Annotated in this window: 53 protein-coding genes and 1 pseudogene (1 of these 54 running past the window's edge); 25 read left to right on the top strand and 29 right to left on the bottom strand. The window is 66.9% G+C overall.

Features of this window, described 5'->3' with window-relative positions:
* The 3 genes from ACFQB0_RS10050 to ACFQB0_RS10040 form a co-directional block, all read left to right on the top strand.
* Positions 1 to 1,045, top strand: the 3' portion of a protein-coding gene (locus tag ACFQB0_RS10050) for a phytoene desaturase family protein (RefSeq protein ID WP_386730879.1). 536 nt of this gene lie to the left of the window's left edge; only the last 1,045 of its 1,581 coding nucleotides appear in the window; its start codon lies off the left edge, out of view; the stop codon is at positions 1,043 to 1,045.
* A gap of 339 nt (positions 1,046 to 1,384) precedes the next feature.
* A complete protein-coding gene (locus tag ACFQB0_RS10045; RefSeq protein WP_386730876.1) occupies positions 1,385 to 1,891 on the top strand; it encodes an SRPBCC domain-containing protein in 507 nt (168 codons plus the stop codon).
* 194 nt (positions 1,892 to 2,085) lie between these two features.
* Entirely contained in the window at positions 2,086 to 3,126 is a 1,041-nt protein-coding gene (locus tag ACFQB0_RS10040) for an AI-2E family transporter (protein ID WP_386730873.1), read from the top strand.
* A 251-nt stretch (positions 3,127 to 3,377) separates the two neighbouring features.
* Here ACFQB0_RS10040 and ACFQB0_RS10035 read toward each other — a convergent pair whose 3' ends face one another.
* The 8 genes from ACFQB0_RS10035 to ACFQB0_RS10000 form a co-directional block, all read right to left on the bottom strand.
* The gene (locus tag ACFQB0_RS10035) at positions 3,378 to 5,570 is read right to left on the bottom strand and encodes a copper-translocating P-type ATPase (RefSeq protein WP_386730871.1); all 2,193 of its coding nucleotides are present in this window, start codon (positions 5,568 to 5,570) and stop codon (positions 3,378 to 3,380) included.
* A gap of 43 nt (positions 5,571 to 5,613) precedes the next feature.
* Positions 5,614 to 6,090 (bottom strand): sigma factor, encoded by a 477-nt coding sequence (locus ACFQB0_RS10030; protein WP_386730868.1) that lies wholly within the window; start codon positions 6,088 to 6,090, stop codon positions 5,614 to 5,616.
* A 25-nt stretch (positions 6,091 to 6,115) separates the two neighbouring features.
* Positions 6,116 to 6,532: a YciI family protein gene (locus ACFQB0_RS10025; protein ID WP_386730865.1), complete on the bottom strand. Its 417-nt coding sequence runs from the start codon at positions 6,530 to 6,532 to the stop codon at positions 6,116 to 6,118.
* 305 nt (positions 6,533 to 6,837) lie between these two features.
* The gene (locus ACFQB0_RS10020; RefSeq protein ID WP_386730863.1) at positions 6,838 to 7,401 is read right to left on the bottom strand and encodes a thioesterase family protein; all 564 of its coding nucleotides are present in this window, start codon (positions 7,399 to 7,401) and stop codon (positions 6,838 to 6,840) included.
* Positions 7,402 to 7,584: 183 nt separating this feature from the next.
* Positions 7,585 to 8,703, bottom strand: coding sequence for a bifunctional 2-methylcitrate synthase/citrate synthase (locus ACFQB0_RS10015; protein WP_386730861.1), 1,119 nt, complete (start codon positions 8,701 to 8,703; stop codon positions 7,585 to 7,587).
* Between the two features lie 180 nt (positions 8,704 to 8,883).
* On the bottom strand, positions 8,884 to 9,786 hold the full coding sequence (prpB, locus tag ACFQB0_RS10010) for a methylisocitrate lyase (protein WP_386730858.1): 903 nt from the start codon (positions 9,784 to 9,786) through the stop codon (positions 8,884 to 8,886).
* A 191-nt stretch (positions 9,787 to 9,977) separates the two neighbouring features.
* On the bottom strand, positions 9,978 to 11,552 hold the full coding sequence (locus tag ACFQB0_RS10005) for an MmgE/PrpD family protein (RefSeq protein WP_386730855.1): 1,575 nt from the start codon (positions 11,550 to 11,552) through the stop codon (positions 9,978 to 9,980).
* A gap of 30 nt (positions 11,553 to 11,582) precedes the next feature.
* Entirely contained in the window at positions 11,583 to 12,647 is a 1,065-nt protein-coding gene (locus ACFQB0_RS10000; protein ID WP_386730852.1) for an enoyl-CoA hydratase/isomerase family protein, read from the bottom strand.
* 333 nt (positions 12,648 to 12,980) lie between these two features.
* On the opposite strand from ACFQB0_RS10000, the gene ACFQB0_RS09995 reads away from it, so the two are divergent.
* Together ACFQB0_RS09995 and trhO are read left to right on the top strand one after the other, a co-directional pair.
* Positions 12,981 to 13,667 (top strand): LysE family translocator, encoded by a 687-nt coding sequence (locus ACFQB0_RS09995; protein WP_386730849.1) that lies wholly within the window; start codon positions 12,981 to 12,983, stop codon positions 13,665 to 13,667.
* Between the two features lie 229 nt (positions 13,668 to 13,896).
* Positions 13,897 to 14,784: pseudogene (gene trhO, locus ACFQB0_RS09990) on the top strand (oxygen-dependent tRNA uridine(34) hydroxylase TrhO); the annotation flags it as partial.
* A 43-nt stretch (positions 14,785 to 14,827) separates the two neighbouring features.
* Here trhO and ACFQB0_RS09985 read toward each other — a convergent pair.
* Complete coding sequence (locus tag ACFQB0_RS09985; RefSeq protein WP_386730846.1) at positions 14,828 to 15,286, bottom strand: hypothetical protein; 459 nt, start codon at positions 15,284 to 15,286, stop codon at positions 14,828 to 14,830.
* Positions 15,283 to 16,194, bottom strand: coding sequence for an LssY C-terminal domain-containing protein (locus tag ACFQB0_RS09980; protein WP_386730843.1), 912 nt, complete (start codon positions 16,192 to 16,194; stop codon positions 15,283 to 15,285). Before ACFQB0_RS09980 ends, ACFQB0_RS09985 begins: the two co-directional genes overlap by 4 nt.
* 276 nt (positions 16,195 to 16,470) lie before the next feature.
* Here ACFQB0_RS09980 and panD point away from each other — a divergent pair, with 276 nt between their 5' ends.
* The 5 genes from panD to ACFQB0_RS09955 all read left to right on the top strand — a co-directional run bounded on the left by panD (position 16,471) and on the right by ACFQB0_RS09955 (position 21,110).
* Positions 16,471 to 16,881, top strand: coding sequence for an aspartate 1-decarboxylase (gene panD, locus ACFQB0_RS09975; RefSeq protein ID WP_386730840.1), 411 nt, complete (start codon positions 16,471 to 16,473; stop codon positions 16,879 to 16,881).
* Between the two features lie 138 nt (positions 16,882 to 17,019).
* A complete protein-coding gene (locus ACFQB0_RS09970; protein WP_386730837.1) occupies positions 17,020 to 17,922 on the top strand; it encodes an ABC transporter ATP-binding protein in 903 nt (300 codons plus the stop codon).
* A 5-nt stretch (positions 17,923 to 17,927) separates the two neighbouring features.
* Positions 17,928 to 18,743 (top strand): ABC transporter permease, encoded by an 816-nt coding sequence (locus ACFQB0_RS09965; RefSeq protein WP_386731539.1) that lies wholly within the window; start codon positions 17,928 to 17,930, stop codon positions 18,741 to 18,743.
* A gap of 161 nt (positions 18,744 to 18,904) precedes the next feature.
* Complete coding sequence (locus tag ACFQB0_RS09960) at positions 18,905 to 20,869, top strand: alcohol dehydrogenase catalytic domain-containing protein (protein WP_386730834.1); 1,965 nt, start codon at positions 18,905 to 18,907, stop codon at positions 20,867 to 20,869.
* A 43-nt stretch (positions 20,870 to 20,912) separates the two neighbouring features.
* Entirely contained in the window at positions 20,913 to 21,110 is a 198-nt protein-coding gene (locus ACFQB0_RS09955) for a hypothetical protein (RefSeq protein WP_386730831.1), read from the top strand.
* Here the strand turns inward: ACFQB0_RS09955 and ACFQB0_RS09950 are convergent.
* From ACFQB0_RS09950 to ACFQB0_RS09940, 3 genes are read right to left on the bottom strand one after another with little or no spacing between them, the layout of a single operon-like run.
* Entirely contained in the window at positions 21,087 to 21,731 is a 645-nt protein-coding gene (locus tag ACFQB0_RS09950; RefSeq protein WP_386730828.1) for a LuxR C-terminal-related transcriptional regulator, read from the bottom strand. The genes ACFQB0_RS09955 and ACFQB0_RS09950 overlap by 24 nt on opposite strands.
* A gap of 1 nt (position 21,732) precedes the next feature.
* A complete protein-coding gene (locus ACFQB0_RS09945; protein ID WP_386730825.1) occupies positions 21,733 to 22,797 on the bottom strand; it encodes a sensor histidine kinase in 1,065 nt (354 codons plus the stop codon).
* Between the two features lie 42 nt (positions 22,798 to 22,839).
* Positions 22,840 to 23,304, bottom strand: coding sequence for a hypothetical protein (locus tag ACFQB0_RS09940; protein ID WP_386730822.1), 465 nt, complete (start codon positions 23,302 to 23,304; stop codon positions 22,840 to 22,842).
* 367 nt (positions 23,305 to 23,671) lie between these two features.
* On the opposite strand from ACFQB0_RS09940, the gene ACFQB0_RS09935 reads away from it, so the two are divergent.
* From ACFQB0_RS09935 to ACFQB0_RS09925, 3 genes are all read left to right on the top strand, one after another.
* The gene (locus ACFQB0_RS09935) at positions 23,672 to 23,989 is read left to right on the top strand and encodes a hypothetical protein (RefSeq protein ID WP_386730820.1); all 318 of its coding nucleotides are present in this window, start codon (positions 23,672 to 23,674) and stop codon (positions 23,987 to 23,989) included.
* Positions 23,990 to 24,018: 29 nt separating this feature from the next.
* Positions 24,019 to 24,378, top strand: a complete 360-nt coding sequence (locus ACFQB0_RS09930; protein WP_386730817.1) for a hypothetical protein — start codon at positions 24,019 to 24,021, stop codon at positions 24,376 to 24,378.
* A 79-nt stretch (positions 24,379 to 24,457) separates the two neighbouring features.
* Complete coding sequence (locus ACFQB0_RS09925) at positions 24,458 to 24,748, top strand: hypothetical protein (RefSeq protein ID WP_386730815.1); 291 nt, start codon at positions 24,458 to 24,460, stop codon at positions 24,746 to 24,748.
* A gap of 245 nt (positions 24,749 to 24,993) precedes the next feature.
* Here the strand turns inward: ACFQB0_RS09925 and ACFQB0_RS09920 are convergent, their stop codons facing one another.
* The 5 genes from ACFQB0_RS09920 to ACFQB0_RS09900 form a co-directional block, all read right to left on the bottom strand.
* Entirely contained in the window at positions 24,994 to 25,323 is a 330-nt protein-coding gene (locus ACFQB0_RS09920) for a DUF4190 domain-containing protein (protein WP_386730812.1), read from the bottom strand.
* The gene (locus ACFQB0_RS09915) at positions 25,320 to 25,688 is read right to left on the bottom strand and encodes a hypothetical protein (protein ID WP_386730809.1); all 369 of its coding nucleotides are present in this window, start codon (positions 25,686 to 25,688) and stop codon (positions 25,320 to 25,322) included. The genes ACFQB0_RS09920 and ACFQB0_RS09915 overlap by 4 nt, the downstream gene beginning before the upstream one ends.
* Positions 25,689 to 25,849: 161 nt before the next feature.
* The gene (gene hemL / locus ACFQB0_RS09910) at positions 25,850 to 27,211 is read right to left on the bottom strand and encodes a glutamate-1-semialdehyde 2,1-aminomutase (RefSeq protein WP_386731537.1); all 1,362 of its coding nucleotides are present in this window, start codon (positions 27,209 to 27,211) and stop codon (positions 25,850 to 25,852) included.
* Positions 27,211 to 28,209, bottom strand: coding sequence for a porphobilinogen synthase (gene hemB / locus ACFQB0_RS09905; RefSeq protein ID WP_386730806.1), 999 nt, complete (start codon positions 28,207 to 28,209; stop codon positions 27,211 to 27,213). The genes hemL and hemB overlap by 1 nt, the downstream gene beginning before the upstream one ends.
* Before the next feature lie 67 nt (positions 28,210 to 28,276).
* Entirely contained in the window at positions 28,277 to 30,184 is a 1,908-nt protein-coding gene (locus ACFQB0_RS09900; protein WP_386730803.1) for a BglG family transcription antiterminator, read from the bottom strand.
* A gap of 178 nt (positions 30,185 to 30,362) precedes the next feature.
* Here ACFQB0_RS09900 and ACFQB0_RS09895 point away from each other — a divergent pair, with 178 nt between their 5' ends.
* Genes ACFQB0_RS09895 through ACFQB0_RS09870 form a run of 6 tightly spaced genes read left to right on the top strand, consistent with a single transcriptional unit; the run spans position 30,363 to position 35,786 of the window.
* Positions 30,363 to 30,668 carry a PTS sugar transporter subunit IIB gene (locus ACFQB0_RS09895; protein ID WP_386730800.1) on the top strand — a complete coding sequence of 102 codons (306 nt, stop codon included), beginning with the start codon at positions 30,363 to 30,365 and terminating at the stop codon, positions 30,666 to 30,668.
* Positions 30,669 to 30,678: 10 nt separating this feature from the next.
* Complete coding sequence (locus ACFQB0_RS09890; protein ID WP_386730797.1) at positions 30,679 to 30,942, top strand: HPr family phosphocarrier protein; 264 nt, start codon at positions 30,679 to 30,681, stop codon at positions 30,940 to 30,942.
* A gap of 4 nt (positions 30,943 to 30,946) precedes the next feature.
* Positions 30,947 to 32,647: a phosphoenolpyruvate--protein phosphotransferase gene (gene ptsP, locus ACFQB0_RS09885; protein WP_386730794.1), complete on the top strand. Its 1,701-nt coding sequence runs from the start codon at positions 30,947 to 30,949 to the stop codon at positions 32,645 to 32,647.
* Between the two features lie 2 nt (positions 32,648 to 32,649).
* Entirely contained in the window at positions 32,650 to 34,149 is a 1,500-nt protein-coding gene (locus ACFQB0_RS09880; protein WP_386730792.1) for a PTS mannitol transporter subunit IICB, read from the top strand.
* A 45-nt stretch (positions 34,150 to 34,194) separates the two neighbouring features.
* Complete coding sequence (locus ACFQB0_RS09875) at positions 34,195 to 34,632, top strand: PTS sugar transporter subunit IIA (RefSeq protein WP_386730789.1); 438 nt, start codon at positions 34,195 to 34,197, stop codon at positions 34,630 to 34,632.
* A complete protein-coding gene (locus ACFQB0_RS09870) occupies positions 34,632 to 35,786 on the top strand; it encodes a mannitol-1-phosphate 5-dehydrogenase (RefSeq protein WP_386731535.1) in 1,155 nt (384 codons plus the stop codon). Before ACFQB0_RS09875 ends, ACFQB0_RS09870 begins: the two co-directional genes overlap by 1 nt.
* Positions 35,787 to 35,834: 48 nt before the next feature.
* Here the strand turns inward: ACFQB0_RS09870 and ACFQB0_RS09865 are convergent, their stop codons facing one another.
* The 8 genes from ACFQB0_RS09865 to ACFQB0_RS09830 form a co-directional block, all read right to left on the bottom strand.
* Positions 35,835 to 36,620: a uroporphyrinogen-III synthase gene (locus ACFQB0_RS09865; RefSeq protein ID WP_386730787.1), complete on the bottom strand. Its 786-nt coding sequence runs from the start codon at positions 36,618 to 36,620 to the stop codon at positions 35,835 to 35,837.
* Between the two features lie 5 nt (positions 36,621 to 36,625).
* Entirely contained in the window at positions 36,626 to 37,657 is a 1,032-nt protein-coding gene (hemC, locus tag ACFQB0_RS09860) for a hydroxymethylbilane synthase (RefSeq protein WP_386730785.1), read from the bottom strand.
* Positions 37,657 to 38,709 carry a ferrochelatase gene (locus ACFQB0_RS09855; RefSeq protein ID WP_386730782.1) on the bottom strand — a complete coding sequence of 351 codons (1,053 nt, stop codon included), beginning with the start codon at positions 38,707 to 38,709 and terminating at the stop codon, positions 37,657 to 37,659. The genes hemC and ACFQB0_RS09855 overlap by 1 nt, the downstream gene beginning before the upstream one ends.
* Positions 38,709 to 39,482, bottom strand: coding sequence for a hydrogen peroxide-dependent heme synthase (hemQ, locus tag ACFQB0_RS09850; RefSeq protein ID WP_386730781.1), 774 nt, complete (start codon positions 39,480 to 39,482; stop codon positions 38,709 to 38,711). The genes ACFQB0_RS09855 and hemQ overlap by 1 nt, the downstream gene beginning before the upstream one ends.
* 178 nt (positions 39,483 to 39,660) lie before the next feature.
* Positions 39,661 to 39,969, bottom strand: coding sequence for a hypothetical protein (locus ACFQB0_RS09845; RefSeq protein ID WP_386730779.1), 309 nt, complete (start codon positions 39,967 to 39,969; stop codon positions 39,661 to 39,663).
* Entirely contained in the window at positions 39,956 to 40,369 is a 414-nt protein-coding gene (locus ACFQB0_RS09840; protein WP_386730776.1) for a phage holin family protein, read from the bottom strand. Before ACFQB0_RS09840 ends, ACFQB0_RS09845 begins: the two co-directional genes overlap by 14 nt.
* Before the next feature lie 29 nt (positions 40,370 to 40,398).
* Positions 40,399 to 40,770, bottom strand: coding sequence for a YtxH domain-containing protein (locus ACFQB0_RS09835; protein ID WP_386730773.1), 372 nt, complete (start codon positions 40,768 to 40,770; stop codon positions 40,399 to 40,401).
* 301 nt (positions 40,771 to 41,071) lie between these two features.
* Positions 41,072 to 42,658, bottom strand: coding sequence for a glycoside hydrolase family 25 protein (locus ACFQB0_RS09830; protein ID WP_386730771.1), 1,587 nt, complete (start codon positions 42,656 to 42,658; stop codon positions 41,072 to 41,074).
* 752 nt (positions 42,659 to 43,410) lie between these two features.
* Here ACFQB0_RS09830 and ACFQB0_RS09825 point away from each other — a divergent pair.
* Complete coding sequence (locus tag ACFQB0_RS09825) at positions 43,411 to 44,088, top strand: LuxR C-terminal-related transcriptional regulator (RefSeq protein ID WP_386730769.1); 678 nt, start codon at positions 43,411 to 43,413, stop codon at positions 44,086 to 44,088.
* Positions 44,089 to 44,292: 204 nt separating this feature from the next.
* Here the strand turns inward: ACFQB0_RS09825 and ACFQB0_RS09820 are convergent, their stop codons facing one another.
* Complete coding sequence (locus ACFQB0_RS09820; protein WP_386730767.1) at positions 44,293 to 45,807, bottom strand: protoporphyrinogen/coproporphyrinogen oxidase; 1,515 nt, start codon at positions 45,805 to 45,807, stop codon at positions 44,293 to 44,295.
* On the bottom strand, positions 45,804 to 46,976 hold the full coding sequence (hemE, locus tag ACFQB0_RS09815; RefSeq protein ID WP_386730765.1) for a uroporphyrinogen decarboxylase: 1,173 nt from the start codon (positions 46,974 to 46,976) through the stop codon (positions 45,804 to 45,806). The genes ACFQB0_RS09820 and hemE overlap by 4 nt, the downstream gene beginning before the upstream one ends.
* 183 nt (positions 46,977 to 47,159) lie before the next feature.
* Here hemE and ACFQB0_RS09810 point away from each other — a divergent pair, with 183 nt between their 5' ends.
* From ACFQB0_RS09810 to ACFQB0_RS09800, 3 genes are all read left to right on the top strand, one after another.
* Positions 47,160 to 48,530: a glutamyl-tRNA reductase gene (locus ACFQB0_RS09810; RefSeq protein WP_386730763.1), complete on the top strand. Its 1,371-nt coding sequence runs from the start codon at positions 47,160 to 47,162 to the stop codon at positions 48,528 to 48,530.
* Between the two features lie 391 nt (positions 48,531 to 48,921).
* Positions 48,922 to 49,467: a CPBP family intramembrane glutamic endopeptidase gene (locus ACFQB0_RS09805; RefSeq protein ID WP_386730760.1), complete on the top strand. Its 546-nt coding sequence runs from the start codon at positions 48,922 to 48,924 to the stop codon at positions 49,465 to 49,467.
* Positions 49,468 to 49,683: 216 nt separating this feature from the next.
* Positions 49,684 to 50,721, top strand: coding sequence for an alcohol dehydrogenase catalytic domain-containing protein (locus tag ACFQB0_RS09800; protein WP_386731532.1), 1,038 nt, complete (start codon positions 49,684 to 49,686; stop codon positions 50,719 to 50,721).
* Between the two features lie 112 nt (positions 50,722 to 50,833).
* Here ACFQB0_RS09800 and ACFQB0_RS09795 read toward each other — a convergent pair whose 3' ends face one another.
* Entirely contained in the window at positions 50,834 to 52,222 is a 1,389-nt protein-coding gene (locus ACFQB0_RS09795; RefSeq protein ID WP_386730758.1) for a glycine--tRNA ligase, read from the bottom strand.
* A 210-nt stretch (positions 52,223 to 52,432) separates the two neighbouring features.
* Between ACFQB0_RS09795 and ACFQB0_RS09790 the strand changes: the two genes are divergently transcribed.
* Together ACFQB0_RS09790 and ACFQB0_RS09785 are read left to right on the top strand one after the other, a co-directional pair.
* Positions 52,433 to 53,746 (top strand): alpha/beta hydrolase, encoded by a 1,314-nt coding sequence (locus ACFQB0_RS09790; protein ID WP_386730756.1) that lies wholly within the window; start codon positions 52,433 to 52,435, stop codon positions 53,744 to 53,746.
* Between the two features lie 97 nt (positions 53,747 to 53,843).
* Complete coding sequence (locus ACFQB0_RS09785) at positions 53,844 to 56,360, top strand: bifunctional lysylphosphatidylglycerol flippase/synthetase MprF (RefSeq protein WP_386730753.1); 2,517 nt, start codon at positions 53,844 to 53,846, stop codon at positions 56,358 to 56,360.
* Positions 56,361 to 56,541 lie beyond the last annotated feature (181 nt).

The raw sequence follows: 56,541 nt of genomic DNA, 5'->3' as shown, positions 1-56,541 counted from the left end.
TTTCGACAGCGACCTCGTGCGCGGCGTCGTCGCTACCGACGGGCTCATCGGCACCTTCACCTCGGCGGGTGATGCGTCACTCGATGCCAATCGCTGCTTTCTTTACCACGTGATCGGCAACGAGACCGGCGACTGGGACGTGCCGGTGGGCGGAATGGGCGCGGTGACCGGCGAGCTCGAACGCGCCGCAAGACTGGCCGGCGCCCGCATCGTGACCGGAGCGAAGGTCACCTCCATCTCCCCCGACGGCGAGGTGCGCTACGGCCGCAACGGGCACGAGCGAGTGGTGCAGGGCGCTGTCGTGCTCGCGAACGTCGCACCATACGTGCTCGACAGCCTCCTCGGCGGGGCTTCTGGGGATGCCGACAGTCAGGCCTCGGCCAAACCAGAGGGCGCACAGGTGAAGGTGAACCTGATGCTGAAAAGACTGCCGATATTGCGAGACACCTCGATCTCACCCGAGGCGGCCTTCGGTGGCACCTTCCATATCAACGAGCTCTACACACAGCTCGAGACCGCCTACGACGAGGCCTCCCATGGAACCATCCCCGAACCGCTGCCGTGCGAGATCTACTGCCACTCTCTCACCGACCCGACGATCCTGTCGCCGGAGCTCGTCGCCTCGGGGGCTCAGACGCTCACGGTCTTCGCCCTGCACACCCCGAGCCGCTGGCTCACCGAAGAGAACAACGACGCCACCCGGGAACGCCTCCAGGCCGCGGTCCTCGCCTCGCTCGACTCCGTGCTCGCCGAACCCATCAAGGACGTCGTGATGGCGGATGCCGCAGGACGGCCGTGCATCGAGACGAAGACCGCCCTCGACCTCGAGCATGCGCTCAACATGCCCGGTGGCAACATCTTCCACGGCGCCCTGTCCTGGCCGTTTCTCGAGGACGACGCACCGCGCGACACGGCCGCGGCACGATGGGGGGTCGCGACCAGGCACCCTCGTATTCTGCTGTGCGGCTCCGGCGCCCAGCGCGGTGGAGCGGTGAGCGGCCTCGGCGGGCACAATGCCGCGATGGCCGTGCTCGAAGACGACTGAGCGAACTGGCCACCGCCACCGCCACCGCCCACCGCCACCGCTCACCGCTCACCGCTCACCGTCGCGGCATCCACTACCGATACGGAGGCCTTCGCGCGGAATGGAGGCCGTACCACGCGAAACCTCCTCCGCAGGGCACGAAAGCCTCCCCGCAGGGCGGCGGGAACCCTCCTCCGCAGGGCGGCGAAAGCCTCCCCAATCCACGCTGCGAGTGCCGAACGGGGGCGAGATGACGAGCCCGGCCCCGGCGGGTTCGGAACCTAACGGTTCACAGACACACGCGCGGATCCGAGGAGTACCCTGAAAACACGGACGATCCATCGCCCAGTGGAGGTAGTCATGTCAGCAAAGCCGACCGGCCGATTCGCCCACCGCGACGACGGACTCTACCTGCTGCTTGACCGCCTGTTCGCGGCCCCTGTCGAAGACGTCTGGTGGAGCCTGACCCATCCATCCGAACTCGAGAAGTGGATCGGCACCTACACGGGCAATCCGGCGACCGGTGGAGTGAAGTTCCTCATGTCGGCCGAGCCAGACGCGGAATGGGAGTACGCGAGCATTCTCGAGTGCCGCGCCCCCTACCGGTTCTCCATCGACATCGGCGAGGGCGAGGACAAGTGGCACGTGTTCTGCCACCTGAGCGAGGCCGGTGGCATGACGACCCTCACCCTTGGGCAGCGCATGAAATCACCGGCAGACGCCTCGACGATGGGTCCCGGCTGGGACTACTACCTCGACCGCCTCATCGCCGCCAGGGCAGGCACGGCACTCCCGCAATGGGAGCACTACTACCCGGCGCATGCCGAATACTACAAAGATCTGGTGCTGCCGGAGCGCACAGGGTAGCCGACACAGGGTAGCCGGCTCGCCGCACCGTCGATCGCGCGCGACCCCGGCGACGAGCATTGCGACTGCGCGGGGCGTCCGTGCGCGTGCCTCGCCGGCCCGCCATCCGTCGGCACCATACTGACCGTATGTCTCGAGCAAGCCTGATCCATCGAAAGCGGCCGCGCAACACGAACCTGGCGCGCCCGGGAAGCATGTTCCACACAAGGCCGCTGCGTTGGGGCTTCGTCGTCACGCTCGGCGTGCTCGGAGCACTGCTTCTCGCACTCATCCTCGTCAACCTGCAGAACGTACTGCTGTCGGTGTTCATCGCAATGTTCATCGCGCTCGGGCTCGACCCTCTGATCCGCTGGTTCCAGCGCCGGGGGTTGAAGCGCGGCGGCGCGATCGTCGCCGTCATCCTGCTCTTCATCGTCGTCGTCGTTGGCCTGGTCTGGGCCGTCGTGCCGAGCGTCGTCACTCAGATCCAGCAGTTCGTGGTCGGCATCCCGAACGAGATCGTCCGCCTCCAGTCGGAGGCGTGGTTCGAGAACCTCAGCGAATCGACGGGCGGAATCGCCGACCACGTGACCACCTGGGTCAGCGACGCCGTCGCCGATCCGAAGACGTGGGCGACGATCGGCGGCGGTGCGCTGGCCTTCGGTCTCGCCGTGGCCGATGGCATCTCGACCTCGATCTTCGTCTTCATCCTCACGATCTACTTCGTCGCCACCCTCGACACCATGAAGCGCGCCGGCTACGAACTCGTCGCCGCGTCCCAGCGTCAGCGCTTCGTCTCCTACGCCGAGCGCATCATGGACTCGGTCGGGCGCTATCTCAGCGGGATGGTCGTCCTCGCGTTCTGCAACGCGGTGTTCAGCTTCATCCTGCTGACCGTCGTCGGAGTGCCGTACGCGCTCGTCGTCGCGGTGGTCGCCCTCTTCATCACCCTGATCCCGCTCGTCGGAACCGTGATCACCACCGCACTGATGACGGTGATCGCGCTGTTCACCTCGCCGGCTGCGGCGATCATCGTGCTCGCGACGATGCTCGTATACATGCAGGTCGAGGCCTATCTGCTCACGCCGCGTGTGATGGGCAAAGCCGTGCAGGTCCCGGGTTCCGTCGTGCTGATCTCGGCCCTCGCAGGAGGCACCCTGCTGGGCCTGCTCGGCGCCCTCGTGGCCATCCCGATCTCGGCGGCGATCATCCTGATCATTCGCGAGATCGTGGTGCCTGCGAAGGCGCGTGCCTAGGACGCGTCCTTTCCCCAGCCCTCGCCCCCGGCCCCCCTCCGACCTTCGCCCCCAGCCCTCCCCTCCGGCCCTCGCCCCCTCCAAGCGCCGGAGAGGAGGCCTTCGCGCGAAACAGCGGCCGATTGCGCGGATGGCGGCCTCCCTACCACGCGAAGGCCTCCTCTCCGGCGCAGGCCGGCGGCCGGCGGGCGGCTGAGACCTCCCTACCGAAAGGTCTCTATCCGGTTGGGAGAGGCTTCCCCTCACGCAGTTCAGACCGCAGGCGCCAGCTTTGCGGGGTCAAGGCTCACCCGGCGCAGCAACTGCGCGTTGAGAGCGACAACGATCGTCGAGAGCGACATGAGGATCGCCCCGGCCGCGGGCGAGAGCACGAAGCCGACCCCGGCGAGCACACCGGCCGCGAGCGGCACAGAGAGCACGTTGTAGCCCGTCGCCCACACCAGATTCTGGACCATCTTGCGGTAGCTCGCTCCCGAGAGCTCGATCACCGAGAGCACCGCGCGCGGATCATTCGCGGCCAGCACGACGCCGGCCGATTCGGCCGCGACATCCGTTCCGGCGCCGATTGCGATGCCGACGTCGGCGCGGGCGAGGGCCGGGGCGTCGTTGACGCCGTCTCCGACCATCGCCACGCGCAAGCCACGGGCCTGCAACGTGGCGACCTGGGCGTCTTTGTCACCCGGTAGCACCTCGGCGAAGACCTCGTCGATTCCGAGATCGGCGCCGACGGCGTCGGCCACCTGGCGGGCATCCCCCGTGATCATGGCCACGCGGATGCCACGACGGTGCAGTGCCGCAACGGCCGCACGCGACTCGGCCCGCACCTCGTCCTGCAGGGCGAAAGCACCGAGGACCGAGCCGTCGCGCACGAGGTAGAGCACCGCTGCACCGCGTGCCTCCCAGGCGTCGACGCGCTCCTGCACCTCGGCGGGAACCTTCGCACCCGCGTTCGCGACGAGACGCGGACCGCCGACCGCCATCTCTACACCGACGCCGTCGAGATCGACGACAGCACTCACACCGAGGGCGGTGTGCGAGCGGAAGTCCGAGACGGCGGGGAGCCGCGATCCGGCTGCGGCACGCACGATCGCCATGGCGACCGGGTGCTCGCTCGAGCTCTCGACGGCCGCGGCGAACCGTAGGATCTCCCCGCCATCGACGCCGGCCGCCGCCGCGACATCCATCATGGCGGGCTCTCCCTTGGTGAGGGTGCCGGTCTTGTCGAAGAGCACCACGTCGATGCGACGCATGCGCTCCAGAGCGAGCCGGTTTTTCACGAGCACGCCGGCCTTGGCGGCGCGCTCGGTCGAGATGGCGATCACGAGCGGGATCGCGAGGCCAAGGGCGTGGGGGCAGGCGATGACGAGCACCGTGACGGTGCGAGTGATGGCATCGTCGGGGCTGCCGAGCAGCAGCCAGACAACGAAGGTCACGACACCGGCCGCGGAGGCGAGGTAGAACAGCAGGGCCGCCGCGCGATCAGCCAACGCCTGGGCCCGCGACGACGAAGCCTGCGCCTCGGCGACCAGCCTTTGGATGCCGGCGAGCGCCGTCTGCTCGCCGACCGCCGCGATCGAGACCCGGATGGCGCTGTCTGTGGCCACCGTTCCTGCGACGACTCGGTCGCCGACGGTGCGCTCGACGGTGCGGGACTCACCGGTGATCATCGACTCGTCGAGTTCGGCAGTGCCGACGACGACGGTCCCGTCCGCCGGCACGCGGGCGCCGGATCGCACGAGTACGACATCGCCGACGGAGAGGTCTCCGATCGGCACCTCATCGATATCGGTGCTCGCGAGGTCGCCACACACCCGTTCCGCGGTATCCGGAAGCAGGGCCGCGAGAGCGTCGAGAGCACCGGAGGCAGCGCCGAGCGCCCGCATTTCAAGCCAGTGCCCCAGCAACATGATCACGATGAGGAGCGCGAGCTCCCACCAGAAGTCGAGATCGAGGCCGAGGCCAAGGCTCGTGGCCCAGGATGCCAGGAATGCCACCGAGATCGCCATGGCGATCAGGGTCATCATGCCGGGCTGCCTAAGCCGCAGCTCCCCGACCGCGCCCCTCAGGAACGGCGCCCCGCCATAGACGAAGACGATGGTGCCGAGGATCGGCGAGATCCAGGTGGAACCGGGAAACTCGGCCGGCTGATAGCCGAGGACGTGCCCGACCATCGAGCTGAACACCACGACAGGAATCGAGAGCACGAGCGTCCACCAGAACCTGTTGCGAAACTGCGCGACATGGTCGCCGTGTCCGGCGTGGTCGCCGTGAGCTGCACGAGCATCGTGGCCGACATGGCCCGCGTGAGCTTCGTCACCGCCGTGGTCTGCGGGGCCCACGTTTCCCGCGTGGTCCGCGTGGTCCGCATGTCCCCCGTGTTCGGCATGGGGGTGGTCGTGGTGCGGGGCGTGCGATCCTGTGGTGGGTTGCTGCGGTGTACTCACTGTGTTCCTCCTCGTGCTGACACCCGAGTCAACTATATACCCCCTAGGGGTATTCCAGATCGATCACGGCCCGCGCACGATTGAGCAGCAGCAGCCGCTCACGCTCGTTCCCGGTGAGAGTCGCGGCACGTTCGAACTCGTCGCGTGCCTCCTCGGCCCGACCGAGCTTGGCGAGCAGGTCAGCACGCACGCTCGGCAGCAGGTGGTAACGCGCGAGCGCGCCGTCCGCCACGAGCTCGTCGACGATGACGAGCGCTGCCGCAGCACCGGATTCACCGAGCCTCTCGCGCCGACGCCACTGGTCGATCGCCCGCCGCTTGGCGACGGCCGTGAGCCAGGCCCCTGGCTTGCGCGGCACTCCCGTCTCTGGCCACTGCTCGAGAGCGGCCACGATGGCGTCCTGCGCGAGCTCCTCGGCAAAGCCGATGTCGCCGACCATGCGCATCAAGGAGGCGATGAGGCGGGATGACTCGATCCGCCACACCGCCTCGACCGCACGGTGGGCAACCGTGGCGTTCACAGCGGAGGCTCCACGGCGCGGTGCTCTAGGCGGTGCGCGACTGCCCCGTCTTCTCGCGCCACTCCTTCTCCTTCTGCACGTACTCGTTGCTCTGATCGAACTCTTCGAGCTCGAACACACGACGCACCTCGAGCTGACCCTCGGGCAGCGGGACGCGCTTGGCCCATTCGATCGCCTCCTCCTTCGACGGGACGTCGATGATCCAGAAGCCGGCGACGAGTTCCTTGGACTCCGTGAACGGACCGTCGGTGATGGCGCGGTCCTCACCCGAGTAGGTGATGCGCACACCCTCCGAGCTCGGGTGCAGCCCCTCGCCGGCGAGCATCACGCCGGCCTTGATGAGCTCTTCGTTGTAGCGGCCCATCGCGTTGAGGTCCTCCTCGCTCGGCCCCTGCATCGAGGGGCTGCTCTCGTCGGACTGGATCATCAGCATGTATTTCATGGTCGTCTCCCTTTCGATTCGATAGAAGTTCGATAGAGGCAAGAATGCTTCTCACTCTGACGTCGAACGGGCTGCCTGCGGATCGACACGGTCCGAGGAATTCTTCGAGATCTCCGCAACGACTTCAGCCTAGGCAAGGACACCCGCCGCCGACAGCCCCGATCTACCGGGGCCGGAGGACGCCCGGCGAGAGCAGGGTCGGTTCCGGGCGGCACCCTCGATCTGCCGGGGCAGGAACCAGGAGCAAGCGCTGGGAGTGGAGCTGAGAGCGGAGGCGACCGCTCGGCCGGAAAAGCCGCCCGGCGTCAGCTCCAGACCGAGGGAGCCTCGGCACGCGTCGGCGGCAATGCGATCTTGCCGCCCCATTCGAGCAGCCAGCCCGGCACGATGAGGTCGTCGGGCGCGACCCCCACCGCCTCGACAAGGTCGTCGATCGCAACGACGCCGCCGCCGCGCTTGAGAAACCGTCCACGAACGTAGCCTTGAGCGTAGATCTCGGGCCGGCCGTCTGCCCCGGGGCGCACGAAGCGCTGCTCGACGTAGACCGCCTTGTCGTCGAAGCCGAGGATGCGAGACTCGATCGTGAACCGCTGCCACAGGGTGAGCGACCTGCGAAAGCTGATCGTCTCGGCGACCACCACCGGATACCAGCCTCGAGCCTTGAAGACCTGCCAGACTCCGTTGCGCCGCAGCATGTCGAAACGCGCGATGTCCATGATCGAGAGATAGACGCCGTTGTTCATGTGCCGCAGGATGTCCTGGTCGGTCGGCAGGGTCACGAAGTTCGTGCGCGCGACGTCGTAGTGCCCAAGACGGGGTCCGAATCGGGAGAGGGCGGTGTGGAGCAGGGTACGGAAGAACATGTGCACCTCGTCACGTTAGCCTGAGCCGGACGCGGCGGCACCTCGTCTGTGCGCCGCCCACAGTCATCCGTGCTCGGCCGACACGGTCGTTGAAGGGTCGCCAGAGCCCGCCCGACTCCATTCGCCCGGCGTGAGACCATCGGTTCGGCTCCGTCCAAGAAGCAGAGGACGGCATCTCATCCGACGGGCTCAGGCCGGCAGTTGCCGCTCCTCGTGCCCGTTGTACACCGAAAGCGGGCGGATGAGGGCGTTCGAGGCGAGCTGCTCCATCACGTGGGCCGTCCAGCCCACGACCCGGCTGGCAACGAAGATCGGCGTGAACGTCTCGGTGTCGAAGCCCATAAGGCTGAAAGCGGGACCAGCCGGATAGTCGAGGTTGGGCTTGATGCCCTTGCGCTCGTCCATCGCCCGCTCGAGAGTCTCATAGAGGGCGAGCAGGTCTGGGCGCCCATAGTGCTCGACCAAGGACTCGAGCGCGGCACGCATCGTCGGCACGCGCGAGTCGCCGTGCTTGTACACGCGGTGGCCGAAGCCCATGACCTTGGCTTTGCGGGCGAGGGCGTCGTCCAGCCAGGACTCGGCCCGGTCGGCCGTGCCGATCTCGTCGAAGGCGTGCATGACGGCCTCGTTGGCTCCGCCGTGCAGCGGGCCCTTGAGCGCGCCGATCGCGCCCGTGACCGCGGAGTAGATGTCGGAGAGCGTCGAGACGATGACGCGCGCGGCGAACGTGGAGGCGTTGAACGAGTGCTCGGCATAGAGCACGAGAGAGACTCGGAAGGCGTCGACGACGGCAGGCTCGGCCTCCTCGCCGAAGGTCATCCAGAGAAAGTTCTGTGCATAGTCGAGGTCGTCGCGCGGCTCCACGAGCGACTGTCCGCGCCGTCGGCGCTGGTCGTAGGCGACGATAGCGGGAAGCTGGGCGAAGAGGTGTTTCGCCTTGCGCAGGTTCTGCGCCGGCCTATTGTCTTCGGCCTCGGGGTCGTTGGCGCCGATCACGCTGACGGCGGTGCGGCACACGTCCATCGGATGCGCGGTGAGGGGCAGGTCGTCGATGGCGCGACGCACGTTCGACGCGAGAACGCGCTCTGACCGTTCGGTCTCGACGAAGCCGTCGAGCTGCTCGCTCGTCGGCAGTTCGCCGTGCCAGAGCAGCCAGGCGACCTCCTCGAAGGAGCACGTCGCCGCGAGTTCCTGCACGGGGTATCCGCGGTAGAGCAGGGAGTTGGTCTCGGCGTTGACCTTGGAGATCGCGGTGTAGTCGACCGGGACACCGGCGAGGCCTTTGTAGATGACCTGCTCTTGGGTCATTGTCGCTCCTTCTTCGATTTCTTCGATCGTGCGGGTTCGCGGGAGAGAGAACGGACGGCTCCGCCCGAAGATACCACCCACCGGCCAACGAGCCATTCGGATGTTGCCCACCACCCACGCCGTGAAGGGAGGATACCCACGTCGACTCGACGGCCTACTGGTGATCCTATGCAGGAGATCCTATGCAGGAGGGAGAGTGAAGTTGAAGACGCTCGAGTCGAAGTGGTTGTAGCCCTCGTAGTCGATGAGCTCGTACAGTTCGGCGCGGTGCTGCATCTCGTCGAGCCGGGCGGCCAGCGAACCGGCATCCATGAGCTCGTCGAGGCCACGCCCTGCGACGCCCATCGCGAGGCGGAGCAGCGATACCGGCCAGATGACGATGTTCATGCCGACATCGGCGAGCTGCTGCACGGTGAAGAGCCCGCTCTTGCCGAACTCGGTCATGTTGGCCAGCAGCGGCACGTCGACGGCGGCTCGCACCGCCTCGAACTCGGCGAGTGTGGTCAAAGCCTCCGGGAAGACAGCGTCCGCGCCCGCGTCGACGAGGCGCTTCGCCCGGGTGACCGCGGCGTCGAGGCCTTCGACGGCGCGGATGTCTGTACGCGCCATGATCAGGAAGTTCGGGTCGCGCCGGGCGTCGACCGCCGCCCGGATCCGCTGCAATGCCGTGTACTCGTCGACGACCTGCTTGCCGTCGAGATGGCCGCAGCGCTTGGGGTTGACCTGGTCCTCGATGTGCAGGCCTGCGAGGCCGGCATCCTCCATCTCCTGCACCGTGCGGGCGACGTTCATCGCCTCGCCGAAACCGGTATCGGCGTCGACGATCGCGGGCAGCTCGGTCATGCGCGCGATCTGCTTGGCACGACCGGCTACCTCGGTGAGCGTCGTGAGCCCGATGTCGGGCAAGCCCAGGTCGGCCGAGAGCACCGCTCCGGAGATGTAGACGCCTTCGAAGCCTTTCCGCTCGATGAGGCGAGCCGAGAGCGGATTGAACGCCCCAGGAAACCGCAGGATCTCACCACTCGAGAGCCGCGAACGCAGGGCGGCGCGCTTGTCGGCCGGGCGGGTCTGGGCGTACAGCATGGGCGCCTCACCTTTCTGTCGCCTGCCCATGTTCATAACTCAGGCAGATTGTGCGGGCTCGCCCACGACGACATGCCGAAAGTGGCCCTCCTTCGATTCTGCCTGAGTTACGCACCTGCCGGGAGACAGATGCGGAATGGGGCGGCGGGCGGAATGGCCGAGCGGCGGGTACCCAGCGGATGCGCGAGCGCCTAGAACAATCCCACTGGGTACTCGACCGAGGCGAGCAGGCCCGGTGCTCCGACGATCGTGAGCCCGCCGAGCTCCTCGGGCGTGAGCTCCGGCAGACGCTCGGCGAGCGCCAGAAAACGCTCGATCTCGGCTTCTTCGAGCGCCCACTCGGCGAGGGTGCGGAACTTGTTCACGTAGTCTGCCCGACCGAAGGGCCGGGCGCCGAGCGGATGTGCGTCCGCCACCGCGATCTCCTCGACGATCGCGTTGCCGTCGGTGAGGGTGATCTCGACGCGACCTCCAAACGCCTTCTCGGCGATGTCGAGCGAGTGGTAGCGACGCGTCCACTCCTCGTCCTCGACGGTCGTGACCTTGTTCCACAGCTCGACCGTGTCCGGCCGCGCCGCGCGCTCGGGCTTGTACGACTCCGCGTGGTGCCAGGCGCCATCCTGCAATGCCACCGTGAAGATGTAGGGCAAGGAGTGGTCGAGGGTCTCGCGCGAGGCGCGCGGATCGTACTTCTGCGGGTCGTTCGCACCCGAGCCGATCACAGTGTGCGTGTGGTGCGAGGTGTGGATGACGACCCGCTCGATGTTCGCAACATCATCCAACAGCAGCGGATAGTCGTCGTGGAGCCTGCGGGCGAGATCAATCCAGGCCTGCGCCTGGTACTCGGCCGAATGCTCCTTGGTGTAGCTGTCTAGGATGGCTCGTTTCAGCTCTCCTCGCTCGGGCAACGGCACCTCGTAGGAGGCGTCCGGCCCGTCGAGCAACCAGGCGATGACACCATCTTCGCCCTCGTAGATCGGGGTCGGGCTCGACTCCCCGCGCATCGCCCGATCGACGGCCTCGACGGCCATCTTGCCGGCGAAGGCCGGAGCGTAGGCCTTCCAGCTGGAGATCTCACCCTTGCGCGACTGCCGGGTCGCCGTCGTGGTGTGCAGCGCCTGGCCGATGGCCTGGAAGATCGCCTCCTGATCGAGGCCGAGCAGGGTGCCGATGCCCGCTGCGGCAGAGGGGCCGAGATGGGCGACGTGGTCGATCTTGTGTGTGTGCAGACTGATGGCCTTGACGAGGTCGATCTGGATCTCATAGCCGGTGGCGATACCGCGCACGAGGTCGCGACCCGTGAGTCCGCGCACCTCCGCGAGGTGCTGGGCGACTGCGGCGATCGGCGGGATGTTGTCGCCAGGGTGCGAGTAGTCGGCGGCGAGGAAGGTGTCGTGGAAATCGAGTTCGCGCACGGCCACCCCGTTGGCCCAGGCCGCCCATTCGGGGGCGACGCGGCGTGCGGCATCCGCACCGAAGACGTTCGCGCCCCTGCCGCCGATCGTGACGGGGTGGGCGATGGCTTGACTACGGGCCGCGGTGACAGGGCGGCGAACGAGCGAGGCCGCTGCGACGGCGGCGTTGTCGATCACGCGGTTGATCACCATCTCGGTGACCTCGTCGCCCACCTCGACCGGATCGGTCGCGACCGCGGCGAGCTGCCAGGCGAGCTGACCCTCTCTGGCCAGGTTCTCGTCACTTCGATGCACACGCAGGTGATGGGTCTTCACCTGCTTACGGTACCGAAGTAATGTCGATTCCGGCATCTCCGGCCGAGAACGACTCGCGTTCGCCCCTCAGAAGACCGTGTCGGCCATGGGATGCCGCAACGCCAGCTCGGCGAGCCCCGCCGGCAGCTCCGCGAGAGTGGCCGGCGTCCACGCCGGGCTGCGGTCCTTGTCGATCACCTGGGCACGAATGCCCTCGCGCAGATCGGGTTGCTCGATCATCCAGGAGCAGACCCGGTACTCGAGCTCGAGTGCATCCTGTAGCTCGGGCGCCGCCCTCGCAGCCCGCAGCGCGGCGAGGGTGACGGTCAGCGCGGTCGGCGAGAGCTGCTCCAGTTCCGCCGCAGCCGCGTGAGCGTCCGCCTCCGGTCTGGCGCGCAGCCGCGCGAGGATCTCCCCGACCGAGCCGGCGGAATAACAGGCGTCGATCCACGCACGACGGCTCGCGAGTCCGGATGCGGGGGCAGCCGGTGTCTCGTCGAAGAGCATCACGATCTCAGCGGGCGAGCCGGGGTCGGCGCGTTCGGCAAGCGCCTGCAGCAGGTGCGCCATGCGCTCGCTCGGAACGAAGAAGTCTGCGAAACCCGCCAAGATCGCATCGGCGGAACCCATCGTTGTCGCGTTGAGGCCGAGATAACTGCCGAGCTCGCCCGGAGCGTGCGAGAGCAGCCAGGTTCCGCCGACATCCGGGCAGAAGCCGATGCGGGTCTCGGGCATGGCGATGCGCGAACGCTCCGTCACGACTCGGATGCTCGCATGACCGGCGATCCCGATGCCACCGCCCATGGTGATGCCGTCCATGATGGCGATCACCGGCTTGGGATAGCCCGCGATCATGGCGTTGAGGCGGTACTCCTCGCGGAAGAACAGCCGGGAATTCTCATTGGTGCCGGCAATCGTGTTCTCGTAGAGCACACGCACGTCTCCGCCGGCGCACAAGCCGCGATCGCCCGCACCGTCGATCACGACGACCGACACCTCGCTGTCACCGCGCCAGGCGGCGAGGGCATCCGTCAGCAAACCGATCATCTCGTAGCTGAGCGCGTTGAGCGTTTCCGGACGATTGAGCGTGAGATGGCCGACCCCGTCGTCGACGTTCGAGAGGACCTGCGCGGATGCCACGTGCCTGTTCACTGTTGCAACGCTAGCCGAGGACGCTCCGCCGTACGAGACCCGAACGCCGCGCGGCTCCGATTGCTCGAAAGGCGGGGCGAGGCGGCGAGGGATGCGCGGTGGGGGGCTTCCTTCCTTTCAGGACCCGACAGGCTCGGCCAGCGGCGCAAGACCCAGGCAGGCGTGCGAAGCTCCGTCGGCGATGCGATACGCGGTGGGGCGTGCCACGCGCAGCGAGACGCGCGAGGCGGAGTCGGCCTACGTGCTCTCGGCCTATGGCGAGAAGAACGGCTTCACCCCCGAGAACCCGGCACGGATGCTGCGCCCCGTCAACGATACCGGTAACATCTCCGCATGGTACCGCTGTCGAATCTCCTCGCGTTCGCGTTCGCGTCGATTGCCCTCGTCGCACTACCAGGGCCGGGCGTGCTCTTCGTGATCGGCCGCACGCTCTCCCTGGGCCGCACAAGCGGGCTGATCAGCGTGCTGGGCCACTCGATCGGAGCGCTTCCCGCGCTCGTGCTCGTCTCGCTCGGGGTCGGCTCGATCGTCGCGCAGTCGGTCGTAGTGTTCACGGTGATCAAGTTCGCGGGCGCCGCCTACCTCGTTTACCTCGGTGTCCAGGCGATCCGGCACCGCAATGACGCGGGCTCGGCCACGATCTCGGGCAACACCCCCGGCGAGGTAGCCCCGCGCCCCGGTTTTAGACTCACGCGACCTTTCGCGCATCCGACGGTGCGCATCCTCGGCGAAGCGTCCCTCGTGGGTTTCACCAACCCCAAGACGATCGTGTTCTTCGTTGCGGTGCTGCCGCAGTTCGTCGACTATCGCGCGGGCGCGATCCCACTGCAGCTCGCCGAGCTCGGTCTGGTGTTCATCGTGCTCGCCCTCATCGGTGACAGCATCTGGGCGCTGACCGCAGGCGCGGCGCGGCAGTGGTTCGCCAAGTCGCCGAAACGGATGTCACGGCTCGCTGCGTCCGGAGGCGTCATGATGATCGGGCTCGGTGGAGCGCTCGCCTTCACGGGCAACAAGAGCTAGCTTCACCGCCCCCTGGTACGCCCAACCATACGCCGCCCGGTGCGAGACGCCCGACTTAACGAGTGTCGCGCACCGACGTCCTACGAGGTGAGCCGCGCCTCGTTCGGCAACGTCACCGCGCACCGCGAGACTGCGTGAATCGTCGGTTAGAGGGCTCTTTTCGACGATTCACGCAGTCTCGCGGTGATGGGCGGGCTGAACCAGGGGGATACGCCCGTAAACTTGGCCGGTGGCCATCGCCAAGATCTTGCTCTACTACGTCTTCACGCCTCTGCCCGACCCCCATGCGGTTCGGCTTTGGCAGCGCGATCTCTGCGAGTCGCTCGGCCTGCGCGGGCGCATCCTGATCTCGAAGGACGGCCTCAACGGCACACTCGGCGGTGAGCTCGGCGCCGTGAAACGCTACGTGCGCAAGACCCGTGAATACACGCCGTTCAAGCGCATGGACTTCAGATGGAGCGAGGGAACAGGCCTGGACGAAGCCGGCCGAAGCCGTGACTTCCCCAAGCTGAGCATCAGGGTGCGCGACGAGATCGTGTCGTTCGGGGCTCCGGGGGAATTGTGCGTCGACGAGTCCGGCGTCATTGGCGGTGGCACGCATCTCGCCCCCGGGCAGCTACACGAACTCGTCGCCGAACGCGGTGAGAACGTGGTGTTCTTCGACGGCCGCAACGCCTTCGAGGCCGAGATCGGCCGCTTCCGTGGAGCGGTGGTTCCGGATGTCGCGACGACGCGCGACTTCGTCGCCGAGCTCGACAGCGGCCGCTACGACCATCTCAAGGACAAGCCCATCGTGACCTATTGCACAGGCGGTATCCGCTGCGAGGTGTTATCCGGTCTGATGAGGAGCCGAGGATTTGGCGAGGTATACCAACTCGACGGCGGCATCGTGCACTACGGCGAGACGTTCGGCGACGACGGCCTCTGGGAGGGTTCGCTCTACGTGTTCGACAAACGTGGCTCGCTCGACTTCAGTGACCACTCCGCCGTGATCGGCCACTGCTACCGCTGTTTATATGCCACGAAACGAATGTACAACTGCGCAGAGATCTCATGTCGTGAACAGCTCGTCGTCTGCGAGGATTGCGCGGCCGAGGAACAGCCACTCTGCACCGGGCACTCGATCACCGTCGGCGAGACGGCTCGGGCAGAGGAGACGCTCACTCGGAGTCCAGCGCAACCGCACGCCCATCGCGTCGCGCGAAGAGACGCGTGGAATGACTCGACAGCGCGAGCAGGATGAGGATGTCGAGAGAGAGGCTGAGCAAGCTCGTGCGCAAAGAGACCTCGACTCCGCTGTTCCACCAGTCGATGAAGGCGATGACGATGCTCAGACTCGCGAGCGACATGGCGACGATGCGCGCCCAGTTGCTGCCGCGGAACACTAGCACGGTGAGAACGAGGTAGAACATGAGCCACGAGGCATATGCGACCATGAAGACGATGAGCACGACATCCGCCATGTGCTCGGTATCGAACCCAACAGCGGCGCCGTCGAGCACGAGGTTCTTACTGAACGCACGCCAGTTGCTTGCCGCGACGGCGATGTAGACGAGGCCGGAGACGACGCGGCCGAACATGAGCACGGCCCCGATGACGGTGGATGCTGGACGCTTCACGAGATGCCCCGCAACTCGACGACCTGTTCCGGCTCGCCGACGACGTCACCCGGGACGCCCTGGCCGGGCAACCGCACCCGTCTCAGGTCGACGACCGGGAGGTCGCCGTCGGTGCGGATGGTGTCCCCTCCTCCGTTGCGCGCGTGATAGCCCGTGGCGAAATCGCGGATCACGACGACGCGAACGCCGGCGTGCGCCCCTCGCATGGTCGTCACGATGTGGTCCCGTTCGATGTCGGTGTTCTCGTCGATCTTGTGGGTGATCTGGAGCGTGAACAGCGAGAAGCCCACGGCGCGGTCGAAGGTGCCGGCGGCGAGCCAGTCGACCCGATGCCCGCCCGGGAGCATCCATCCCGGCGGACACTTCCAGAAACGCACATGATGCCTCTTCGCCGGATTGCCCTCGACCTCCTGCTGATACGCGAAGTCCTGCTGTCGACCGAAGAGAAAGAGCGGGCTCACCGGGGCCTCGTCGTAGCTGCGGTGGGTGAGCGTCGAGGTGACGATGCGCCAGGTGGATGCGAGTGTGATGTCGTCTGCGCGAATCCAGCCAGCGGCATCCATGGTCTGATGCAGCTGCTCGCCTGTCGCGATGACCGCGAGATTCACGGGGTCGCCGAGCAGTCCATCGCTCGTGCGGGCCCGGCCGATGAAGTAGTCGGGAACGTAGAGTTGGGTGAGGATGCGGTGCACGCGGGGCAGCACGAGGTAGGCGAGCAGCAGCCAGAACACCACGGCGAACCAGATCGCACCCCAGCCCCAGGCGAAGCTCTCTGAGAAGATGAGGTAGGCGAGCCAGACCGCCGCAAGGCCAGCGAGCACGAAGAAGATGTTGTCGAAGACGGCATTGATCGAGAACCGCTTGCGACGCGGAGCAGCGCGGGTTTCTGATGTCGCCGTGTCAGGCATGAGGCCATGCTAGCGGCGAGGTCATCGGCCACCCATAGCCCGGCGGAACGAGCGTTCTCGACAAAGGCACCGAGCTCTTGCGCCCGCACACCGTGCCCGAGCCGCTGAGCGTGGTCGATGTGCGGATGTCGCGAACGCCCGCACGAGCCCGGCATCGCCCGAGGCTACTGCTCTGCGACGGCCGGTCACGCGATCGCCGCCGACCGCGCCGACGAAGACGGCATGCGGATCCCGCCACGACGCGCCACCCAGCTTGGACGCCTAAGCTTGATGATCATGCTGAGAACCATGCTCACGGGAAAGATCCATCGGGCGACGGTGACCCACGCCGACGTCGACTACGTCGGCTCGATCACCATCGACCGCGACCTGCTCGACGCGGCGGGCATGCTCCCAGGCGAACAGGTCTCCGTCGTCGACGTGAGCAATGGCGCCCGCCTCGAGACCTATGCGATCGCCGGAGTCCGCGGCAGCGGCGTCGTCGGCATCAACGGGGCCGCCGCGCACCTCATGCACCCCGGCGACCTGGTCATCGTGATCTCCTACGGCCTCATGACGAGCCAGGAGGCATTCGCCGTCGACCCCCGTATCGTGCACGTCGACACCCGGAACAGGGTGATCGAGGTGGGCATCGATGCCGCCGCATCCATCGGCGAGGGATCCTCCCGCCCGCCGCTCGCCGAGTGACCCGCTCACACGCTCGACTGCTCACGTGCCGAACTGCTCGGACCAGCGACGCGATCCCGGTGCCCCCGGGTGAGCAAATGCCTCGTCGTCGGGACTGCCGCGGACTAGGCTGAAGGAGCACACAGAGAGGAACCTCACATGCCGATCGGGGTATCTATCGAGTTCTCGGGTGTGACGAAGAGCTTCGGTCCGGTCACGGCCGTCGACGACCTTTCCTTCACCGTCGAACCGGGGCGGGTCACGGGCTTCCTCGGTCCGAACGGCGCAGGCAAGACCACGAGCCTGCGCATACTGCTCGGGCTCGTGCGCCCGGCATCCGGAACCGCGACCTTCGGCGGTATATCCTACCGGGAGCTGCCGCATCCACTCACCACGGTAGGGGCTGCGCTCGAGGCGGCGAGCTTCCATCCCGGCCGCACCGCCCGCAACCACCTCGCGGTCTACGCGACGGCCGCAGGCATCGAGCGCGAGCGCATCGATGCCGTGCTGCGAAAAGTGGGACTGAGCGGGTATGCGGATCGGCGGGTCGGCGGCTACTCGCTCGGAATGCGGCAACGCCTCGGCCTCGCCTTCACCCTTCTCGGCGATCCGGGGGTGCTCGTGCTCGACGAGCCGATCAACGGCCTCGACCCCGAGGGCATCAAGTGGATTCGTGGCTTCCTGCGGGAGCTCGCCGCAGAGGGGCGCACCGTGCTCGTGAGCTCACACCTGCTCAGCGAGGTGCAGCAGAGCGTCGACGAGGTCGTCATCATCGCCAAAGGCTCCCTCGTGCACCGCGGAGCCTTGTCGAGTCTCGACACGGATGCAGCGCCGCGCGTCGTCGTCGACTCTCCCGATCGCGATGCCCTCGCCGCGGCGCTCACCGCAGCAGGACTCGGTTTCAGCACAGCTCGCACGGGGTTGCTCGTGGCTGAGTCCGATCCCGGCCGGATCGGCCACCTCGCGTTCGCCGCCGGGGTGGAGCTGAGCTCCCTCCATCGCCAGAAGACCGGCCTCGAGGACTCGTTCCTCGCTCTCGTGGGCGGAGGCGATTCGCTGTGAACGTCATGAATGCGCTCGGAGCCGAGCTGCGCAAGATCCTGACGACTCGCACCTGGTGGGTGCTCGCGCTCGTGCTCTTCGGCTACGTTGGCGTCATCGGCGCGGGCCTCGGTGCGCTCTTCGGCTGGTCGTCGAGCAACCCGAACGCCGTGGCACAGAGTGCGAGCGGACTCCCTTCGGGCACGGACGTGCAGCCGCTCGTCTACAGTTTCGCGACCTCCGTCGGCTACGTATTCCCCGTGCTGCTCGGCGCCCTGGCGACGACGGGAGAGTTTCGTCATCAGACGCTCACGCCGACGTTCTTGGCGACACCGCGCCGCACTCTCGTTCTTGCCGCGAAGACGATCGTGCTCATCGGTTTCGGCGCCGTCTTCGGCGTCGTAGCCTGGATCGCAACCCTCGGCCTCGGTGCGATCACGCTGAGCGCCTTCGGGCTGGACACGCAGTTCGGTCTCAGCGGCACCTGGGCGATGGTGGGTCGCGGCATCTTGGCCATGGCCTTGTGGGCCGGAATCGGCGTCGGTCTCGGCGCTCTCGTGAAGAGCCAGTCCGCGGCTATCGTGATCGTGCTCGCCTTCACGCAATTCGTCGAGCCCCTGCTGCGCTTCGCTTCGAGCCTCACCGAGGCGACCGCCAACATCGGCAGATTCCTTCCCGGTGCGGCGAGCGACTCCCTCGTCGGGGCGAGCTTCTTCACCCTCGGCGCCGCAATGCACGGCGCGACGCTCGACTGGTGGCAGGGCGGTCTCGTGCTGCTCGCGATCGCCGTGCTCGCGACCGTCGGCGGATACTTCACCAGCTGGCGCCGAGACATCACCTAGCTGCGCAACGCGCCAGCGTTCTCGCCATGAGCTGCTTATGCCGACAACCGCCGCCAGTGCGCGATCAGCGACCATCCGGATGGAGAGCGGATGGAGAGCGGATGCCGCCACCCCCCTGCCACGCCTGGCCGTCCCCGCTCGACGCTGGCCAGTCTGGGGGAATGAGCAGCGACGCCGAGCGTTTTCGAGCCGTGGTCGTCGACCGGGTGCCGGTGGAGGCCTCGCACTCGGCCGATCGCGCTGCGCCCCGCCAGTTCGGCGAACTACGCTCGATCGACGACTCGTTTCTGCGCTCCGGCGACGCCGCAACGACTTTCGATCGAACGGTGCGGATCGACGTGGAGTACTCGAGCGTCAACTACAAGGATGGGCTCGCCGTCTCCGGTCGCCCCGGCATCGCCCGCGCCTTTCCGCTCATCGCCGGAATCGACCTCGTCGGCACGGTGCGAGAGAGCGCCGACCCGCGATGGGCGGCGGGTGATCGTGTCATCCTCAACGGTGCCGGCCTCGGCGAGACCAGGCACGGCGGCCTCGCCGAGCGTGCCGTGGTCGGCGGTGATTCTCTCGTGCGGCTGCCGGCTTCGCTGAGCGCTCGCAGGGCAGCGGCGATCGGCACAGCGGGGTTCACCGCGATGCTCGCCGTCATGGCGCTCGAGCGTCACGGCGTGGGACCTGCGGGCGGAGACGTGCTCGTGACCGGCGCGGCCGGAGGTATCGGCTCCGTCGCGATCGCACTGCTGGCCCGTCACGGCTACCGGGTCGTCGCGGCGACCGGGCGGGTCGAGCAGCAGGGAGACTACCTGTGTGGGCTCGGCGCATCCGCCCTGCTCGACCGCGGCGAACTCGCCGTGTCAGGCAAGCCGTTGCAATCCCAGCGTTGGGCGGCGGCCATCGACTCGGTCGGAGGCGCGCCGCTCGCCAATGTGCTCGCCCAGCTCGCGTACTCCGCCACGCTCAACCCGGCCGGGATATCGATCACCGCCCCGGTCGTAGCCGGCGCCGAGTACCAGCACATCCTCGACAGCCTCGCCGTCGCCTCCCGTGAAGCCGTTACCCCTACGCCCGAGGCGGAGATCCCCGCGGCGACCGTGGGTCTCGTCGACGTCGACCACGATGACGTCGAGATCACCATCGAGCGAGTGCCGGCCACCACGCCCACGGCCTCGACCGGTTGGGACTTCGACCTCGACGAGGACGACGTCGACGAGACCCACGAGATCCCCGCGGCCGTCGTCGACGAGCCGGCACCGATCGTCGACGACGTCGAGATCCCCGCCGAGCCCACTCCCGAGGTTGAGCCGGAGATCGAGATCCCCGCAGCGGCCGAAGAGCCGGCACCGGCAGCCGAGGAGCCGCTCGAGCTTCCTGAGCCCGTCGCGCCGGTCATCCGGGTACTCGGTCAGATCCACGTCGACGGAGCAGCTGGGCCGGAGCCTCGCACCGCGAAGACGACCTACGTCGCTCCCGCGACCGAGTTGCTCGTGTTCCTCGCGCTGAACCCCGGCGCGACCGGTGACCAGGTCAGCGAGGCTCTCTGGCCCGGGAAGGCGACGACGGCCACGAGTAACCGCAACCAGTTGATGTCCCGTGCCCGCCGCTGGCTCGGCAAGAGCGCTACCGACGAGGACTACCTGCCGCCCTACGTCACCACCAGCTCCTACGAGCTGCACGGCGACGTCACCTCCGACTGGGGTATCTGGAAGACCCTCATTGGCGACAACCTCGAGACCACGCCCACCCGCAACCTGGTGGCCGCGATGAAACTCGTGGACGGGCAGCCCTTCGACGGCGCACCTCGACGCCGATACGCCTGGGCCGACTCGTTCCGCCAGGAGATGATCGCCTCGATCGTCGACGCAGCTCACGAGCTCGCAGAGCGGTCCCTGTCGATCCGCGACGTCGCCACCGCACGACTCGCGGCCATCGTGGGGAAAAGGCAGACCCCGCCAGCGAGATCCCCGTCCGCGATCGACTCCGCGCCGAGGATCTCGCCAACGACGTCGACGGCATCGAGCGCACCATCGCCGGCCCGATCATCGGATTCCTCCTCGCGTTCGTCGTTGCGATCGCTCTCCTGGTGGCCGGCAAGGGCAAGAACTTCCACATCGCGTTCGGCCCCTACCTGATCGGCGGCGCGCTCATCGCCCTGGCACAGAACCTCCTCGCGCTGTGACCGACGACGAGCTCACGCCCGACGAGGCGTATCAGCAGGCCGCTCGAGCGGTCTACGGCGACCAGCTCGCGCACGTCGTGGTGCTGCATCCCGTCAGACAGATGCGCGTAGAGCTGCACGACGGATCGCGGCTGCTCCTGGACGAGCACGGACAGCAGATCGGTCGAACTTTACCGCCGCTCCCGCGGCGGTAGCGCGGGATCATCGACGGCACGTTCATTCAAGTCGATGATGTGCGCGGCCTTGTTGAGAGCGTCTACCCGACCCGTCGCTCCCAATTTCCTAAACAGGTTGTCGAGGTGACGTTTGACTGTTCCCGGCGCTATTTGCAGGCTCTCAGCGATCTGCTTATTGGACAACCCTCGGGATACTCGCCGTAGCACGTCAAGCTCCCTTGGCGACAGTAGTGAGGACGATGATCCTGCCTCGGGGATACGTTCGTGACGCTCCTCGGTCACGCGCTGGATTGCTTCAACGAGATCCGAGCTCGGAGCTGTCTTGGTCAGATAGCTGGACGCACCGGCTCCGATTAGTTCGCGTTCCAAAGCCGCATCTCGATGCATAGTCAAGATGATGATTCCCGTGTCCGGGTGGTTTCGGCGGATGCGGCGGACCGTCACGGCCGCAGGAGTCGAGTCCAGTTCGACGTCCAGAATGAGAGCGTTTGGAGCGAGCGTCGCGACCAGAGTTTCGGCCTCATCGGACGTCGCTCCTTCGCCGAGGACTCTTATTGAGTCGTGGCGATTCAAGATGCCGATTAGGCCCTCACGGAACAGCCCATGATCGTCGACCACAACAACGGTGTAGGTGCGCATATCACTCTGATTCGACCGAGATCGGGACGGTGAGGGTAACAACTGTTCCGCGGCCCGGCCTTGGCGTAATAGCGAGCTGGCCGTTCAGCACGATCGCTCTTTCCGCCATGCTCTTCAATCCGATCGAGTTTCTCTCCGACGTAGAGTCGAAGCCCGTACCGTCGTCTTCAATCGTGATCTTGAGGCTTGTTGGAAGCCAATTCATTCGAACGACGACCTGCCTCGCCTGCGCATGACGAAGAGCATTTCGTAAGGCTTCCAGGGTGATGGTGAAGGCCTCCTCCAATACCGCAGGAGCCAAAGATCGCTCGTTGCCCAGAATCTCTAAGTCGATCATTGCGCTGCCCGAGGGAACCCGTTGAATATAGGCGTCGAGAGCCTCTGACAGTTGGAGTGAGCCCACCTTTTGACGTAGGTCGGTGGCAATGCCGTTTATGGCTTCCATCGCTTCGACAATCTGCGCTCGAGCAGACGTGAGTTCGCTTTCGAGGGCATCCGGTGTGGGCGCGATCGACGCGAGGTCAATGCGTTGAAGTGCGATTGCGAGAACGTGGGCGATGCCGTCGTGGAGCTGGCGGGATACCCGCAGGTCGCTGTCGAGGTTGGCAGCAGAGAGACGGTTCAGGATGAACTCGACGTAGGCAATGGCTCCCGGTGGGAAACGTCGCCAAATGATCTGGTGCAAAGTTGCGGCGACGGTCGCAACGTCAGTCGGAGAGAGATTCCGAGCATCGAGGTGCTCAATGATCCGGGGCAAGGCCACACCGAAGAGGACTTCCGCCGCCATCAGACTTTCGGCCGGGTGCCGGCGTTCAGTGGCCCGGACCTCGGCTGTTCTCCTCAAGCCGTCGCGGTACTCCACCGCCACCATCTGGGTGGGTTCACTCTGTTCAAAAGAGGCGATGACTTCGTTCATGATCTCTACGACGTTCCGCTCAAAATCAGGGTTGAGCGCGCCGTTCAGAACGAGGGTGCTACCGCGGCGGGCGAGGATCTCGTGCACCTCAGAGACGATGTCGGCCAACATCGTGCCTTCCGGACTATTTTCGGGCCACTTCGCTTCCACCGTCCCATTACACAGCACGTACCCACTGCGAGGTGCGGTCAGCTAGCCACCGTGGGCTTTGAGTTCCAGCTCGGAGCCAGCGCTCTCACAAGCGATCCCAAGACTAGATCTGAGGTTGAAGAACTCGTCCGTGCCGGCGTCGTAGGGCTGTCCTGAGGCGTCTGGCGTGGCCGAATCGATGTAGGCGATCACTTGGCTGAGCGCGTTCTGCACCCCTGGCGCACCGCTCGCGTCGACCGCACGGAAGAGCTCGGCAGCCTTGCTCAGATCGCTGTTTCGTTGCTCGGCGGTGATGTTGCCCTTCTGAAAATCGTTCCAGGCGTTGTACGAGAGCGAGGCCGGCTCGCCCAGCTCACCGCAAGCCGTCTCTGCGGCTGAGGCGGTAGGCGTCGAGGCAGGGGTGGAGGTTGCTGGAGCGGGAGAGGATGCGGTGGTGGGCGCGGATGTTGCACAACCGCTGAGCAGCAGCAGCACCGCCACGGGCAAGACGACCAGTTTCCGAGCCATAAACGGGTGACCTCCAGGGATCTCTTGTCGAGCCTGACGAGCCTATCCGTTCGATTCGATCGGTCTCAATGTGCCGTTCTACACATGTTCCGCACCTCCCATTCGGGGTTAGCGTGCGGATGACCAAGCTCACATCGGGGAGGAGTCAAAGCATGAGATTCAGAACAGTCGGCCTAGCGCTTGCGGGCGCTCTGGTCGTTTCATCGGTCGGAATCGGGGTCTCGGCCGCGTTCGCGGCCGATGCCGGTACGGATTCGACGTCGACCACTGTTTCCTTCGGTGGAAGAAATGGATCGGAACAACCGACGCCACACTGGGTAGCACCTTCGGCCTCGACGACCTCATTCAAGACGTCGACGGAATGAATATGGGCCTCACCATCCGCGCGAACGGAACCCTCCCGCTCGCAGGCGTATTCCAGCCCTACTACTCGAACAACGGCACCTGGGGGCGCCGTTACTCCAACGTCATCAACGCCCGCTTCGGCGGCACCAGTGCCTCGATCTACAGCATCGCCCTCCAGGTCTTCACCCAGAACGACGATGCGGCGTTCGATTCGTTCCGGAGAGCGATCATGGTCAGCCAGGGCTTCGGCCCTACTGAGCAGATCCCCACCAACGTGGTCAACGGACTCGCCCAAGCCTTCCGCGACGTCCTGGTCGCGAAGGCCAACGCTCAGGGATGAGCTGGCACCACTAGGTGAGAATGTTCCTCGTGTCGAACTACTCCGGCGTCTGGCCCATCGTTGCGATCATCGCAACAGTCATCGGGCCGAGCGTCCTGATTGCAGCGCTGTGGGGTGTGGCATGGGCTGTTCTCCGCTCCCGATTCGTGAGCTGGCAATTCACAATCGGGGCGGGGAGCCTCTCATTGCTCCTGGCCCTTGCCGGGCTAGTGGTTCTGTTCTTCTGGCCGGTCACACCAGACCCCCAAGCAGCCCTTTTCAGCGACGCTGCCGGCATCAAAATTTTCGGTGGTATCGCGCTTATCGTGGGCGGTCTCGGGGGATTGGTGACAACACTCGCGACGTGGGGAATCTGCGAACTGGCCCGACGAACCCGAGCAACAACATGAGCATCACGTTCTAGACCGCGACCTCCTCAGCATCATCCCCTAGCTTGCGCACGTCGTGGTGCTGCATCCCGTCAGACAGATGCGCGTAGACGGCGGTGCCGTCGCCGCATGCGGGCTCGTCGCCGGCTTCGAACTGCCCACGACGGTCATGCCGTTCATCCTGCGGGGCACAAGCCTGCTCGGCATCAACTCGGTCGATGCACCGCTCTCGCTACGGGTTTCGGCATGGCGCCGCCTGTCCAACGAGCTGGATCAGGATCTGCTCGACGGCATGACCGAGGAGATCGCGCTTGCGGAGGTGCCTGCCACCGCCGAACGGATCCTCGCCGGCGAGGTGCGCGGTCGGATCGTCGTGAACGTTCGGAGCTGATCGGATGCCCGGGCGCGACCACGCGGGGTGGGCAGGCGGGAGGCGCTCATCCGGCCCGCCCACGCGCAGGGTGCGGTCATCGCCGAACACGAAACCGGCTGCGCGTGGTCACCCGTCGTGGCGATGCAAGCCCACGAGCATCCATACGCATTCCGGTGGTACAGCGCATCGATGCTGAGAGCCGAGCGGATGCCGCGGCTGCGACAACCGCGATCGACGCCGGAACCCGGACGGTTGCTCCCGGATCAGTAGCCCGTGTTCGAGGCCGCCGGGTAGAGGCCGATGATGGCGAACATGCCGAGCACGAGGGTGACCGCGAACGCGAGGCCGCCGACGATCATGCCGGCAACGGCCCAGCCGTTGCCGAAGCCCGCCTTCTTCGACGTGTTGTAGGCGATGATGCTCACGACCAAGCCGATGACCGAGAAAAAGATTGCGAGCACGAATCCGACGACGCCGAGGGTGCGCCCCGGATCGGCTCCGGTCGGCAGCGGCTCGGCCTCGAAGCCCGTGAGGTGCCTGTCCGGATCGCGGATCTCCGGCTCCTGCCCGGGAAAGTCGTTGAAACCGCTCATGAGGTCGCCGAATCGATTCCAGCCAGTTTGAGCGAATCGATCAGGTCCACGGCGTGACTGGTGCTCACGATCACGCGTGCGAACTCCTCATCGGCGATGTCGATGACCACGGCCTGGCGTTTTCCCTTGATGACGAGGAAGTCTTTGCCTCCGTGGAACTTCCAGGTTCCCGCCGCGACGACGAGCGGAACCAGGGTTCCTGGGGCACGGATGCCGCGGATCCAGATCCACGGGTCCTCGGTGATCGTCGCCGAGCGGATGTTCTCGCGTTGCACGATGATGTCGTCCTTGTGCAACGCGAGCGCCTTCTCGGCCGGCGTGAGTTTGATCTCGAGCCTGTCGGAGTGCACGCGCAGTGAAGCCATGGCTCTAGTCTGCCAACTCCCAGCGAGAATCGCCTTGCCGAAACCTCACAAAGCAGTAACTAAGCGCAAATCCCGCGAACTCGGAGGAAATGGGGGAGGCCGGCCGGTGACATGTCCCCGAGGCCGGCACCCGGATCAGGTGGGCGGTGGCGACGAACGCGTCAGGCGGGGCGGGCTGATGCCGCAGCCCGCGCGGCGGCCGGCACGGCGTCGATGATGCGCCCGATCGCCCGCTCGTCGTGCGCTGCCGTGACGAACCAGGCCTCGAAGACCGAGGGCGGGAGGGAGACGCCCGCATCGAGCATCGCGTGAAAGAACGGCGCATAACGGAACGCCTCCTGTCGCCGCACCTCATCGTAGTCTCGCACTCCCTCCGCGACGCCATCGCCGAAGACGAAGCTGAACAGATTGCCCGCGCGCTGCACATGGTGTGCGACCCCTTCGGCCGAGAGCGCGGCGGAGACCGCCTCCGAGATGATGAGACTCGTCGCGTCGAGCGCGGCGTAGACGGCGTCGTTCGCGAGGCGAAGCGTGGTGAGGCCGGCCGCGACGGCGACGGGGTTTCCCGAGAGCGTGCCCGCCTGGTAGACGGGACCGAGGGGCGCAAGACGGTCCATCACAGCAGCCCGACCGCCGAGTGCCGCGACCGGCAGCCCTCCACCGATGACCTTGCCGAAGGTGAACAGGTCGGGAGCGTAGCTCTCCATCGCGCCGAAGTTCTCAAGCCCCCAGTAGCCGGAGCGCCCCACCCGAAAACCGGTGAGCACTTCGTCCATGATGAGGAGCGCCCCGTTCTCGTGTGCGATCGCGGCGAGGGCGGCGTTGAAACCGTGAACGGGGGCGACGACGCCCATGTTCGCGGCGGCGGCCTCGGTGATGACGGCCGCGATGCGCCCTTCGTGCCGGGCGAAAGCAGCTCGAACGGCATCGAGATCGTTATACGGGAGCACCAGAGTCTGCGCCGCGGTCGCCGCGGTGACACCGGCCGAACCGGGGAGGGCGAGCGTCGCGAGACCGGAACCGGCTTCGGCGAGCAGCCCGTCGGAGTGACCGTGGTAGTGCCCGGCGAACTTCACGAGCAACTCTCGGCCGGTGAACCCCCGTGCCAGCCGGATGGCTGTCATGGTCGCTTCGGTCCCGGTCGAGACGAGACGCACTTTGTCGACGGGAGCCACGCGTTCCTCGATGAGCTCGGCGAGCTCCGTCTCGATCGGCGTGCTGGCGCCGAAGGAGAGGCCACGAGCCGCCGCATCCTGCACTGCTCGCACGACGGCAGGGTGGGCGTGGCCGAGGATCGCGGGCCCCCAGCTCGCCACGAGGTCGACGTACTCGCGTCCGGTCGAGTCGGTGACGTACGCGCCGTGCGCCTCGACGAGAAAGAGCGGCGTCCCTCCGACGGAACGGAATGCCCGGACGGGTGAGTTCACACCGCCGGGGATCGCGGCCTGGGCACGCTCGAAGAGCGCCTCGTTGCCGACGGTAGAGCTGCCGGTAGAGCTGCTGGTGGCGGCATCGTCGACGATCACGCGAAGTCCCCTCGATTGAGCCACCCGGCGAGTTCGACAGCCCAGTAGCTGAGCACGACATCCGCACCGGCACGACGGATGCCGGTGACCGACTCGTGGACCGCCCTCTTGCGATCGATCCACCCGTTCGCGGCGGCGGCCTCGACCATGGCATATTCCCCGGAGACCTGATATGCCCAGACCGGAATATCACTCACGGCGGCGACATCGGCGAGCACATCGAGATAGCCGCCGGCCGGCTTGACCATAACGATGTCAGCCCCCTCCTCGATGTCGACGAGGGCTTCATGCAGGCCTTCGCGGCGGTTGCCCGGATTGAGCTGGTAGCTGCGGCGGTCACCGACGAGGGTCGACTCGACGGCGTCACGGAACGGCCCGTAGAACGCGGAGGCGTACTTGGCCGAGTAGGCGAGCACGGTCGTGTCGATGAACCCGGCGCCGTCGAGCGCCTCGCGCACCGCGGCGACCTGGCCGTCCATCATTCCAGAGAGCCCGAGCAGTTGCGAACCGGATGCCGCCTGCACGAGCGCCATCTCGCGGTAGCGCTCGAGCGTGGCATCGTTGTCGACCCGGCCGAGCGCGTCCAGCACGCCGCAGTGCCCGTGGTCGGTGAACTCGTCGAGGCACAGATCGGTCTGCACGACGAGCGCACCACCGACCTCCTCTGCGACCACGCGGGTCGCCGCGTTGAGGATGCCGTCGGGGTCGGTCGCACCCGATCCGATCGCATCGCGACTCTCGGGCACGCCAAAGAGCATGACGCCGCCGACGCCCGCCGACGCGGCGTCCGTCACGGCACGGCGCACGCTGTCGAGGCCGTGCTGCACGACGCCCGGCATGGACGTGATCGGCAGCGCCTCACTCGTGCCCTCGCGCACGAAGAGCGGCAGCACGAGTTCGGCAGGGTTCAGCCGGGTCTCGCTCGTGAGGCGGCGCATCGCGGGTGTGGATCGCAGACGGCGGGGGCGCACCAGGGGGCTCGACGTATCAATCACCCGTCAAGCCTACGTCGCTCGCGCGAACAGTCCTCCATCGTTTCGGGCGATGGGAATCCCCGATCCTTCAGTCATCCATCACCTGGGCCAGTTCATCGAGGAAACTGGGAAAGTCGACGGCGTTCTTGACGATGCGCTGCATGGCCTCCGGCTCCGAGAGCACCTCGACGAACTGGTCGAAGAACGATTGGAACCGCGCGCGCCCGCTCTCGCTGAACGCGATGAATGCGACCAGGTTCACGCGGGTGCCGCTCCAATCCATCGGCGTCTCGTTCACGACGATGGCGATCGAGGTGCGGCGGGCGCTCATCGACATCGCGTGCGGAACGGCGAGACCGTCGGCGAACGCGGTCGACGACATCCGTTCGCGTTCGATGGCCCCCTCCACATAGGACCCGTCGACGACGCCAGACCCGACCAGTCGTGCGCCTAGCATGCGGATCATGCCCTCCTCGTCTCGAGCCTGCACATTGCGCAAGAAGAGTGAGGCGTCGAAGTAGCGCAGCAGCTCGGCCACCAGTCGGGCGCGCCGCCGTTGCCGCCGCGCCCGCTCGATCGCTGTGCGCAGCCGACGCACGTTCGCGTCTGTGAGGAAAGGCTGGACGACGACAATCCGTTCGGCCGGGATCGGGGGTTCGATCGTCGACACCACGAGTTCCCCCGGCAGTGCGTCCCATACGGGGTCGCTGCGCGTCGACACCTCGAGCACGGTGAGCTCCGAGGCGAACTCCTGCTCGATGCGCCGCAGCAACTGCAGATGCAGGTCGTGGTAGCTGGGCGATACCACGGATGCTTCGATGACCGCCTCGCTCGTGCGCCGCTGTTCGAGCTGCGCCCCCACGTGCATGGCGATGTAGGCGATCTCGTCGTCGTTCACCACGATGCGGGCGTGACGCTGGAGCTCCCGGGCGATGTAGACGGCCACCTCGTACGTCATCGGATAGGCCGACTTGATCGACCGGGTGAGCGGATTGCGCGAGAAGGCGTTGTCCTGCGCCCTGGCCACAAGGTTGCGCACATGCAGGGCGAGCCGCACGAGGAAGTCCTCGTCGCCGAGCTCGACGAGGTACTCTTCTGCGGCTTGGGCGACGATGCGCCGCACGAGCGCGAGATCGGAGGCGTGCAGAGAGCTGTCGATGTCGGCGGCCGACGACGCATCAGCGCCAGCGGTGAGGACCCGGGTGGCGAAGAGGAAGGAGAGGTGGTCGAGGTCGGCCGTTCCGATGGCGATGCCGAAGTGCGAGCGCACCAGGAGGTCGAGCATCTCGCGCAGGCCAACTCCGTCGTGGGCCACCTCGTCGCCGCCGGCGAGCGCGTGATTGCGCGAGACCCGGTCGACCGCGATCACCACATGCAGCAGGACGTTGCTCAAGCCGAACTCGTTGACGTAGTCGCCACGACGCTCGAACTCCGAAAGCAGAGCGGTCTTGAACGCGCTCACACTGTCGACAGGGAACTCCCGCTCGATCTCGCGCGATTCGAGCATGCCGCGGGAGGACTCCTCGCGGAACATGGAGCTCAGAAGCCTGCGCCTGGTCGTCTCAGGGCCGGTGAGCGTGACCCGATTGCCCGCCCGGGCGAGGGCGAGCCCCGTGCCGCGCAGACGCGCACGCACCCGCGCCAGATCGGCTTCCACGGTGGACTCGCTGATGCGCGATGCCTCCGCGAGTTCGAACACGTCGAGTCCTTCGTCGGCGTCGATGAGGCGGCGCAAGACGCGCCCGGCACGCTCGCGTGGACCGTCGTCGCCGTGATTCGCGCTTGTGAGGAAGCGCACATAGCCGTCGCGGTGAATGCGATAGCCGTTCGGTCCCGATTCGATGAGCGGAACGTCTTCTGCCTCGCGTTTGAGCGTCGTGACGTAGCTCCGCACGCTGCGACCGGTCACCCCGAGTTCGGCGGAGAGCTCGCCGGCGGTCAGCCAGCCGTCGGCGTGCGCGAGCGCATCCAGCAGGCGTGCTTGTCGTTCATTCACTGGGGCTCCCGGACGCTCTCGGGGGTGAAAGCGCCTCTCTGGGAATAGAGTCAATCATCTTCTGGCCAGGCCGTGGCGTTACCGGAAGAGATTTCCGGGGGGTGCGGAAGAGGGCGTGGTGGCGTCCCGGCGGAAGTCGGCGAACAATGGTAGCGAACGACAGAGGGAAGACGGAGCGATGAGGATCCTGGTGGTGTGCGGCGCCGGCGCGTCGAGCACGTTCGTGGCCCAGCGCATCCTGCGCAGTGCCGCACGACGCGCGATCACAATCACCGTCACGCCGAGCAGCGAGGCGCTCCTCGGTTCCCTCATCCCCGGCGCCGACGTGATCCTCGTCGGATCCCATCTCGCCGCGCGCATCGAGGACATCCGGCCGTCGGCTGGTTCCGTTCCGGTCGTCGCGCTCCCGGATTCGGCTTTCACGGCCGTCTCCGGCGACGCGGCCCTCGACCTCGCCCTGTCCGCCGCCCAGGCAACACAGTAAGGAAGCTCTCATGGCAGAACGCACCATCCGCATCGGATCCGCTCACGGCCTGCACGCCCGGCCGGCCAAGCTGTTCACGCAGGAGGTCTCCGCCGTCGGCGTGCCGGTCACCATCGCCAAGGGCGACGGCGCCGCCGTCAATGCGGCGAGCATCCTCGCGGTCATCGCCCTCGGAATCGATCACGGCGACGAGGTCACCCTCACGACCGAAAGCGCCGACACGGGCGTGCTCGACCGTCTCGAAGCTCTGCTCGTCGCCGACCACGACGCCTAGTCCCATGGAATTCGATGGAGCCGGCATCGGCTCCGGCATCGCGATCGGACCCGTCGTGCGGATGGCGGAGCCGCTGCCCGCTCCCACCGACCGGCAGAGCCACCTGCCCGCCGAGCACGAGCGCGAGCGGGCCTCCGCCGCACTCTCCGTCGTGGCGGCCGAGTTGCAGGACCGCGGCGCACGAGCGGGTGGAGCCGCGCGCGAGGTGCTCGAGGCGCAGGCGATGTTCGCCGAGGACCCGACGATCGCCGAGCGCATCGATGCATCGACGGCGACGGGTAAGACCGCGGAGCGAGCCGTGTACGAGGCCTTCGCCTCCTATCGCGAGATCCTGAGCGGCCTCGGCGGCTACATGGCCGAACGCGCCGCCGACCTCGACGACGTCTCACAACGCGCCATCGCGCATCTTCTCAAGCTTCCCGCCCCAGGCGTGCCGAACCCCGGGCATCCTTTCGTGCTCGTCGCACGCGACCTCGCTCCCGCCGACACCGCTCTCCTCGACCTCGGGCAGGTGCTCGCCGTCGTGACGATCGAGGGCGGGCCGACCTCGCACACTGCGATCCTCGCGCGGGAGAAGTCGATAACCGCAATCGTGGGGACCTCGGGCGCCGGCGTCCTCGCCGACGGCGATCTCGTGATCGTCGATGCCGAGAACAGCGTGGTCGTCACCGAGCCCACCGCCGCAGCCGTCGCGGCCGCCGAGGAACGCATCGCAGCACGTCAGGCACGCGCCGCGGCCCCGGCCGGACCCGGGCGGCTCGCCGACGGCACTCCGGTGCCCCTGCTCGCCAACCTCGGTTCGGCGGACGGCGCGATCGCCGCGATCGGCGCCGGAGCCGAGGGCGTCGGTCTCTTCCGCACCGAGTTCCTCTTCCTCGACGCGGCCACGGCGCCCTCCGTCACGATGCAGCAGGAGCAGTACACCCGCCTTCTCGGGGCCTTCCCCGGTCGCAAGGTCGTCGTACGCGTGCTCGATGCCGGCGCCGACAAGCCCCTCGCCTTTCTCACCGACGCCGAGGAGGAGAATCCGGCCCTCGGGCGCCGCGGGCTGCGCGCACTGCGCGCCAAGGAGACGATCCTGCGTGAGCAGCTCACGGCGCTGGCGGCGGCCGACGCGGCCTCTGACACCGACCTCTGGGTGATGGCGCCCATGGTGTCGACGGTCGAGGAGGCCCGCTACTTCACCGCGCTCGCGCACGAACTCGGCATCCGCACGGCCGGGGTCATGGTCGAGGTCCCCTCGGCCGCGCTGCTCGCAGACCGGATGCTCTCCGTCACCGACTTCGCCTCCATCGGCACCAACGACCTCACGCAGTACACTCTGGCCGCCGACCGGCTGCTGGGATCGGTAGCCGGCTTCCAGGACCCCTGGAACCCCGCCGTGCTCCGCCTCGTCTCCGAGGTCGGCGCCGCCGGCCGCAGCACGGGCAAACCCGTTGGTATCTGCGGCGAGGCCGCGGCCGATCCGCTGCTCGCCGTCGTGCTCGTCGGGCTCGGAGCCACAAGCCTGTCCATGTCTCCGTCCGCTCTCGCGGACGTGCGCGAGTCCCTCGCGCGCTTCACCCTCGACGACGCGAAGACGTTGGCAGAGGCCGCCTTGGCCGCCGAGAGCGCGACCGAGGCACATACGGCGGCGAAGTCCCTTGCCGCCGATCTCCAGCGGGCGCGCACGGCTGCGCCCGCCACCGCATCACGAGAGGCATAACCATGACAACGACGTCGGTCGACGCGAAACGGCCCGGTGGAGCCCGCGTCGCGGTTCAGAAGTTCGGAGCGTTCCTCAGTGGGATGATCATGCCGAACATCGCAGCATTCATCGCCTGGGGCTTCATCACCATGTTCTTCATCCCGGCGGGTTTCACGCCGAACGAGTCGCTCGCGGCGCTCGTCGGGCCGATGATCACCTACCTGTTACCGCTCCTCATCGCCAACATGGGCGGTCGCATGGTCTATGACACTCGTGGAGGGGTCGTGGCCACGATCGCTACCACGGGCGTCATCGTCGGCACCGAGATCCCGATGTTCCTCGGGGCGATGATCATGGGTCCGCTCGCCGCGTGGCTCATGAAGCACATCGACCGCATCTGGGAAGGCAAGATCAAGGCCGGCTTCGAGATGCTGGTGAACAACTTCTCGGCCGGAATCCTCGGCTTCCTCCTCGCGATCGCCGGCTTCTTCGCCTTCGCCCCGGCCGTGACCGCGCTCAGCAACGCTCTCGAGACCGCGGTCGACTGGCTGGTCAGCCTCTCACTGCTGCCCCTCGTCAGCATTCTCGTCGAGCCCGGCAAGGTCCTCTTCCTCAACAACGCCATCAACCACGGGGTCTTCACCCCGCTCGGGACTCAGCAGGCCACCGAGACCGGCCAATCGGTGCTGTTCCTCATCGAGGCCAACCCCGGCCCGGGACTCGGCATCCTGCTCGCCTTCTCGTTCTTCGGCCTCGGCATGGCCCGTGCGAGCGCTCCGGGCGCGATCCTCATCCAGTTCGTCGGAGGCATCCACGAGATCTACTTCCCGTACGTCCTGATGAAGCCCTTCCTCATCGTCGCCGCGATCGCGGGTGGCATGACAGGCGTCGCCACCAACGTGCTCTTCAACAGCGGCCTGCGAGCACCCGCGGCGCCGGGCAGCATCATCGCGGTCATCGCCCAGACGGCCTCCGGAAGCTATGTGGGCGTCATCCTGTCCGTGGTGTTCTCGGCCACGGTGTCCTTCCTCATCGCCGCAGTCATTCTGCGGGCGAGCCGCAAACGCGACCTCGCGACCGGAGCGACGGGCGACCTCAGCTCGGCGATCAAGCAGACCGAGGCGAACAAGGGCAAGTCCAGCTCTGTGCTGGGCGACCTCGCTGCCGCCCCCGCGGCGGCCGGGGCGGCGCCGACCGAGGAGGGCGAGGTGGCTACGCTCGAGCACCGCATCATCCACACCATCGTGTTCGCGTGCGACGCGGGGATGGGATCGAGTGCGATGGGAGCGACCGTGCTCCGCAACAGGATCAAGAAGGCCGGCATCGACAGCGTCACCGTGACCAACAAGGCAATCGCCAACCTGACGAACGACATCGACCTCGTGATCACGCACCAGGACCTCACCGACCGCGCCCGCGGTCAGGCCCCTGATGCCGTTCACGTGTCGGTCGATAATTTCATGAGCAGCCCGAAGTACGACGAGATCGTCGGACTGCTGCGCACAGAGGGAGTCCGCTAGCATCCGGGTCCGGCTGCGAACGAGAGCGATGATGGGATGAACGACATGACCGAAGAGATCCTCGCCTTGGACAACATCCGCATCGCCGACCGGGCGGTGTCCCGTGACGAGGCGATCCGCGAGGCAGGCGGGATTCTCGTTGCCGCGGGTGCCGTGGATGCCGCCTACCTCGACTCGATGCTCGAGCGCGAGGGGTCCGTATCCACCTATATGGGCAACTACCTGGCGATCCCGCACGGAACGAACGAGGGGAAGGGCGCCATCAAGCGCTCCGCCCTCTCCTTCGTGCGCTACCCCGAGGCGGTCGACTGGAACGGCAACGAGGTGCGCTTCGTAGTGGGCATCGCCGGAATCGAGAACGAGCACCTCGAGATCCTCTCCAAGATCGCCATCGTGTTCTCGGACGAGGACGAGGTGCGGAAGCTCCTCGATGCCGACACGGAAGAGGCCATAGCCGCGTTGCTCGCCGAGGTGAACGCGTGATGAAGGCCGTTCACTTCGGCGCGGGGAACATCGGGCGTGGCTTCGTCGGTCTCATTCTTCACCGGGCCGGATACGAACTCGTGTTCGCGGACGTGAACGCCGAACTCATCGACGCTCTCGCCGCCGCCGGTCATTACACGGTGCACGAGGTCGGCGCTCAGCCGCGCGACGAGCGGGTCGACGGCTTCCGGGCGCTCAACAGCGGCGACGACGAAGACGGCGTTCGCGCGGAGATCGCCTCCGCCGACATCGTGACCACCGCGGTCGGCCCGACTCTCCTGCGCTTCATCGCCCCGCACATCGTGGCCGGTCTGCGTCAGCGGTTGGCGAACGCTGCGCCGCTGCAGGTGATGGCGTGCGAGAACGCCATCAATGCGACGGACTCTCTGCGCGACCAGATGCGAGCCATCGTGGACGCGAACGAGTGGAAGGAGTTGGAGAAGCGAGCGGTCTTCGCGAACACGGCCGTCGACCGGATCGTGCCCGGCCAGGCTGCCAAGGCGGGCCTCGACGTCACCGTCGAGGACTTCTTCGAGTGGGTCATCGACGCGGAGCCCTTCGGAGAAGCCGTGCCCGCCATCCCCGACGCCACCTTCGTCCTGTCCCTCGCGCCCTACATCGAACGCAAGCTCTTCACCGTGAACACAGGCCACGCGACCGCCGCCTATCTCGGCTTCGCGGCCGGGGCGAGCACCCTGAGCGACGCCCTGGCCGACCCCGCGGTCGCAGCGGGAGTGAGTGCGGCGCTCGCGGAGACCTCCGCACTCCTCGTTGCCAAGCACGGCCTCGACCCCGTCGTCCAGGACACGTACCGGCAGAAGATCCTCGCCCGCTTCGCGAACCCCGCCCTGCCGGACACGGTGGGGCGCATCGGCCGACAGCCGCTGCGTAAGCTCAGCCGCGAGGAACGGTTGATCGGACCGGCCGCTCAGCTCGCCGAGCGTAGTCTGCCCTCTGTGGCGCTCGGGGCAGCCATCGCGGCGGCTCTCCGCTTCGACCTGCCGGACGATGAGCAGAGCGTCGAACTGCAGCAGAAGCTGCGCTCGCTCGGAGCCGAGGATTTCACGCGATCCGTGACCGGGCTGGCTCTCGAACACCCATTGTTTCCGGCGATCGTATCCCTCGTCGCGCAACGTCAGGCCGAACTGGCCTAGACGGTGAAGCACGTGCGGCCGCGGACTCCTGATCGGGCGGCGAACGATTCAGTGCGCTTCCTTCGCCGCCGCCGCCTGCACGAGCGCATCGATGAGCGACTCTGCGCTGCGTTCGTCGGCGACCATGTCGACACGCAGGCCGTGAGCATGGGCATCCTTCGCGGTCTGAGGGCCGATGCAGACGACGAGGGTGTTCTCTGGGATCGGACCGAGCTGTCGCTGCACCTGTTCCGCGACGCTTCCGGAGGTCACGAGAACGGCGTCGACGCGTCCGGCCGCGACATCGTCAATCACCTTCTCGGCCACCGGAACGCCGATCGTACGATAGGCGACGACGGCTTCGACGCAGTGGCCGATGCGCGCGAGTCCGACGCTCAGAAGCGGCTTGGCGATCTCCGACCGGAGCGCGAGCACCCTGAGTGGGATGACGCCGTGCGTCGCGGTCGTCCATTCCTCGAGCAGACCGCGAGCCGAGTTGTCCTCGGAGGGAACGAACTCGACCCGATAGCCGGCGGCGACAAGCGCCGCCGCCGTGGTCTCGCCGACGGCGGCGATGTGCGTCGACGATGGCACGACGGCCTGGTGGGATGACAGCACATCGACGGTCGTCGCACTCGTCACCGTCACCCAGTCGAATCCGCCGACCGCGAGCTTGGCGAGCGCGGCGTCGAGGGCCGCCTCGTCGTCCGTCGGAGCGAAGTTGATCATCGGCGCGACAATCGGAGAGGCGCCCTGAGCGCGCAGACTGGCCGCGACGCGATCGCCCCACGGACCGCCCCTGGGCACGAGGACCTTCCAGCCGACGAGTGGTTTCTGAGGTGCACTGCGTTTCACGGAACTCACGCTCCAGGCGATGTCGGGTCTTCGACGTTTCCATAGGGAAGGCCACCGTCGCGCGGAATGCTGCGCGCGACGGGTGCCAGGTCGACGGCTCCGTTACCGAGGAGTTCTGCGACGACTCTCGCTGAGACGTCGCGGGCTGCCTCCGCCAGGTGGGCGGAGGCGCGGCTGTCAGGGGTCGCGGCATGCGAGCTCGTGAGCTTGCGTATGCCGTCAGGACTATACACGGTCGCCGTCAGGAAGAGCAGCTCGCTGTCGAAGATCGCCATGGCGCCGACCGGCGCGGCGCACCCCGCTTCGAGGCCTGCGAGAACGAGGCGCTCGGCGAGCACGGTAGCCTCGCTCGAAGCGTGGTTGACCGCCTGCAGTCCCGCGAGGAGATGGCGGTCGAGCTGACCGTCACGCACCTCGAGGGCGAGAGCGCCCTGCCCGGGCGCGGTCGGCCAGTCGCTGAGTTCGAGATACTCGGTAACGACCTCCAGGCGATCGAGACGGCCGAGGCCGGCGGCGGCGAGCACGACCGCGTCGAGACGCTGAGCCGGGTCCGTGCCGGCCGCATCGAATACCCGGGAGAGACGCGTGTCGACATTGCCGCGAATGTCGACGACCTCGAGATCCGGTCGCTGCGCCCGCAATTGCGCAACACGACGCGGAGAGCCCGTCCCGACTCTGGCGCCGTCGGGAAGCGTGTCGAGGGTGAGGCCGTCACGGGCGCAGAGCACATCACGGGCGTCCGCGCGCTTGGGCACCGCGCCGAAGCGCAAACCCGGGTAGGAGCCGGTCGGCAGGTCCTTCATCGAGTGCACGATGAGGTCACATTCGTCGGCGAGCAGCGCGTCGCGCAGAGCAGAGGCGAAGACGCCCGTGCCGCCGAGGCTCGAAAGCGACTCGCGCGAGGTGTCGCCATGCGTCGTGATCGGAACGAGCTGGATCTCGGCCCTGGCCGCGAGGCCGAGACGTTCGGCGATGGCACGCGTCTGCGCCATCGCGAGCGCGCTGCGCCTGGTGCCGATGCGGATCGTGGCAGGCATCAGTCCCCCGCCGGGTCGGCCGGGCCGATGCGTTCGTGGTCCGGCCACGGACCGAGTTCGCTGAGATGCCGGCGCTTCGCGTGGGGAACGTCGTTGACACGCTCGAGTACGAGGTCGACGAGGCCTGCGACGAAGGCAGGGTGCACGCCAGGGGTCGGCACCCGCAGGACACGCAGCCCATGCCCCTCCGCGGTCGCGATCGCTTCGTTGTCGAGGTCCCATATGACTTCCATGTGATCACTCACGAAACCGAAGGGAACGATGACGACGGCCTTCACCCGGTCGGCGACGACGAGCTCATCGATCGCGTCGTTGATGTCCGGCTCGAGCCAGGGTGTGCGCGGGTCTCCCGAACGGGACTGGTATACGAGCGACCAGGCAGCATCGGGCGCGGCAGCGTCGTGGATGACGGAGGCCACAGCAAGGTGCTGCGCGACGTAGGCTCCTCCAGGCCCGAAGCCGGACCCCGAGGAATCCGCCGCGCTCATGGGGATCGAGTGGGTGACGTAGAGCACATGCACTTCGTCGACGGAGAGACCCTCGGACTGCAGCGTCTCCATCGACGTCGATACACCCTCGACGAACGGGGTGACGAAGCCGGGATGGTCGAAGAACTCCCGAATCCGATCGATGGCGACCTCGTCGCTCAGACCGGTGTCGGCGAGCGCCTTCTCGAAGTCCTCGCGGTACTGTCCGACGCCCGAATAGGAGGTGTAGGCACTCGTCACGAGACCGAGGAGCCGCGTGTCGCCGGCCGCGTGCGCCTCGCGCACGGCGTCGGCGAAGTACGGCGCCCAATTGCGGTTGCCCCAGTAGACGGGCAGCTCGCTGCCGCGACTCGCGAGCTCGGCTTCGAGCGCAGCCTTGAGCCGACGGTTCTGCTCGTTGATGGGGCTGACGCCGCCGAAATGCCTGTAGTGATGGGCGACCTCTTCGAGGCGCTCCTCGGGGATCCCGCGACCTGCCGTGACGTTCCGCAGGAACGGGATCACGTCGTCCTGTCCCTCCGGACCGCCGAAGCTGGAGAGCAGGATCGCGTCGTAGTGCGTCATTACTGCAGGACCTCCACGAGTTCCGCCGTGCCGATGCGGCGACCCGTGTAGAACGGAACCTCTTCGCGAACATGCATGCGGGCATCAGTCGCCCGGAGATCGCGCATGAGGTCGACCAGCTCGGTGAGTTCGTCACTCTCGATCGGCAGTATCCACTCGTAGTCGCCGAGCGCGAAGGCCGAGACGGTGTTCGCGATGGCGCCGCGGAAAGCCGCGCCCTTGCGACCGTGATCGGCGAGCATCCTGCTGCGCTCCTCCTCCGGCAGCAGGTACCACTCGTAGCTGCGCACGAAGGGGTAGACCGTGAGCCAGTTCTTCGGCTCGAGACCGCGCAAGAAGCCCGGTACGTGGCGCTTGTTGAACTCGGCGTCGCGGTGCACGCCCATGGCGTTCCAGGTGGGCAGCAGGCTCTTGAGCAAGCGGGCACGGCGCAGCTCACGCAGGGCCCACTGCAGGTTCTCGGCCTCGGGACCGTGGATCCAGATCATGACATCGGCGTCGGCGCGAAGTCCGGAGACGTCATAGAGGCCGCGGAGCGTGACGCCTTCGGCTTCGACGAGTTCGATGATGCCGTCGAGCTCCGCGACGATCTTCGGCACATCGTGACCGTCGAAATCGTCGGGGTTCGCGGGGTCGCGTCGCAAGACCGCGAAGAGCGTATAGCCCTGCGGCGGCGAGGCGGTGTCGTCACTCGCGCCGCTTTCGGCGACGGAGGGACTTTCGAAGGAACCGGGAGTAGCGTCTACTGCCCCACTGGCAGCCGGGTGAGTCATACCCATAGTCTCTCCCGCTTTGACCCGAGGGGCAAAAGCTGAGCGGGTCCGGCTCCACGAAAACCCCGGAACGCATGCCGTCGAGGCGTCACGAGGAGAGGTACCGCGCGGCGGCAATGCGAGTCTGCGCGGCGTCGATCATGGAGATCAAGCGATGCTCGTCCATGACGCGTCGCGATCAGCCGCGTCTCACCGCACGCACGACGAGCCATGCCCCGGCTCCGACGACCGCGGCGGTCCCGACTGCGACGGCCACGAGGCCGACGGGGTTCCGCTCGGCCACGCCCCGCACCCTGGCCATGAAGCGGTTCGCCGCGAGACGGGTCTGTTTGGGCAGGTTGAGCTTATCCTCGATCGCATCGAGCGTGCTCGCCAGCTCCGTCCGCACCCGGGCGGCATCCTTCTGCAGCTGCGCCCGCGTGCTCCGGGGTCTGGGAGTGGACGCGGAGGCGTCGACGCGCGTGCCGTTGCTCTCAGTGGCGGTCATACTCTCCCTCTCCTTTGAACGCGTCGAGGTCGCGACGGATGCTCGCCGTCGTGCCATCCTCGACCGGGCTGACGCCCTGCTTGATGCGGTCGCGCCCCCACACGACGAGGAGTGCGGCGATGAGGAACAGGACGGCCGCTACGATGAGCGCAGCCAGCCAGCCTGGAAGAGCGAGCGTGAGGGCGAGCACGGCGCAGGCGACGATGACGCCGAGGCCGAAGAGGAGGAAGACGGCGGCAGCAGCCAGTAGGGCGACGCCGAAGCCGATCTTCTGGCCCTTCTCGGCGAGTTCCGCCTTGAACCGCTCGATCTCGACACGCACCAGATCGGCGACAAGCGTCGGAACATCTCCGATGAGGGAGATCAGCGAGCGTTTGCTCTTCGGATTCGTCGCGTCCATGAAGCACTCACCTCCTTCGGATCGTTCGCCTAATCTTCGATGTCCGTCGACGCGGGCTTCTTCGTTCGGGTCGACCCCTTCGCAGATGCCTTCGACCCACGATCCGCCCTCTTCTGCGGCGCGGCGGGTTGAGCCGCTTCGGTGGTCGCGCTCGGCTTGCCGCCCTGGCTCTTGGTCACCGAGGCGACGACCTTCTTGGCGCCGTCGAGAATGGTGTCGGAGACGTCGCCGACCCGCGCGAGCGCGAATCCCTTGACCTGGTCGACACCCTGTTGAACGGTCGGGGCGTTCCAGACGCTCTCGGCTGCGGACTTGATCTGCTCATACCGCTTGCGTCCTGCGCGTGCGCCGAGCACGTAGCCGATGGCGACCCCGGCGACGAAGAGAAGCTTGCCCTTCATAGTGACCCCGTTCCTCAAGTTTCGCGTCTACCCAGCGTAACCCGTTCGAGGATGACGCCAAGGAACAGTCGTGCCGCGGCGGCGCCCTGCGCCGGTGGCGAGCCTTCGAGGATGACGCCAAGGACTGGCCATGACCGGGCCGGATCACCCTCCGCCCGCGCGCGGCCGCGTGGCCGCGACGCTGCGACGAACGGGTGTCGTTTGCGGCCGGGGCCGCGGCGGAGCCGAACCACCAGCGGGCATGAACGGGGCCCGACACGCTAAGTGCCAGGCCCCGTCCGCCGCGAATGAGTCAGCGTCCCTAACTCTCCGATCGCGACTCTTCAGCAGAGCCGAAGACACCCTTGAACCACCGGTGTCTGCTCCGCAGCACGGCGATCACTCCTCCAACCAGCAGCACCAAGCTGACACCGATGAGGCTCACGACGGAATCCACTCCGGTACTCGCTAGCGCGGCGAAGGGTGCCGCCTTTCCGCGCGCGCTGGCGCTCTCCGGCTTGGACGTCGCGACAGACGACTCCGCCGGCGCCGGGTTGGCATCCTCGACGGCGCGTTCTGGCTCCTCGACCCCGGAGATCGCCGAGCCCACCGGCTCAGCGGATTCGGCCGGAGTTGCCGCCGCGGCCAGATCGTCCGGAGACACCACAAAGGTCCGCCCATGCCGGGGCGCGGTCTCGGCCGGCTTCGCTGAAGACATGACGGGGATCGGCTCGATCGAAGACACGGCGGGAGCCGACTCGACAGACTCAGGCGCGACCGGCTTCTCCGAAGGCACGGCGGGAGCCGACTCGACAGACTCAGGCGCGACCGGCTTCTCCGAAGGCACGGCGGGAGCCGACTCGACGGACTCGGACGGCTTCACCGAAACGGCGTTCGGCTTGGCAGCCGAGCGGGAGTCCAGGTAGGCCCGGAGACCCGCAAACGCGTCGGCGTTCAGCACGCCGTCGATCGCTCCGGTATACCCGTACTTCTGAGCCAACCGCTGAAGGCCCTGCTCATTGGTCTCTGCGTCCTTCAGCACATTCGACTGTTTCAGAACTCGACTCACTCCGAGCCAGGTGTTGTTGCCGGGGTCGCCATCGATCGGACCCGTATATCCGCCGACGGCCGCGATGCGCTGGATGATCTTCCCTTGCTCAACGGTATAGCTGGCCTTGGGCGGAATGATCGCGCCAACAGGAGGCCCGGTCTCGCCGTTTGGCGGCTGCGAAAGCCCCTCGAACGCATCAAGCTTCGCGATGTCGATGTCGAACGGGATGATGTCCTGTTTTCCCCCGTCGCTGTATTGATGGATGACCCAGGTCGGGAAGGCGTTCCCGATGTTCGGTTTGGCTGGTGTCGTGAAGTGCGCGATCCATAGTTTGGTACCCAGCGCCTTGGTCTGAGGCCAGTCGATGGATCTCACCAACGACGAGTTGGTGTAGAAGAGGGGCAATCGCCCGGTCTTGGACTGCACCTCTTTCAGGAACGAAGCCGTCTTTTCGTCGTTCCAGAACTCCCCGTCGTCGATTCCTTCATTGTCGAGGACGAGGATGTCCCCCTCTCGGTAGTCGGAGAGGTGGTCGACGAAGAACTTGGCATCCTTCTTCGGATCATCGCGCGATCCGGCGACCCAGTAGTGCCCGACGAGCAGCCCGGCCGCACGGGCCCGTTCGACCTGTTTCTGGTAGAACGGCGCCGTATAGGTCGGCGACACGTTGCTGCCGCCCGCCTTCACGATCGCGAACTGGTACCCGGCCTTTCGAATCGCCTCGAAGTCCAGATCGCTCTGTGACGTCGCCACGTCGATACCGTAGACGCCCTGTGGCGACGAGCCTGGCGGAGACTCGGCGGCCTGTGCGCTCAGCGTCGGCGCCACCGAAAGGAGAATGGCGGCAAATATGCTCACAAATAGATATATATGTTTTCTCATAGAATTCACTTAGGTAGATATCAATAGATAAATAGACACGGTTCAGCGCTCTCTGCACTGGATCCCATGCACTCGAAAGTATAAAACGGCCGGTTGGGAACCCCTCTCAGCAAAAGGACATGCTGTTCACAACCAAAATCGACTAGCATGCCATGCCCACCGAACCTCTGCGCTGCCCGAGAGCTCGGTCGTCGTCATGAGCGAGCTTCCCGGGCCGCCACACGGTCGCAACCTTCGCTGCTACCGGGTGGCAGCCGAGTATTCGGAGGCGCTTCTTCACGGTCGCCATCTCACATGCGGCATCAACAACGGTAGTGGTGGCTATTAGTCGCAGACACGCCCGAAGGGCACATCATCGATGCGGCATACGATACATGCGGCTCCCTCGGGGGGCGGGGTCGTCATGGCCGGGCCGAGCACGAACAGCCGAGCGACGTCGCATGTATCGAAAGATGTAGTATCAATGCACTGGTCGCCGGATACAGAACCGGGTCTTCGTTCCGTAGGCTTGTGAACTGCGCGTCGCCCTCGAAGGCGACGCGACGCGACGCCCCTGCCGTTGCAGTCCGGTCGCACGACCTTGGAGGTACGCTGGGGGGTGGCTCGGGAGCATCGTTGCGGGGGCCTTCAAGCCGAACCGGTGCCTGCTTCTCCCTCATGAGGATATGGGGAGAGAGCTCCGTGCTCGCCGCGTGCCGAACCCCCTATCTATGAACCGATCATTCCCAATGAATCCTGAGACCCCGACCTACGGCATCGTGCTCGCAGACGACAATACCGTGATGGTCGAAGCGCTCGCCGAGGTGCTCGGAAGAAGCGAGACCGTTGAGGTCTGCGCGACCGGAGGTGGTGGCTGCGACGCGATCATCCTTGCCCGGGCATTCCAACCCCGGGTGCTGGTCGTGTCTGCTACGAGCGACACCCCGCCGTTCGGCGCGCTCGTTCGCCTGACCGCTCAGTTCTCTCCCCGCACGAGAGTCGTGGCCACCACCCATCTGGTCGCCGTGCACGACGAGGACAAGCAGCCGCTCCTCAACGACGGCGCCTGGGCAGTGGAGTCGCTCAATCAGCCGCTGTCCCGTTTTCTCAAGGTGGTCGAGGACATAGCCGTCTCGTCTCGTCGACCGCGCAGACCGCATCCGCCGCAGCGGAACAAGCCGACCGGTCCCGTCTCCCCCCGCGAACTCGAAGTCCTCGAGCTCCTCGTCGTCGGCAAGACGAACGCGGCGATCGCACGAGAGCTCTCGATCAGTACCGGGACGGTGAAACGACACGTCGTGAATCTCTATACGAAGCTCGGTGTCAGTTCGCGGGTCGCCGCGACACGACAGGGCGCCGCGCTCGGGCTCATCGATCTCGGAACCTACTCGAGAACGGGCACGACCGGAGACGGCCACTCATCCTAGTCGCGCTTGTCGCGTCAGCACCGCGAGGACACCGTCCGCGGCGATGTGCCGGCTCGGTCTTCTGCTCGCTGGACACGGCGCCGCGAGCTGGGGCCGAGGGGCCCCGCCGAAACGCGTCACCGCCCTCCATAACCGGCTTCCGCGCTCGGCCACCCCCCTCGAGCACACCGTCTCGAACACACCGTCGCCCGCCGGCCGGGAACCTCAGAGATGCAGGAGGTGCTGTCGGATGCGACGGGCGGCATCGCGGGCATCCGGAACCACCGAGGCCAGCCCCGTGCCCGCCACCCACGCGCCGACGGCCTCGAGCGTCGGTTCTTCGGAGAGGGCGGCGCGCAGACCGTCGACTCGGGCTCGTTGGCCGACCGCCGCGTGCGAGAGGGCGTCCCGCCAGACCGTTCTCGCATGGGCCACGACGTTCGCCGCTGAGAGCGGCACGCCCAGAATCTCACTCGCGTCGTGGAGAGCAAGCACCAGAAAGGCGTCGTCGTCGAGAGCGGCCGTCGCCTCCGCCTCCCCGGCACGTCCGTAGGAGAGGCGGATGACGTGACGCCCCGGTCCGGCCGTCTCGGCGAGCCACGCCCACTTCGCGGTCGCGTGAGTGAGCGCCTTCGCGGTGACGCCGGGGGTGCCGGCGGCGATGAGGGCGCCGCTTCCGCGAGGCGCGTCGTCGAGAGCGGTCTCGTCGACGACGATCGTCGCGAGCTCGACCGACGGGCCGGCCGGCCACTCGCCGGCGAGAGGTTCCCCCCAATCCGGGCAGACGCTTGAGAGCAGGGCGATCGACGGTGCCGCCGGTGCGGCGACGATCACGGCGCGTGCGCGGATCTTGTTCCGCTCCCCCACCGAATCCTCGACATGCACCGCCCACCTTTTCTCGTCGCCCACCTCGCCGGCCGCCCTGGCGTCGTCGATGGCGTCGAGTCTCGCGGCGCGCGCCCCCGTGCGAAGCTCGCCGTCGAGGCGGCTGATGTCGGCGACGAGCGCATCGACCAGCCGGGACATGCCGCCACGGATGCCGCGGACCGCGGAACCGGCCGGCGCATCCGCGCGCAGCAGGGCGACCCCTCCCGAGAGCGAGCCGGCACGGGTCATCGCCTGGTTGAGCCCAGGAGCCACGCCGTCGAGCTCGAGTTCGTCGGCATTTGCCGAGTAGACCCCCGACGAGATCGGCGAGACGAGCCGGTCGAGCACCCGCCGGCCCATGCGCTTGCGCACCACGGCACCCAGATTCGTCTCCCGGCCGATCGTGAGCACGGGCATGAGACGGTCGAGATAGGCGCGCAGGGCGCCGCCCCAGCCGATCGCCGCGCGCACGTCATCGGCGAGCGGCGACGACGGAATGCCGAGCAGCGCGGTCTTCGGCAGGGGAACCGTGACGGCTGCTCCACCGCTCCCGGGCAGACGCAACCACGCACGCCCGGCCTCTGGCGCGACGATCTGCCCGCCCAGGCCGAGTTCGTCGAGCAGTCTCTCGACGGAACCGCCCCTGGTCGCGAAGCTCTCGGCGCCGGAGTCGAGGCGCAGTCCGGCGAGCTCGTGCGAGCCGACGCAGCCGCCCGGGAGATCCCTCGCCTCGAGGATCGTGACCCTCAGGCCGACACGCAGACATTCGCGCGCTGCGACGAGTCCGGCCACCCCAGCGCCGACCACGACGACATCGGCGACATCGCCATCACCCTCGGACAGCACACCCTCGTCGGGCTGGTCCCCGGTCATAGCGAGTGCACGAACTCGACCACGCGGGTGAGCACGGCCGGGTCCGTCTCAGGCGGAACGCCATGGCCGAGGTTGAGCACATGAGCCGGCGCCGTGCGACCCCGCACGAGCACATCGCGCACGTGCGCCTCCAGCACCGGCCAGGGGGCCGCGAGCAGCGCCGGGTCGATGTTGCCCTGAAGGGGCACGTTGCCGCCCAGGCGACGGCTGGCCTCGTCGAGCGGCACGCGGTAGTCGACGCCGACGACGTCGGCCCCGACGTCGTGCATGGCCTGGAGAAGTTCGCCGGTCCCCACCCCGAAGTGCACGATCGGCACCGAGCGGCGCACCGTCTCGGGGTCGGCAGCCTGGTCTCGTGCCGGCAGGGAGTAGCTGAGATCACGCACGTGGCCGATGGCGCGGGCGGATGCGGGCGCCGCGTACCGCACGTAGTCGGAGAGCGAGAGCGCTCCGGCCCACGAGTCGAAGAGCTGGGCTGCGCTCGCGCCGGCGAGCACTTGCGCACGCAGGAACCGGCCGGTGACATCGGCCGTCCAGGCCATGAGCCGCGCCCAGGCCTCGGGGTCGGCGTGCATGAGCGTGCGGGCCGCGATGTGGTCCTTGGACGGACCACCCTCGACGAGGTACGCGGCGAGGGTGAACGGCGCACCCGCGAAACCGATGAGCGGGGTGGCCGTTCCGGACCTGAACGGTGACGAGCCCGTCGAGTCGACACGGGCGAGCTCTGCGACGGTGCGGCGCACGGCCTGCTCGACGGGAGCGAGCGCCTCGTCGAGCATGGCAGGGTCGAGCGCCGTGAGAGCTGCGACATCAGCCGCCGTGCGCACGGGCGCCGCCATGACCGGCCCCTTGCCCGAGACGATCTCGACCTCGACGCCGACGAGCTTCAACGGCACGACGATGTCGCTGAAGAAGATGCCGGCGTCGACGCCATGACGGCGGACGGGCTGCAGGGTGATCTCGCTCGCGAGCTCCGGGTCGAGACAGGCATCGAGCATCCTGGTGCCGGCACGCAGTTCCCGGTACTCCGGCAGCGAGCGGCCCGCCTGCCGCATGAACCAGACCGGCGTGACCTCGGGGCGATCGCCCTGATAGGCGCGCACGAGCCGAGATTCGCTGGTGAGGCCGGAAGAGAGCGGATGCTGCGCGTCGAGGTTCACGTACCCCATTGTCGCTCAGAAACACCGCCGGGAAGTGTCGACCTCTGCGCGCGAGCCGTGCGGGTAGGCGCTATCGGTGCGTGCCGCGGTCGATCGGGTGGACAGCACACGCCGAGCCGCTCCATGCCGCACGATGTTTCCCTGGAATACACGGCCGCCGCGACACCGGCAGGCCTCGGGTAGAATCCTGAAGTGCTCATCTGCCTGTCCGCGAGTCACAAGAACTCGAGCTTCGACCTCCTCGAGCGACTCTCCGTCGACGCGGGCGCCGTCGGCAGCGTAATCGTCTCCGGCCACGATGCCACGCGCGGCGCCGTCGTCGTCGCGACGTGCAACCGCTTCGAGGCGTATCTCGACCTCGACAAGCCGTTCGGGGTCTCGCCCCTGCCCGCAGTCTTCTCTGCGATCGAGGCGGTGAGCGCCGCGACCGCCGTAGACGTGGAGACGCTGCGGGACACTCTCGACCTCGTGCACGGCAACGGCGTCGCCGAGCACCTCTTCGCCGTCTCGGCAGGGCTCGAGTCGGTCGTCGTCGGTGAGGGCGAGATCGCCGGTCAGGTGCGGCGTTCCCTCGAGCGGGCACGCAGCCTCGGCACCACGAGCCCCGAGTTGGAACGGCTCTTCCAGCGCGCCTCGCAGACCTCGCGCGGCGTCAAGAACCGCACCGGGATCGGCTCGGCCGGCCGGTCGCTCGTTCGGCTCGCCCTCGACCTCGCAGAGAGTCGCGTGAGCGACTGGGCCGAGACGAGTGTCCTGCTCGTCGGCACCGGCCGCTATGCCGGGGCCTCCCTCGCCGCACTCCGAGACCGGGGTGTCGAGGATGTCCAGGTCTACTCGCCGTCCGGGCGCGGTGCCCGCTTCGCCGCAAGCCACGGCATCGTCGCTGTTCCAGCCACCGGGTACGCGCATACCGCGGCGTCCGTCGACATCATCGTGACATGCACGACCGCCGACCACCACGTGCTCGACGCCGCCGTGATCACGGCCGGCCGCGCCGAACTCGGCCTAGACCGACGGGAGCGCTCGGGCGCACCGGTCTCCGTCTGCCCCGCTCGCACCGCACGGGAGTCGCGCAGTCAGCTCGTGATCGACCTCGGGCTTCCCCGCAACGTCGACCCCGACGTCGGCGGAATCCCGGGAGTCGAGTTGCTCGATCTGGAGACGATTCGCATCCACGCTCCGCTCGAAGAGCTCAACGCGACCGACGAGGCGCGCGCGATCGTCGGAAGAGCGGCGCGGAAGTTCACGGATGTCGCCGAGGAGCAGAGCCTTGCCCCCGCCGTCGTCGCGTTGCGGAGCCACGTCTTCGAACTGCTCGACGCCGAGATCGGGCGTGCCCGTGCCCGTGGCGACGACGACGGCCGCATCGAACAGGCCTTGCGCCACCTCGCCGGCGTGCTGCTGCACATCCCGATGAACCGCGCGCGCGAGTACGCACGCTCAGGGGAGCAACAGGCCTGGCTCGACAGCCTCGAGGCGATCTTCGGAATCGTGCCAGAGGCGTCCTCGGAGCAGCGTGCGGCACCCGCGCCCGTTCCACTGACCCGGCGAGCGAACTCCTGACGGCACCTGCCGGTGCCAGCCGACCGCACTGAACCTGCGAACCAAGTCGAAAGGTTCATGTTCCCTCCTCTCGCAGTACGGCGCGTCAGAGGACATCATTCCCTCGGGGGACGCTTCTGCGACTGTCGATCACAAGACTTGAGGTTGTTCACGTTCAAGCAGGAGGAACACACAAGTGGTTGCAGATGTGGAGACAGCCCGTAGGAAGGGCTTTCTGGTTCAAGTCAGAGCCGAGTCCTTTCCTGTCCGATTCACCTGGGGAGCTCGCGATTGGATCGCGCTGCTTGCGGTGCCGGCGATCTTCCTGGGTGGGTGGGTGATATCGCTCGTCACAGCTGATCTCGCCACACGAGCAGTCGCCGACACATCTATCAGGCTGATTCTGTTCGTCATGTTGGCGATCGCGAACCGCGAGCTCCTTGCTCGGCACTGGCGAGCATTCCTGGCCGTGCTAGGGCGGAGCATCGGCATCGTCCTCCTGGGGATGATCCTCCTTCTGATCGTCACCGATGTCGTGGGAGCAGCGCTTCGCCCCTTCGTCTCGAACATCCCCGAAACAAGTGCTGCACCGGTTGCCTCGCTCGGATTCGGGGTTCTCCTGTTCGCGTCCTTCGGCCCAATCGCGACGGCCTTGATCGAGGACTTCACCTTCCGCCATACCCTGCTGATGAAGTTCCCCGTATGGGGCAACCTCGCTGCAGCTACCCTGCTCACTCTTGTCAATGCCATCCTGTTTGGAGCAATCCATATCAACAATTTCGGTGGCCAGTGGATCCTGACGCTCTCCTTCGCTGCCGCTGGACTACTGATGAACCTCATCTACCTCTGGACACGGAACATCTGGCACGTACTACTCCTTCACGCCGCCAACAACTTCATCATCGGCGGGCCTCTTACACTCCTCTTCGTCTATGCGACCGGCGGCACCATCGGCTAGGCCCATCACTCGCAGCCTGCACCCGTGTCGCTAGACGTCATGTAGTGCCACATGTGCGAGAGGGGCCCCAGCTCAATATCCTGTGGCGTGGGCGACAACCGAACCACGCCCATCGAGGTCGACCATCCGGCCGTTGGGGCGCTCAGGGCGGCCACACAGGTACTCGAAGCCGGCCCCTCCGAGCTGACCACTGCCGGTCGCATCGATAATGGAGCCATGCGCGCTGTCTGGTTCGATGCCTTCGGTCGACTTCCCGAGGTTCGCGAGGTCGCCGACCCAGAGCCGAGCCCGGCCGGCGTGGTGCTGCGCGTCGAGGCGACGGGCCTCTGCCGCAGCGACTGGCACGCCTGGCTCGGCCACGACGCTGATGTCGCCCTCCCCCACGTTCCCGGTCACGAACTCGTCGGCGTCATCGACGCGATCGGGCCGCACGTGAGCCGGTTCGCGCTGGGCCAGCGCGTGACGGTCCCCTTCGTCTGCGCGTGCGGACGCTGCCCCGAGTGCGCATCCGGCAATGGGCAGGTGTGCCGCAACCAGACCCAGCCCGGCTTCAGCCACTGGGGCTCCTTCGCCGAGCGTGTCGCCCTGCATGACGCCGACGTGAACCTCATCGCCATCCCCGACGAGCTCGACTCCGGAGCCGCCGCGCTTCTGGGGTGCCGCTTCGCGACCTCCTACCGAGGTCTCGCCCACCAGGCGGCGTTATCGCCGGGCGAGCATCTCGTCGTCGTCGGCTGCGGCGGGGTCGGCCTGAGCGCCGTGATGATCGGCCGGGCACTCGGCGCCGTGGTGACCGCCGTCGACATCAGCCCTGCCGCACTGGTCGCCGCCGCCCGCGCCGGAGCCGAGCACACGATCGACTCACGCGGCCTCGCCGACGACGAGGTCGTCGCACGCATCCGCTCCGTGACGGATGGCGGACCGCAGGTGTCGCTCGAGGCGCTCGGCCGCGAGAGCACCGTCGCGATCGCCGTGCGCTCGCTCGCCCGCCGAGGACGTCACGTGCAGATCGGCCTGCTCGCAGAAGACCCGCGGTTCCCCCTGAGTGCGGTCATCGCCGGCGAGCTCAGCATCCTCGGCAGCCACGGCATGCCTGCAAACGCCTACGCGGACATGCTCGAACTCGTGCTCGACGGGCGGCTCCAGCCGCAGAAGCTGATCGAAAGGCGGATCGCACTCGACGAGGCCCCCGCCGCGCTCGCCGCGATGTCGCAACCGAGCACGACCCCCGGCGTGACCATCATCACGCCGTAGCGGAGCGCGGCGAGGCGCGAACGAGTCGAACCGTGTGGTTGCGGAGGGGTGCGAGTCTCACGCCTGCCCAGGCGGGGTCGCCGCCTTTCCATAGCTCGGGATCGATCCAGAGCTACGCGCCGTTCAGCCGTTGCGCGAGGTACGCGGTCAGCCCGTCGAGCGGCACGCGATCCTGCTGCATCGTGTCGCGTGAGCGCACGGTCACGGCGTTGTCGTCGAGCGAGTCGAAGTCGACGGTCACGGCGAACGGAGTTCCGATCTCATCCTGCCGCCGGTAGCGGCGACCGATCGCACCGGAGTCGTCGAAGTCGACGTTCCAGCGCTTGCGCAGCTCGTCGGCGACCCCACGCGCCATCGGGGAGAGCGCCTCGTTGCGCGACAGCGGCAACACGGCGACCTTCACGGGAGCGAGCCTTGGGTCGAGCCGCAGCACGGTGCGCTTGTCGGTGCCGCCCTTCGCGTTCGGCACGTACTCCTCGTCGTACGCGTCGACGAGGAACGCCATAAGTGCACGGGTGAGACCGAAGGACGGCTCGATCACATACGGGATCCACCGCTCGTTCTTGGTCTGATCGAAGTAGCTGAGGTCCTTGCCGGACGACTCGGAGTGCACCCGCAGATCGTAGTCGGTGCGGTTGGCGACTCCCATGAGCTCTCCCCACTCGCTGCCGGCGAACCGGAAGCGGTACTCGATGTCCACGGTGCGCTTCGAGTAGTGCGAGAGCTTGTCATCCGGATGCTCGAACAGGCGAATGTTCTCGGGCGTCATGCCCAGGTCGATGAACCAGTCCCAGCAGGCGTCGAGCCAGACCTGGAACCACTCGTCGTCGGTACCGGGCTCGACGAAGAACTCCAGCTCCATCTGCTCGAACTCCCGCGTGCGGAAGATGAAGTTTCCCGGCGTGATCTCGTTGCGGAACGCCTTGCCGATCTGACCGATGCCGAACGGCGGCTTCTTGCGACTCGTCTGCAGGACGTTCGCGAAGTTCGTGAAGATGCCCTGTGCCGTCTCCGGTCGCATATAGTGCATCCCGGACTCGTCGTCGACGACACCGAGGAAGGTCTTCATGAGTCCGGAGAACTGCCTGATCTCCGTCCACTGACCGACCTTGTCGGGGTGCTCAGGGTCGGGGATGTCGGCGAGCCCATTGACCGGAGGATGGCCGTTCTTCTCCTCGTAGCCCTCGAAGAGATGGTCTGCGCGATAGCGCTTGTGGGTGACGAGCGACTCGGTGAGCGGGTCACTGAAGACCTTGACGTGACCGGATGCCTCCCACACGGCGGTCGGCAGCACGACTGCGGAGTCGAGACCGACCACGTCTCCTCGGCCGCGCACGAACCGGTTCCACCACTCGCGCTTGATGTTCTCTTTGAGCTCGACACCGAGGGGCCCGTAGTCCCACGCCGAACGCGTGCCGCCGTAGATCTCGCCGGAGGGGAAGACGAAACCGCGGTGTTGCGCGAGAGTGATCACTGAGTCGAGTCGAGACTGCTCGGCCATGCGTATCGAGTCCTTCGGATCCGGGGCGGTTGGTGCACGCCCATCCTAGTAAAGCTGAGAGGAACCCCCGGAATGCCCCCTCATGCGGTGTGCATTCGCCCCTGCACCCTTGCCGGGCTCGCCGGGCCTGCTTAGATTGACGGGACCGGGGAGCCAGAGTGCCCCCTTTCCAGACGTTCCAGTTCCATACATTCCAGACGGCGGCGGGTGATGCACATCTTCGATTCACTCCTCGACCTTGATATCTCCACCGGCCCCGTCATCGTCGCAGCCTACGCCCTCAGCGCCGCCGCACTCGCCTACCTGCTGTTCAGGAGAAGGACGGCCGTGTGGTTCTTCATCGCGATCATCGCCATCGTCGCCGGAGCGCTCATCGGGCTGCTCGTGCTCTGGCTCGCCGTCGACGTGTTCGACTCCTTCGGCAGTCCGGTCGCCGGTGCAACGTACATCTGGGTTCCCGCCGCCTTCGCCGGCTTCGGGCTCGCCGTCGTGAACCTGCGGGGTTCGCGTTGGTGGCGCACCCTCGTCGCGACTCTGTCGATCCTGCTCTTCGGGGTCACGGCGACCCTGTCGGTCAACGACGCCTACGGGCTGAGCCCGACTCTCGGCGCCTTCTTGCACATCAGCACGGCGAAGCCGGTCGGCGTCGGCACGCCGAAGCCCCTCGGTGCGACTGATCCGACGGAACCGCTCTTCTACGTCTGGAAGCCACCGATGGGAATGCCGCCGACCGGAAAAATCGGCTCGGTCGAAGGCGACATCCCGAACACGAACTCGCTCTTCCCGGCACGACCAGCGCAGATCTATCTGCCGCCGGCGGCACAAGTGCAGAACGCCCCGAAGCTGCCCCTCGTCATCATGATGTTGGGGCAGCCCGGAGACCCCGATCCCCGGTACATCGCCAAGGTCCTCGACGGATACGCCGCCGGGAACAACGGCCTGGCACCGATCGCGCTCGTCGTCGACCAGCTGAGCGACCCGTTGATGGATCCGCTCTGCCTCGACAGCCCCCTCGGCGACGTCGAGACGTACCTCATGAAGGACGTCGTCCCCTGGGCGAGGGAGAATCTCGCCGTGCTGCAGAGCCCTAGATACTGGACGGTCGCCGGATACTCGAACGGCGGGGAGTGCGCAGCGTACTTCGGTTCGAAATACCCCGATACCTTTGGCAACCTGCTCGCCATCTCCCCGAACGAGTATGCCGGCGCCGAGCAGAACGACGTCGTCCTCTCTTCGATCTTCGCGGGCGACCAGGCGGCCTACGACGCGGTCAAGCCAGCCGTCATCATGGCGTCGCGAGCCCCATACCTCGATACGACCGCCGTCTTCACGGCGGGTGCGAGCGATAGCGACTTCAGCCCCGGCACGCAGCGGCTCGCGGATGCGGCGATGAAAGCAGGCATGAAGACCACGTTCTACTCCGTTCCAGACGCCGACCACGGGGTGAGCGGCCTCAACGGAGGGCTGGCGAAGGGTTTCGAGAGCCTCTACCCGCGCCTCGGCCTCTCGGCGCCCGCCTCCTGAACGGACGAAAGCTATCGTGAACGCCCGACCAGACGACAGCACAGAGGCCACCAGCAGCGCCAGCACGGGCGCCACGGCCACGTCCCCTTCAGCCGCCGTGCGAACCACGCGACGGATAGCCGACTACGTCGCACACGTTCCCGTCAGTGTCGGATTCGCGGCGCTCATCGTCGTCACGGCCCTCCTCGCGGGGACCTTCCTCGGCGCGGCAAGCATCGACACCAAGGTATCCTGGGCGGCTGGTGTGACCACGACGATCGAGAACGGCTCGTGGTGGACGGTCGTCACCGCCCTCTGCATCCCGTGGGATCCCTTCCAGCTCGCCGCAGGTGTGCTCGCCTCGCTCGTGCTGCTGGGCATCGCCGAGCGCCTGCTGGGCTCGGTGCGGGTGCTCGTCGCCATGTCGATGACCGGTGTGGTCGGGGTCACGCTCGGCGTCGCGCTGGAAGCCGTCGGCAGGGCCGCCGGCGAGTGGTGGGCGGAGATGGCCTCGTTCGACCTCACCCTGGACCCGCTGACCCCTCTCGTCGGCGCATTGCTCGCGGCGAGCGCCTTCGCCGGGTCACTGTGGCGGCGGCGCATCCGGGTCAGCGTCTTCTCTTTTCTGCTGACGTTCGTGCTCTACGACGGCGACTCGTCCAACGTCTACCGCTTCATCGCGGCGCTGACGGGCCTCTTCCTCGGCGCGATCCTGAACCGCGGCGGCTCGACGCTGCGTTCGCACCGCAGCTCACATCGAGAAACCCGGACGCTCCTCGCCACGATCGTCGCGGCCACGGCGATCGGGCCGATCATCTCGCTGGTCAACCCCAACGGTTTCGGCGCGATGTCCCTCGTCGCGCACTTGTTCGGCGAGAGCTTTCCCGACAAGCAGGCCACCCTCGATCGCTGTGCAACCGAGATCTCGGCCGAGTGCGAGCGCGCACTGGCGCTCCTGAGCTTCGCCGGCGTCGGGCCGTTCCTGCTCGTCTTCGTGCCGCTCGCCCTGCTGATCGTTGCGGCCTGGGGTCTGCGCAAAGGCCGCCGGTTCGCGCTCTGGCTGGCCATTGCCGTCAACCTTGCACTCGCGGGTCTCGCGTGGTTCTCCTTCGACATCACGGCAACGATCAAGCGGGCCGAGGCCGACGACTGGACGTCACTCGACATCGGCAAGCTCATCGTGTGGATCGGGGCCACCATCGCCGTGCCGCTCGTCGTCGCCGTACTGCTCTTCCTCCGTCGCGGGAACTTCACGATCGCGGCCCCGCACTCCGCCGTCGTGCGCTTCACCTACATCGTCGTGGCCACCTTCCTCGTGCTCGCCGTCGCCTACTTCGCCGTCGCCCTCGCCACTATCGACGCCTACACACCGGATGCAACGCTCGGAGACCTTGCGATCGACACCCTCAAGCGCTTCATCCCGGTGAACTTCGTCGTCACGACGGGAGACACGATCGTTCCGACAGACAACCTCACATTCGTGCTCTTCCAGTGGCTGGGAGTCGTGTTCTGGGCGGTGTTCATCGTCGCGGCCTTCCGGATGTTCATCGCCATCGAGTCGTGCGTTCGCGATGGCGATCACCAGCGCATCCGCGAGCTCCTCCGCCGCCGCGGGGGCGGAACCTTCGGTTTCATGGCCACCTGGCCGGGGAACGTCTACTGGTTTAGCCCGGATGGCGAGGCGGCCGTCGCCTACCGGGTGATCAACGGGATCGCCATCACGATGTCGGATCCGGTCTGCTCCGAGGAACGCAGCGGCCGGACGATTCGCGAGTTCGCGGCCTTCTGCGACGCGAACAGTTGGGTGCCCGTGTTCTACAGCGTGCACGGGCACTATCTTCCGATCTTCGGCGAACTCGGTTGGCTGTACACCTCGATCGGCGAGGAGACCCTCATGCGTCCGATCGACCTCGACATGACCGGAAAGCCGTGGAAGAAGGTGCGCCAGGCGCTCAATCGCGGTGCCAAGGAGGGCGTGACCACACTGTGGACCACCTGGAACGAGCTGCCGATATCGATGATCGACCAGATCAACCAGATCTCCGAGCAGTGGGTGGCCGAGAATGAGCTTCCCGAGATGGGCTTCACCCTCGGCGCCTTGGAGGAGCTGAAGGACCCGGAGGTGAGATTGATGCTCGCCGTCGGAGCGGATGGCCGGATGCAGGCGATCACGAGCTGGCTCCCCGTCTACCGCGACGGCGAGCCGATCGGCTGGACGATGGACTTCATGCGGCGCGCCGACAAGACCATCCCGGGAATCATGGAGTTCCTTATCGCGTCATCCGCGCTGCACATGAAGGAGCAGGGCATCGAGCTGCTGAGCCTCTCCGGTGCCCCGCTGGCCACGGCGCCGCTCGCCGTCGGCGAGACACCGCCCGATCCGACCGCGATGACGCGTCTGCTCGAGTTCCTCGCCAAGACGCTCGAGCCCGCCTACGGCTTCTCCTCCCTCTTCACGTTCAAGGCGAAGTTCAATCCGAGGTACGAGACCATCTACATGGCGTACCCTGATCCCCTCGCGCTTCCGGCGATCGGCACCGCCATCGGCAAGGCCTATCTGCCCGAGGTCTCCGCGAAAGAGGCGATCTCTCTCATGAGGACTCTCACGAAACAGGATGAGCGCACGCTGTCGTGATCGACAGCCATACCGTCGGGGGGCGGTTCATAGGAGGAAAGGGTTCATAGGAGGAAAGATGGACAGGCGGGGATTCCTGACTTTCGGTGCGGCGTCGACAGCGCTAGCGCTCATCGGTTGCTCACGAGAACGCGCAGGGATGCTCACGCCTCCCTCGGTCACGGAGAGTGCAACGCCGACG

The sequence above is a fragment of the Luethyella okanaganae genome, assembly GCF_042660285.1.
Taxonomy (GTDB): domain Bacteria; phylum Actinomycetota; class Actinomycetes; order Actinomycetales; family Microbacteriaceae; genus Luethyella; species Luethyella okanaganae.
This window is presented reverse-complemented; position numbering and strand designations above follow the sequence as displayed.

Excerpts from the sequence above, each read along its gene's own strand:
- ACFQB0_RS10045 (WP_386730876.1), top strand. The coding sequence starts at position 1,385 with ATGTCAGCAAAGCCGACCGGCCGATTCGCCCACCGCGACGACGGACTC.
- ACFQB0_RS10040 (WP_386730873.1), top strand. The coding sequence starts at position 2,086 with ATGTTCCACACAAGGCCGCTGCGTTGGGGCTTCGTCGTCACGCTCGGC.
- ACFQB0_RS10025 (WP_386730865.1), bottom strand. The coding sequence starts at position 6,532 with ATGAAATACATGCTGATGATCCAGTCCGACGAGAGCAGCCCCTCGATG.
- ACFQB0_RS10015 (WP_386730861.1), bottom strand. The coding sequence starts at position 8,703 with ATGACCCAAGAGCAGGTCATCTACAAAGGCCTCGCCGGTGTCCCGGTC.
- prpB (WP_386730858.1), bottom strand. The coding sequence starts at position 9,786 with ATGCTGTACGCCCAGACCCGCCCGGCCGACAAGCGCGCCGCCCTGCGT.
- ACFQB0_RS10005 (WP_386730855.1), bottom strand. The coding sequence starts at position 11,552 with ATGCCGGAATCGACATTACTTCGGTACCGTAAGCAGGTGAAGACCCAT.
- ACFQB0_RS09995 (WP_386730849.1), top strand. The coding sequence starts at position 12,981 with ATGGTACCGCTGTCGAATCTCCTCGCGTTCGCGTTCGCGTCGATTGCC.
- ACFQB0_RS09980 (WP_386730843.1), bottom strand. The coding sequence starts at position 16,194 with ATGCCTGACACGGCGACATCAGAAACCCGCGCTGCTCCGCGTCGCAAG.
- panD (WP_386730840.1), top strand. The coding sequence starts at position 16,471 with ATGCTGAGAACCATGCTCACGGGAAAGATCCATCGGGCGACGGTGACC.
- ACFQB0_RS09970 (WP_386730837.1), top strand. The coding sequence starts at position 17,020 with ATGCCGATCGGGGTATCTATCGAGTTCTCGGGTGTGACGAAGAGCTTC.
- ACFQB0_RS09965 (WP_386731539.1), top strand. The coding sequence starts at position 17,928 with ATGAATGCGCTCGGAGCCGAGCTGCGCAAGATCCTGACGACTCGCACC.
- ACFQB0_RS09960 (WP_386730834.1), top strand. The coding sequence starts at position 18,905 with ATGAGCAGCGACGCCGAGCGTTTTCGAGCCGTGGTCGTCGACCGGGTG.
- ACFQB0_RS09950 (WP_386730828.1), bottom strand. The coding sequence starts at position 21,731 with ATGCGCACCTACACCGTTGTTGTGGTCGACGATCATGGGCTGTTCCGT.
- ACFQB0_RS09940 (WP_386730822.1), bottom strand. The coding sequence starts at position 23,304 with ATGGCTCGGAAACTGGTCGTCTTGCCCGTGGCGGTGCTGCTGCTGCTC.
- ACFQB0_RS09935 (WP_386730820.1), top strand. The coding sequence starts at position 23,672 with ATGGGCCTCACCATCCGCGCGAACGGAACCCTCCCGCTCGCAGGCGTA.
- ACFQB0_RS09925 (WP_386730815.1), top strand. The coding sequence starts at position 24,458 with ATGCGCGTAGACGGCGGTGCCGTCGCCGCATGCGGGCTCGTCGCCGGC.
- ACFQB0_RS09920 (WP_386730812.1), bottom strand. The coding sequence starts at position 25,323 with ATGAGCGGTTTCAACGACTTTCCCGGGCAGGAGCCGGAGATCCGCGAT.
- ACFQB0_RS09915 (WP_386730809.1), bottom strand. The coding sequence starts at position 25,688 with ATGGCTTCACTGCGCGTGCACTCCGACAGGCTCGAGATCAAACTCACG.
- ACFQB0_RS09895 (WP_386730800.1), top strand. The coding sequence starts at position 30,363 with ATGAGGATCCTGGTGGTGTGCGGCGCCGGCGCGTCGAGCACGTTCGTG.
- ACFQB0_RS09890 (WP_386730797.1), top strand. The coding sequence starts at position 30,679 with ATGGCAGAACGCACCATCCGCATCGGATCCGCTCACGGCCTGCACGCC.
- ptsP (WP_386730794.1), top strand. The coding sequence starts at position 30,947 with ATGGAATTCGATGGAGCCGGCATCGGCTCCGGCATCGCGATCGGACCC.
- ACFQB0_RS09880 (WP_386730792.1), top strand. The coding sequence starts at position 32,650 with ATGACAACGACGTCGGTCGACGCGAAACGGCCCGGTGGAGCCCGCGTC.
- ACFQB0_RS09875 (WP_386730789.1), top strand. The coding sequence starts at position 34,195 with ATGACCGAAGAGATCCTCGCCTTGGACAACATCCGCATCGCCGACCGG.
- ACFQB0_RS09870 (WP_386731535.1), top strand. The coding sequence starts at position 34,632 with ATGAAGGCCGTTCACTTCGGCGCGGGGAACATCGGGCGTGGCTTCGTC.
- hemC (WP_386730785.1), bottom strand. The coding sequence starts at position 37,657 with ATGCCTGCCACGATCCGCATCGGCACCAGGCGCAGCGCGCTCGCGATG.
- ACFQB0_RS09855 (WP_386730782.1), bottom strand. The coding sequence starts at position 38,709 with ATGACGCACTACGACGCGATCCTGCTCTCCAGCTTCGGCGGTCCGGAG.
- hemQ (WP_386730781.1), bottom strand. The coding sequence starts at position 39,482 with ATGACTCACCCGGCTGCCAGTGGGGCAGTAGACGCTACTCCCGGTTCC.
- ACFQB0_RS09845 (WP_386730779.1), bottom strand. The coding sequence starts at position 39,969 with ATGACCGCCACTGAGAGCAACGGCACGCGCGTCGACGCCTCCGCGTCC.
- ACFQB0_RS09840 (WP_386730776.1), bottom strand. The coding sequence starts at position 40,369 with ATGGACGCGACGAATCCGAAGAGCAAACGCTCGCTGATCTCCCTCATC.
- ACFQB0_RS09835 (WP_386730773.1), bottom strand. The coding sequence starts at position 40,770 with ATGAAGGGCAAGCTTCTCTTCGTCGCCGGGGTCGCCATCGGCTACGTG.
- ACFQB0_RS09825 (WP_386730769.1), top strand. The coding sequence starts at position 43,411 with ATGAATCCTGAGACCCCGACCTACGGCATCGTGCTCGCAGACGACAAT.
- ACFQB0_RS09820 (WP_386730767.1), bottom strand. The coding sequence starts at position 45,807 with ATGACCGGGGACCAGCCCGACGAGGGTGTGCTGTCCGAGGGTGATGGC.
- hemE (WP_386730765.1), bottom strand. The coding sequence starts at position 46,976 with ATGGGGTACGTGAACCTCGACGCGCAGCATCCGCTCTCTTCCGGCCTC.
- ACFQB0_RS09805 (WP_386730760.1), top strand. The coding sequence starts at position 48,922 with ATGTTGGCGATCGCGAACCGCGAGCTCCTTGCTCGGCACTGGCGAGCA.
- ACFQB0_RS09800 (WP_386731532.1), top strand. The coding sequence starts at position 49,684 with ATGCGCGCTGTCTGGTTCGATGCCTTCGGTCGACTTCCCGAGGTTCGC.
- ACFQB0_RS09795 (WP_386730758.1), bottom strand. The coding sequence starts at position 52,222 with ATGGCCGAGCAGTCTCGACTCGACTCAGTGATCACTCTCGCGCAACAC.
- ACFQB0_RS09790 (WP_386730756.1), top strand. The coding sequence starts at position 52,433 with ATGCACATCTTCGATTCACTCCTCGACCTTGATATCTCCACCGGCCCC.